General features: G+C 69.5%; 47 protein-coding genes and 1 pseudogene (1 of these 48 cut by a window edge). 20 read left to right on the forward strand and 28 right to left on the reverse strand.

Annotated elements, in window-relative coordinates; genetic code table 11:
- A protein-coding gene (locus BEP68_RS12200; RefSeq protein ID WP_053095412.1) for a GntR family transcriptional regulator crosses the window boundary here: on the reverse strand, positions 1-530 show its 5' portion. The gene continues 157 nt to the left of window position 1, outside the view; the window shows 530 of its 687 coding nt (coding positions 1-530); the start codon lies at positions 528-530; its stop codon lies off the left edge, out of view.
- Positions 527-1,981, reverse strand: a complete 1,455-nt coding sequence (locus tag BEP68_RS12205; RefSeq protein ID WP_187250154.1) for a fumarylacetoacetate hydrolase family protein — start codon at positions 1,979-1,981, stop codon at positions 527-529. The genes BEP68_RS12200 and BEP68_RS12205 overlap by 4 nt, the downstream gene beginning before the upstream one ends.
- A gap of 154 nt (positions 1,982-2,135) precedes the next feature.
- On the opposite strand from BEP68_RS12205, the gene BEP68_RS12210 reads away from it, so the two are divergent.
- Positions 2,136-3,515 (forward strand): MFS transporter, encoded by a 1,380-nt coding sequence (locus tag BEP68_RS12210; protein ID WP_187250112.1) that lies wholly within the window; start codon positions 2,136-2,138, stop codon positions 3,513-3,515.
- A 92-nt stretch (positions 3,516-3,607) separates the two neighbouring features.
- Here BEP68_RS12210 and BEP68_RS12215 read toward each other — a convergent pair whose 3' ends face one another.
- Positions 3,608-4,309, reverse strand: coding sequence for an IclR family transcriptional regulator (locus BEP68_RS12215; RefSeq protein WP_053095415.1), 702 nt, complete (start codon positions 4,307-4,309; stop codon positions 3,608-3,610).
- 132 nt (positions 4,310-4,441) lie between these two features.
- On the opposite strand from BEP68_RS12215, the gene BEP68_RS12220 reads away from it, so the two are divergent.
- Together BEP68_RS12220 and BEP68_RS12225 are read left to right on the forward strand one after the other, a co-directional pair.
- Positions 4,442-6,313, forward strand: coding sequence for an FAD-dependent monooxygenase (locus BEP68_RS12220; RefSeq protein ID WP_187250113.1), 1,872 nt, complete (start codon positions 4,442-4,444; stop codon positions 6,311-6,313).
- Positions 6,314-6,525: 212 nt separating this feature from the next.
- Positions 6,526-6,906 carry a VOC family protein gene (locus BEP68_RS12225; RefSeq protein ID WP_072590904.1) on the forward strand — a complete coding sequence of 127 codons (381 nt, stop codon included), beginning with the start codon at positions 6,526-6,528 and terminating at the stop codon, positions 6,904-6,906.
- A 19-nt stretch (positions 6,907-6,925) separates the two neighbouring features.
- Here the strand turns inward: BEP68_RS12225 and BEP68_RS12230 are convergent, their stop codons facing one another.
- From BEP68_RS12230 to BEP68_RS12240, 3 genes are read right to left on the reverse strand one after another with little or no spacing between them, the layout of a single operon-like run.
- A complete protein-coding gene (locus tag BEP68_RS12230; protein WP_187250114.1) occupies positions 6,926-7,366 on the reverse strand; it encodes an NUDIX hydrolase in 441 nt (146 codons plus the stop codon).
- 37 nt (positions 7,367-7,403) lie between these two features.
- Positions 7,404-8,258, reverse strand: a complete 855-nt coding sequence (locus BEP68_RS12235) for a PhzF family phenazine biosynthesis protein (protein ID WP_187250115.1) — start codon at positions 8,256-8,258, stop codon at positions 7,404-7,406.
- 27 nt (positions 8,259-8,285) lie between these two features.
- Positions 8,286-10,049 carry a thiamine pyrophosphate-binding protein gene (locus BEP68_RS12240; RefSeq protein ID WP_187250116.1) on the reverse strand — a complete coding sequence of 588 codons (1,764 nt, stop codon included), beginning with the start codon at positions 10,047-10,049 and terminating at the stop codon, positions 8,286-8,288.
- A 204-nt stretch (positions 10,050-10,253) separates the two neighbouring features.
- Here BEP68_RS12240 and BEP68_RS12245 point away from each other — a divergent pair, with 204 nt between their 5' ends.
- The 4 genes from BEP68_RS12245 to BEP68_RS12260 are packed head-to-tail and all read left to right on the forward strand — an operon-like array spanning position 10,254 to position 14,250.
- A complete protein-coding gene (locus BEP68_RS12245; protein WP_187250117.1) occupies positions 10,254-11,930 on the forward strand; it encodes a circularly permuted type 2 ATP-grasp protein in 1,677 nt (558 codons plus the stop codon).
- On the forward strand, positions 11,924-12,850 hold the full coding sequence (locus BEP68_RS12250) for an alpha-E domain-containing protein (protein ID WP_056277450.1): 927 nt from the start codon (positions 11,924-11,926) through the stop codon (positions 12,848-12,850). Before BEP68_RS12245 ends, BEP68_RS12250 begins: the two co-directional genes overlap by 7 nt.
- Positions 12,847-13,692, forward strand: coding sequence for a transglutaminase N-terminal domain-containing protein (locus tag BEP68_RS12255; RefSeq protein WP_053095423.1), 846 nt, complete (start codon positions 12,847-12,849; stop codon positions 13,690-13,692). The genes BEP68_RS12250 and BEP68_RS12255 overlap by 4 nt, the downstream gene beginning before the upstream one ends.
- Before the next feature lie 48 nt (positions 13,693-13,740).
- Positions 13,741-14,250 (forward strand): phosphoribosyltransferase, encoded by a 510-nt coding sequence (locus BEP68_RS12260; protein ID WP_053099026.1) that lies wholly within the window; start codon positions 13,741-13,743, stop codon positions 14,248-14,250.
- Between the two features lie 6 nt (positions 14,251-14,256).
- Here the strand turns inward: BEP68_RS12260 and BEP68_RS12265 are convergent, their stop codons facing one another.
- The 8 genes from BEP68_RS12265 to BEP68_RS12300 form a co-directional block, all read right to left on the reverse strand.
- Positions 14,257-15,780, reverse strand: a complete 1,524-nt coding sequence (locus tag BEP68_RS12265) for an ATP-dependent DNA ligase (protein WP_187250118.1) — start codon at positions 15,778-15,780, stop codon at positions 14,257-14,259.
- 78 nt (positions 15,781-15,858) lie between these two features.
- The gene (locus BEP68_RS12270; protein WP_056277458.1) at positions 15,859-16,629 is read right to left on the reverse strand and encodes an enoyl-CoA hydratase/isomerase family protein; all 771 of its coding nucleotides are present in this window, start codon (positions 16,627-16,629) and stop codon (positions 15,859-15,861) included.
- A 10-nt stretch (positions 16,630-16,639) separates the two neighbouring features.
- Positions 16,640-17,818 (reverse strand): 1,2-phenylacetyl-CoA epoxidase subunit PaaE, encoded by a 1,179-nt coding sequence (paaE, locus tag BEP68_RS12275; RefSeq protein ID WP_072590911.1) that lies wholly within the window; start codon positions 17,816-17,818, stop codon positions 16,640-16,642.
- A complete protein-coding gene (paaD, locus tag BEP68_RS12280; RefSeq protein ID WP_072590912.1) occupies positions 17,818-18,324 on the reverse strand; it encodes a 1,2-phenylacetyl-CoA epoxidase subunit PaaD in 507 nt (168 codons plus the stop codon). The genes paaE and paaD overlap by 1 nt, the downstream gene beginning before the upstream one ends.
- The gene (paaC, locus tag BEP68_RS12285; protein ID WP_072590913.1) at positions 18,318-19,160 is read right to left on the reverse strand and encodes a 1,2-phenylacetyl-CoA epoxidase subunit PaaC; all 843 of its coding nucleotides are present in this window, start codon (positions 19,158-19,160) and stop codon (positions 18,318-18,320) included. Before paaC ends, paaD begins: the two co-directional genes overlap by 7 nt.
- Positions 19,157-19,462, reverse strand: coding sequence for a 1,2-phenylacetyl-CoA epoxidase subunit PaaB (gene paaB, locus BEP68_RS12290; protein WP_053095429.1), 306 nt, complete (start codon positions 19,460-19,462; stop codon positions 19,157-19,159). Before paaB ends, paaC begins: the two co-directional genes overlap by 4 nt.
- Positions 19,462-20,439, reverse strand: a complete 978-nt coding sequence (gene paaA / locus BEP68_RS12295) for a 1,2-phenylacetyl-CoA epoxidase subunit PaaA (protein ID WP_187250119.1) — start codon at positions 20,437-20,439, stop codon at positions 19,462-19,464. Before paaA ends, paaB begins: the two co-directional genes overlap by 1 nt.
- A 122-nt stretch (positions 20,440-20,561) precedes the next feature.
- A complete protein-coding gene (locus tag BEP68_RS12300; RefSeq protein ID WP_053095430.1) occupies positions 20,562-20,981 on the reverse strand; it encodes a hypothetical protein in 420 nt (139 codons plus the stop codon).
- A 94-nt stretch (positions 20,982-21,075) separates the two neighbouring features.
- On the opposite strand from BEP68_RS12300, the gene BEP68_RS12305 reads away from it, so the two are divergent.
- Positions 21,076-23,196, forward strand: a complete 2,121-nt coding sequence (locus BEP68_RS12305; protein ID WP_187250120.1) for a RecQ family ATP-dependent DNA helicase — start codon at positions 21,076-21,078, stop codon at positions 23,194-23,196.
- Between the two features lie 24 nt (positions 23,197-23,220).
- Here the strand turns inward: BEP68_RS12305 and paaK are convergent, their stop codons facing one another.
- From paaK to BEP68_RS12335, 6 genes are read right to left on the reverse strand one after another with little or no spacing between them, the layout of a single operon-like run.
- The gene (paaK, locus tag BEP68_RS12310) at positions 23,221-24,516 is read right to left on the reverse strand and encodes a phenylacetate--CoA ligase PaaK (RefSeq protein ID WP_072590916.1); all 1,296 of its coding nucleotides are present in this window, start codon (positions 24,514-24,516) and stop codon (positions 23,221-23,223) included.
- 44 nt (positions 24,517-24,560) lie between these two features.
- On the reverse strand, positions 24,561-24,944 hold the full coding sequence (gene paaI, locus BEP68_RS12315) for a hydroxyphenylacetyl-CoA thioesterase PaaI (RefSeq protein WP_082297754.1): 384 nt from the start codon (positions 24,942-24,944) through the stop codon (positions 24,561-24,563).
- Positions 24,945-24,949: 5 nt separating this feature from the next.
- Positions 24,950-27,031: a phenylacetic acid degradation bifunctional protein PaaZ gene (gene paaZ, locus BEP68_RS12320; protein ID WP_187250121.1), complete on the reverse strand. Its 2,082-nt coding sequence runs from the start codon at positions 27,029-27,031 to the stop codon at positions 24,950-24,952.
- Complete coding sequence (locus tag BEP68_RS12325) at positions 27,028-27,894, reverse strand: 3-hydroxyacyl-CoA dehydrogenase family protein (protein ID WP_187250122.1); 867 nt, start codon at positions 27,892-27,894, stop codon at positions 27,028-27,030. The genes paaZ and BEP68_RS12325 overlap by 4 nt, the downstream gene beginning before the upstream one ends.
- Entirely contained in the window at positions 27,891-28,619 is a 729-nt protein-coding gene (locus tag BEP68_RS12330) for an enoyl-CoA hydratase/isomerase family protein (protein ID WP_187250123.1), read from the reverse strand. The genes BEP68_RS12325 and BEP68_RS12330 overlap by 4 nt, the downstream gene beginning before the upstream one ends.
- Positions 28,616-29,803 carry a thiolase family protein gene (locus BEP68_RS12335; protein ID WP_187250124.1) on the reverse strand — a complete coding sequence of 396 codons (1,188 nt, stop codon included), beginning with the start codon at positions 29,801-29,803 and terminating at the stop codon, positions 28,616-28,618. The genes BEP68_RS12330 and BEP68_RS12335 overlap by 4 nt, the downstream gene beginning before the upstream one ends.
- A gap of 111 nt (positions 29,804-29,914) precedes the next feature.
- On the opposite strand from BEP68_RS12335, the gene BEP68_RS12340 reads away from it, so the two are divergent.
- Positions 29,915-30,526: a TetR/AcrR family transcriptional regulator gene (locus BEP68_RS12340; protein ID WP_053095438.1), complete on the forward strand. Its 612-nt coding sequence runs from the start codon at positions 29,915-29,917 to the stop codon at positions 30,524-30,526.
- 6 nt (positions 30,527-30,532) lie between these two features.
- Here BEP68_RS12340 and BEP68_RS12345 read toward each other — a convergent pair whose 3' ends face one another.
- Positions 30,533-31,300 carry an IclR family transcriptional regulator gene (locus tag BEP68_RS12345; RefSeq protein ID WP_053099028.1) on the reverse strand — a complete coding sequence of 256 codons (768 nt, stop codon included), beginning with the start codon at positions 31,298-31,300 and terminating at the stop codon, positions 30,533-30,535.
- A 158-nt stretch (positions 31,301-31,458) separates the two neighbouring features.
- Here BEP68_RS12345 and dhaK point away from each other — a divergent pair, with 158 nt between their 5' ends.
- The 5 genes and pseudogenes from dhaK (at position 31,459) to BEP68_RS12365 (ending at position 36,992) form a co-directional block, all read left to right on the forward strand.
- Positions 31,459-32,451 carry a dihydroxyacetone kinase subunit DhaK gene (gene dhaK, locus BEP68_RS12350; RefSeq protein WP_056277499.1) on the forward strand — a complete coding sequence of 331 codons (993 nt, stop codon included), beginning with the start codon at positions 31,459-31,461 and terminating at the stop codon, positions 32,449-32,451.
- Entirely contained in the window at positions 32,451-33,092 is a 642-nt protein-coding gene (dhaL, locus tag BEP68_RS12355; protein ID WP_187250125.1) for a dihydroxyacetone kinase subunit DhaL, read from the forward strand. Before dhaK ends, dhaL begins: the two co-directional genes overlap by 1 nt.
- Positions 33,092-33,793 (forward strand): annotated as a pseudogene (locus BEP68_RS18440) (HPr family phosphocarrier protein); the annotation flags it as partial. The gene dhaL and the pseudogene BEP68_RS18440, both read left to right, overlap by 1 nt.
- Before the next feature lie 120 nt (positions 33,794-33,913).
- Positions 33,914-35,557, forward strand: coding sequence for a phosphoenolpyruvate--protein phosphotransferase (ptsP, locus tag BEP68_RS12360; RefSeq protein ID WP_410054840.1), 1,644 nt, complete (start codon positions 33,914-33,916; stop codon positions 35,555-35,557).
- Between the two features lie 145 nt (positions 35,558-35,702).
- Positions 35,703-36,992: a hypothetical protein gene (locus BEP68_RS12365; protein ID WP_187250127.1), complete on the forward strand. Its 1,290-nt coding sequence runs from the start codon at positions 35,703-35,705 to the stop codon at positions 36,990-36,992.
- Between the two features lie 53 nt (positions 36,993-37,045).
- Here BEP68_RS12365 and BEP68_RS12370 read toward each other — a convergent pair whose 3' ends face one another.
- The 4 genes from BEP68_RS12370 to pdhA form a co-directional block, all read right to left on the reverse strand.
- Complete coding sequence (locus BEP68_RS12370) at positions 37,046-38,365, reverse strand: MFS transporter (protein WP_056277770.1); 1,320 nt, start codon at positions 38,363-38,365, stop codon at positions 37,046-37,048.
- A 149-nt stretch (positions 38,366-38,514) separates the two neighbouring features.
- Positions 38,515-39,915 (reverse strand): dihydrolipoamide acetyltransferase family protein, encoded by a 1,401-nt coding sequence (locus tag BEP68_RS12375; protein WP_222839356.1) that lies wholly within the window; start codon positions 39,913-39,915, stop codon positions 38,515-38,517.
- Positions 39,912-40,940 carry an alpha-ketoacid dehydrogenase subunit beta gene (locus BEP68_RS12380; RefSeq protein WP_187250128.1) on the reverse strand — a complete coding sequence of 343 codons (1,029 nt, stop codon included), beginning with the start codon at positions 40,938-40,940 and terminating at the stop codon, positions 39,912-39,914. Before BEP68_RS12380 ends, BEP68_RS12375 begins: the two co-directional genes overlap by 4 nt.
- Positions 40,937-42,037: a pyruvate dehydrogenase (acetyl-transferring) E1 component subunit alpha gene (pdhA, locus tag BEP68_RS12385; protein ID WP_187250129.1), complete on the reverse strand. Its 1,101-nt coding sequence runs from the start codon at positions 42,035-42,037 to the stop codon at positions 40,937-40,939. Before pdhA ends, BEP68_RS12380 begins: the two co-directional genes overlap by 4 nt.
- 151 nt (positions 42,038-42,188) lie before the next feature.
- Between pdhA and BEP68_RS12390 the strand changes: the two genes are divergently transcribed.
- The 3 genes from BEP68_RS12390 (at position 42,189) to BEP68_RS12400 (ending at position 45,666) form a co-directional block, all read left to right on the forward strand.
- Positions 42,189-42,626, forward strand: coding sequence for an Lrp/AsnC family transcriptional regulator (locus tag BEP68_RS12390; protein ID WP_187250130.1), 438 nt, complete (start codon positions 42,189-42,191; stop codon positions 42,624-42,626).
- Between the two features lie 134 nt (positions 42,627-42,760).
- Positions 42,761-44,206, forward strand: coding sequence for an aldehyde dehydrogenase family protein (locus BEP68_RS12395; RefSeq protein WP_187250131.1), 1,446 nt, complete (start codon positions 42,761-42,763; stop codon positions 44,204-44,206).
- Positions 44,203-45,666 carry a GMC family oxidoreductase gene (locus BEP68_RS12400; protein WP_187250132.1) on the forward strand — a complete coding sequence of 488 codons (1,464 nt, stop codon included), beginning with the start codon at positions 44,203-44,205 and terminating at the stop codon, positions 45,664-45,666. Before BEP68_RS12395 ends, BEP68_RS12400 begins: the two co-directional genes overlap by 4 nt.
- Before the next feature lie 182 nt (positions 45,667-45,848).
- Here the strand turns inward: BEP68_RS12400 and BEP68_RS12405 are convergent, their stop codons facing one another.
- The 3 genes from BEP68_RS12405 to BEP68_RS12415 are packed head-to-tail and all read right to left on the reverse strand — an operon-like array spanning position 45,849 to position 49,824.
- Positions 45,849-47,492 (reverse strand): amidohydrolase, encoded by a 1,644-nt coding sequence (locus BEP68_RS12405; protein ID WP_187250133.1) that lies wholly within the window; start codon positions 47,490-47,492, stop codon positions 45,849-45,851.
- A gap of 1 nt (position 47,493) precedes the next feature.
- Positions 47,494-48,333 carry a molybdenum cofactor biosynthesis F family protein gene (locus BEP68_RS12410; RefSeq protein WP_187250134.1) on the reverse strand — a complete coding sequence of 280 codons (840 nt, stop codon included), beginning with the start codon at positions 48,331-48,333 and terminating at the stop codon, positions 47,494-47,496.
- A gap of 33 nt (positions 48,334-48,366) precedes the next feature.
- Positions 48,367-49,824: an APC family permease gene (locus BEP68_RS12415; RefSeq protein ID WP_187250135.1), complete on the reverse strand. Its 1,458-nt coding sequence runs from the start codon at positions 49,822-49,824 to the stop codon at positions 48,367-48,369.
- Between the two features lie 243 nt (positions 49,825-50,067).
- Here BEP68_RS12415 and BEP68_RS12420 point away from each other — a divergent pair, with 243 nt between their 5' ends.
- The 3 genes from BEP68_RS12420 to BEP68_RS12430 all read left to right on the forward strand — a co-directional run.
- Positions 50,068-50,814: an SDR family NAD(P)-dependent oxidoreductase gene (locus BEP68_RS12420; protein ID WP_187250136.1), complete on the forward strand. Its 747-nt coding sequence runs from the start codon at positions 50,068-50,070 to the stop codon at positions 50,812-50,814.
- 72 nt (positions 50,815-50,886) lie between these two features.
- Positions 50,887-51,702, forward strand: coding sequence for an SDR family NAD(P)-dependent oxidoreductase (locus tag BEP68_RS12425; protein ID WP_053095450.1), 816 nt, complete (start codon positions 50,887-50,889; stop codon positions 51,700-51,702).
- Positions 51,703-51,996: 294 nt separating this feature from the next.
- Positions 51,997-52,748: DUF222 domain-containing protein (locus BEP68_RS12430; protein WP_187249289.1), on the forward strand; the 752-nt coding region annotated here is incomplete at its 3' end.

The following is a 52,748-nucleotide window of genomic DNA, read 5'->3' on the forward strand; positions in this document are numbered from 1 at the left end:
GAGTGCTGAGCCCGGCCGGGCACGTAGGCGAAGGTCGAATCCCGGATGCCGGACAGCCGCGCCCAGCCACGGTGCACGAGGTCGAGCAGGTGCGGATTCGGGCAGGGTTCGAAGAGCAGCGAATGGAACTGCCTGTTGAGCTCGGTGAACGCATGGGCGTCGAGATGACCGAGCATCTGGATCATCCGCTCGTTCACCGCCTCCGCGGCGTCGAGCGCCTCGGCGTCGAGGAAGGGAGCGGAGAGGGCGGTGGCCGAGCCTTCGACCAGCCCGAGCGTCTGCATCGTGTGCGCGTATTCGCTCTCGTCGACGAGGGTCACCCGCGCGCCCACGTTGCGCTCGAACGTCACGAGGCCCTCGGCTTCGAGCCGGCGGATCGCTTCACGCACCGGCACGACGCTCATCCCGAGCTCTTCCGCCAACGATCCCAGCACCAGACGGTAACCGGGGCCGAAGACGTGTCCCGAGATCCGTGAGCGGATCCAGGCGTACGCCTGCTCCGACTTGCTGGAGTTCGCCACCGTCGTCATGAGCCGGCACCGGTGCCGGTGGCGGCTTCGTACTTCTCCCGCCACGCGGCGTTGAGCGGGAAGAGGCCGTCGACCGGATGTCCGGCGGCGACCTGCTCGGCGATCCACGCGTCCTCGATCTCCTGCGCGAGAGCATCGTCTGCGACCTGCTCGGCGAGCGAGGGAGGGATCACGATGACGCCGTCGCCGTCGCCCACGATGATGTCGCCCGGCTGGACCGTGGCGCCGCCGCACGAGATGGTGACGTCGGAGTCCCACGGCACGTGCCTGCGTCCGAGGACCGAGGGATGAGCGCCCTGCGAGAAGACCGGAAGGCCGATCTCGGCGACCGCATCGAAGTCGCGCACACCGCCGTCGGTCACGACTCCGGCGGCTCCGCGGGCGCGGGCGCGGAGCGCGAGGATGTCGCCCAGTGTTCCGGTGGTCGCGTCGCCGCGCGCTTCGATCACGATGATCTCGCCCTCGCCGACGGCATCGAACGCCCGCTTCTGGGCGTTGTATCCGCCGCCATGGCTCGCGAACAGGTCTTCTCTGAACGGCACGAAGCGCAGCGTCTTGGCCGTGCCGACGATCTTGCTGCCGGGGAGGTTCGCAGAGACGCCATCGATGAAGCACGAGTGGTGTCCGCGCTTGCGCAGCTGCGACGAGAGGCCGGCTGTCGGAGCTTCCATCAGCTTGGCGCGGAGCTCGGGGGACAGCGCGGACGTGGCCTCAGGCGGCAGACCCGCGTCTTCGCGGGAGCCCCATGCCTCGGTGCGCTGCAGGTCGTCGACGGCGGGAAGCGAGCCGACCTCGGCGTCGAAGGGCACATCGCCCTGCGTGACGGTGGTCACCAGGCGTCCCGAGGAGGGGGAGCCCTCGGCATCCGGAGCATCCACCTCGATCTCGACCACATCGCCGGGGACGATCACGGAGGAACCCGCCGGCGTGCCGGTGAGGATGACGTCGCCGGGTTCGAGCGTGAAGTGCTGAGAGAGGTCGGCGACCAGCTGGGCGAGGGGGAAGATGAGGCCGGCGGTGGTGTCGTCCTGACGCAGGTCTCCGTTGACCCAGGCCCGGACACGCAGGGCCGCGGGGTCGATCGCGCGGGCGTCGATCAGCTCGGGACCGAGAGGCGTGTAGCCGTCGCCGCCCTTGGATCGCACGTTGGATCCCTTGTCGTTGGCGCGCAGGTCGTAGAGGCCGAGGTCGTTCGAGGCGGTGACCCAGCCGACATGGCTCCACGCGTCATCGAGCGAGACGCGGCGGGCAGGGGTGCCGATGACGAGCGCGATCTCGCCCTCGAAGGCGAGCAGCTCGGTGCCGGCCGGGCGCTCGACCGTGCCCCCGGAGACACCGACGGAACTCGCCGGCTTGAAGAAGTAGGAGGGAGCTGCGGGGCGCCGGCCGCGCTGGTCGGCACGGGACGCGTAGCTCAGATGGATCGCGATGATCTTGCCGGGGCGGGTCATGGATGCCGTCACGGGGCGCCTCCTCGCGCTTCACGTCGACGCCTTGTGCGTCGTATTCGAAATCATATATCATCGTGTCACCCCTCGGCAAGCAACTCGACACACCTCGGACGCGAGCCGTGACAATGCGGTCACAATCAAAGGAGACACCCCTATGAGCGGGCAGTCACAGGCTGGGTTCACACCCACCGGAACCATCGCGACACCGGCCGATCGGCGCCGGGTCGTGTTCGCCACCGTCGTCGGCACCACGGTCGAGTGGTACGACTTCTTCATCTACGCCACGGCGGTCGGGCTGGTCTTCGGGCAGCTCTTCTTCGAGCCGCTCGGCGCGAACAGCGCGTTGATCGCCTTCGCCACCGTCGGCGTCAGCTTCCTCTTCCGCCCGCTCGGAGCGTTCCTCGCGGGACACTACGGCGACAAGCTCGGGCGCAAGACCGTTCTCATGTGGACGCTGATCCTGATGGGAGCGGCGACCGCGCTCATCGGAGTCCTGCCGACCTACGACGCGATCGGGATCGCCGCACCCATCCTGCTGGTGCTGCTGCGCATCCTGCAGGGCATCTCGGCCGGAGGCGAATGGGGCGGTGCGGTGCTGATGGCCGTCGAGCACGCCCCGAAGAAGAAGCGCGGGATCTTCGGCGCGTCGCCCCAGATCGGTGTGCCGCTCGGTCTGCTGCTCGCGTCGGGAGTGATGGCGCTGATGACGGCGATCGCCCCCGGAGACCAGTTCATCCAGTGGGGCTGGCGCATCCCGTTCCTGCTCAGCGTCGTCCTGATCCTGGTCGGCTACTACGTGCGCCGCAAGGTCGAGGAGAGCCCGGTGTTCATCGAGCTCGCCGAGCGCAAGGAGAAGGCGAGCATGCCGATCGTGCAGCTGTTCCGCAAGCACCTCCTGCTCGTCATCATCGCCGCCCTCGTCTTCGCCGGAAACAACGCGGTCGGGTACATGACGACCGGCGGATACATCCAGGGCTACGCCACCAACCCCGAGGGCCCGATCGGTCTCGAGCGCGGACCGGTGCTGTGGGCGGTCACCGGCTCGGCCGTCACCTGGCTCATCACGACGCTCATCGCCGGGTGGCTGTCGGACCGCATCGGTCGGCGCACCACCTACATCATCGGCTGGGTGATGCAGCTCGTCGGTGTGTTCACGCTCTTCCCGCTCGTGAACACCGGCCAGGTCGGACTGCTGTTCGCCGGCCTCGCGATCCTCACGATCGGTCTCGGCTTCACCTACGGGCCGCAGGCGGCGCTCTACACCGAGCTCTTCCCCGCCAGCATCCGCTTCTCGGGCGTCTCGATCTCGTATGCGATCGGCGCCATCGCCGGCGGTGCGTTCGCGCCGACCATCGCGACCGCCATCGTGCAGGCGACCGGCTCGACGCAGGCCGTCACGTGGTACCTCGCCGGCATGACGCTGCTCGGCCTCGTGGCGACGCTGCTGCTGCGTGATCGCTCGGGCATCCCGCTGGGGCCGGATCACGAGGAGGAGCAGTCCGTGAGCCCGATCCGCGGGCTCGCCAGGGCCTGACCCGCATCCACGCACGAGCGCACGTCCGCCTGGCGGGCGTGCGCTCGTGCGTGTGCAGGAGAGCGTCGGTCCGGTTCTCCGCCGCCGAGGGCTCAGCCGTCGAGCGCGTCGCGGATCGCGGATGCCGAGCGCCTCAGGCGGTCCGCGATCTCGGCGTCGTCGAGGGCGGTCGCGACGTGGACGACCGCGATCGCCGCGGGCCGCTGGCCGCGCAGCACGAGGGGCACGGCGACGGACTGCACGGTGGGGATGACCTCGTCATGGCTCGTCGCATATCCGCGGGCGCGAGCCCGGTCGACCTCTGCGCGCAGTGTCGCCCCCGGTTCTCCGGGCCACTGGGACACCGGGAGCTGCGTAAGGATCGCCTTGCCGGGCGCTCCGACCGTGACGGAGTGCCTGGCGCCCGGTCGCTGGGCGACGCTCGCGATCGCGTGGCGGGGTTCGATGCTCGCGAGTGTGATGCAGTCATCGCCGTCGAGCACGCCGAGGAAGCAGGTCATGCCGAGCTCGTTGGCGATCGCGGTCAGCTCGGGGATGGCCTCGGCCTGCAGATCGTGAGCCACGCCCGCTGCCAGCGCGGCCATGCGCGGTCCCAGGGTCACGGCGCCTGAGGCGTCCCTTCCGATGAGTCGGTGGTCTTCCAGGGTGCGCAGCAGGCGATACGCCACCGAGCGATGCACGTCGAGTCGCGCGGCGATCTCGTCGATCGTGAGGGGGATCCGCGCATCGGCGAGAACCTCCAGGATGCGGATGCCGCGGCTCAGGGTCTGCGAGGCCGGAGTGCCTTCGGGCATGCGTGCGCTCCCTTGCGTTTCGAGACGACCGTCCCTAAGCTGTGTTCAATAGTAGAACGTCGTGTTCGAATATAGAACACGTGCCGTTCGAAGGCAACACCTGACAGAGAAGTCCGGAAGGAATCGACGACGATGCAGTTCCACCACCACGGCTATGTCTCCGGAGACCCCCGCGTGAAGGACGCCGCGGGGCTCGGCGCGGACCGGCCCGCCGACCTCCCCGACGAGATCGATGTGCTGATCGTCGGCTCGGGCCCCGCCGGCATGCTGCTCGCGGCGCAGATGTCGCAGTATCCCGACATCTCCACGCGCATCATCGAGAAGCGCGAGGGCCGTCTGGTGCTCGGGCAGGCCGACGGCATCCAGCCGCGCAGCGTCGAGACGTTCCAGGCGTTCGGATTCGCCGAGCGCATCATCGCCGAGGCCTACAACATCGGCTGGATGAACTTCTGGGGTCCGAATCCCGAGAAGCCCGACGAGATCGTCCGCACGTCGCGGACGGCGGACTACGCCTACGACATCTGCGAGTTCCCGCACCTCATCGTCAACCAGGCACGCGTGCTCGACTACTTCGCCGAGGCGGCGTCGAACGGTCCCGGCCGCATCGCGCCCGACTACGGCATCGAATTCGCCGGACTCACCGTGCACGACGAGGGCGAGCACCCGGTCGAGGTCTCCCTGCGCTACGTTGCAGGGGAGCGGACCGGCGAAGAGCGCACGATCCGCGCGAAGTACGTCGTCGGCTGCGACGGCGCACGCAGCGGCGTGCGCCAGGCGATCGGCCGCACGCACGTCGGCGGCAGCGCCGCGCATGCCTGGGGTGTCATGGACGTCCTCGTGAACACCGACTTCCCCGACTGGCGCACCAAGTGCGCGATCAACTCGGAGGCGGGCAACATCCTGCACATCCCACGGGAGGGCGGGTACCTCAGCCGGATGTACATCGACCTCGGCGAGGTCGCCGAGGACGACGACCACCGCGTGCGGCAGACGCCCATCGAGGACATCATCGCCAAGGCGAACGCGATCCTGAGCCCCTACACGCTGGACGTGAAGGAGGTCGCGTGGCACAGCGTCTACGAGGTCGGCCACCGGGTCACCGACGGGTTCGACGACGTGATCGACGGGTCGGGTCGCACGCCGCACGTGTTCCTCACGGGCGATGCCTGCCACACCCACAGCGCGAAGGCCGGCCAGGGCATGAACGTGTCGATGCAGGACGGGTTCAACCTCGGCTGGAAACTCGGATCGGTGCTGACCGGTCGGGCGCCCGAGGCGCTGCTCGCGACCTACGGCGCCGAGCGTCGGCCCGTCGCGCAGCAGCTCATCGACTTCGATCGGGAGTGGTCGACCTTGATGGCGCGCAAGCCGTCGGAGATCACCGACCCCACGGACCTCGCGACGTACTACCTGGCGACGGCGGAGTTCCCCTCCGGCTTCATGACGCAGTACACCTCGTCGATGATCACCGGCTCGGACGCACATCAGGCACTTGCGGGCGGCTTCCCCCTCGGCAAGCGCTTCAAGTCGGCCGAGGTCGTGCGGGTGGGCGACGGCAACGCGATCCATCTCGGGCACCACGCCAAGGCGGACGGGCGCTGGCGCGTCTACGCGTTCGCGGGTCGCGATGCGGCGACGCTCGACGCGTGGGCCGAGTCGGCGGCTCCGGTGCTCTCCCGGTTCACGCCTGCGGATGCCGACGCCGATGCCGTCTTCGACGTCAAGGCGATCTACCAGCAGCCGCACGAGGAGGTCGAGGTCACCTCGGCGCCTGCGCTGTTCCATCCGAAGACCGGTCCGCTCGGGCTCACCGACTGGGAGAAGGTCTACGCGGCCGGCCCGTCGAAGTGGACCGAGACCGACATCTTCGAGGCGCGGGAGCTGTCGCGCGACGGCGTCATCGTCGTGGTGCGGCCCGATCAGTACGTCGCCGCGATCCTGCCCCTCGACGCGACGGACGAGCTGGCGTCGTTCTTCGAGGGGGCGCTGCTGCCGGCATCCTGAGCCTGCGATCCGGAGGGGATCTGCGATCCGGAGGGGATCTGCGATCCGGAGGTGCTTCCTGCGCAGTGCGCCCTCCCGATCGCAGATCTCCTCCCCATCGGGCGTCAGTGACGAGCGCAGACTGCTTCGGGCGAGAGCCTCTGGCGGGTGTCGGAGGCCCCGCGTACTCTGAGGGCCGATGGGCGAAGGCGCCCCGACAGGAGGAATGCGCGATGGAGTGGAAGATCGAATTGATCTTCGTCCCGGTCTCGGATGTCGACCGGTCGAAGGAGTTCTACGAGAGGATCGGCTTCCACGCCGATCATGATCAGGTGCCCTACGAGGGCCTGAGGTTCGTGCAGATGACACCGCCGGGGTCGGCCTGCTCGATCGCCTTCGGCACCAACCTGGGCGAGGGACTGCTGCCGGGGCAGCAGAACACGATCCAGGTGGTCGTTCCGGATGCCGATGAGGCGCTGGCGCATCTGAAGGGCCTCGGCGTTGAGGCGCAGGGGGTGGATGAGCAGGCGTGGGGCCGTTTCGTCACCTTCGACGACCCCGACGGCAACACCTGGACACTGCAGGAGCTTCCCGACTACGGCGCGCAGTCCTGACGTTCTGTGATCCGGACGCTCACCGGACGCGCTCGACGAGGGTGAGCAGCGCTTCCGGTGCGCCCTCGGGGAACAGGACGCGGGTTCCGGCACGGATGTCGTCGATCGGCACCCAGCGCACCGGGCTGCCCTCGTCGAGGATGTGAAGCTCGGCGTCGAGAGGCACCGCATCCAGCTGGGCGGATGTCACCGCGAACACATGGGCGATCTCGTGACCGGGCGCGCCTTCGTACGTGAAGATGTTCTCGAAGACGCCGAGTGGCTCGGCGCCCTCGAGAGTGACGCCGAGCTCCTCCATGAACTCGCGACCGAGAGCTTCTGCGGCGGTCTCACCGAATTCGATCCCGCCGCCGATCGCCCGGAGGAAGTCCAGGCCGCGCGAGGCGTCGTGCCCTTCGAGCGCGAGCAGGTGTCCGTCCTTGACGGGCAGGCCGACGGCGATGTTGCGGATGGCAGGCATCTCGGAAGGCTAACGCAGCGGGTGTGTGACGACGGGCTCAGGTCAGGAGGAACGCCCCGCCGGAGACCTCGATTCCGCCGGTCGGCGGGATCGTCACGGTCAAGAGGCTCGGACGACGCACGTGAGCGCCCTGATGGATGCGGACGGTCGTCGCCGGGTGTCCGAGGTCGCGCAGATACGCCCCGACCGATGCAGCCGCCGAGCCCGTCGCCGGGTCCTCGGTGATCCGTCCCACCGGGAAGAGGTTGCGGGCATCGAAGTCGGCGGTGCTCGCCGCGTGCAGCACTGTCGAGGTGCCGAACCACCCCTGCTCGCGCATGAGTGCGGCGACCTCGGCGGGCGAGAAGCGGAACTGATCGAACAGCTCCCGATCACGGAGCACGACGATCGGATGCCAGTTGCCGGCGAACGATTCCTTGGCGGGGAAGCGCTCATCGAGATCCGCCGGGGTGAGTCCGAGCAGCGCGAGGAATCGGTCGAGCACGTCGGAGCCGAGATCGCGCACCTGCGGCTCGACGCTCGTGAACGACACGGTCACCGCGCCACCCCGATCCACCGTCGAGCGCAGCGTCACAGCGCCCGCGTTCGTGTCGAACACGACATCGCCCGGCCCGTCGCGTTCGGCGAGGGCGACCGCCGTCGCGACGGTCGCGTGTCCGCAGAACGGCACCTCAGCCGCCGGTGACCAGTAACGCGCCCGGTAGCGCGGCACACCGTCGCCGTCGGTGCGTGCGACGAGGAAGGCGGTCTCGGAGAATCCGACGTCCACGGCGATCCGCTGCATCTGCTCGTCGCTCAGATCTGAGCCATCGAGTACGACTCCCGCGGGGTTGCCGCCATCGGGCGTCGCGGCGAATGCGCTGTATCGCAGGACTCCGGAATTCTCGGTCATGACGAGGAGCCTAGCGACTCGGCGAGGTCAGGAATTCACGCGGATGATCTCCTGCTGGTACGGCGCGATCACGTCACCCGAGATGCGCAGGTCGAGCAGCAGAAACCGCCGCGTCGCAGCATCCTCCTGCGTCCATGTGGCGAGTCGATCGAGGTCTGCGAGTGTCTTCACGACGACGCCCTCCGCGCCCACCGCGGCGCCCAACGCCGCGAAGTCGACCTCGGGGATGCGCATCGGGCCCTCGGCGAGCCCCTTGAGCCCGTAGAGGTTGACCTCGGCACCGTAGGCGGCGTCGTTCCAGATCACGGCGATGCCTCGACCCGCTGCCGCGCGCACTGCCGACTCGAGATCGGCGATCGCCATGAGTCCGCCGCCGTCGCCCGACGTCAGTACGACGGTCGACTCGCGGCGGGCGAGGGCCGCGCCGACGACACTCGGCCAGCCCTGCCCGATCGACTGGAAGGCGGTGCCGACCATCATCATGCGGTCGGGGGCCTCGACCGGCCAGTACATGTTCGCCCAGCCGATGAAGTGGCCGCCGTCGGAGACGACGACGCGATCGGGGGGCAGGAGCTCGGCGATGCGACGCGCGGCGGAGCGGGGGTCGAGGCGTCCGTCGGGAGCGAGCTCGTCGCCCTCGTCGTACGCGCGTGCGGCCTCGACGTCGACCGTCTCGCGCCACGGCTGTGCGGGCACAGCGTCGGATGCCGGGTGCGACTCGCCGTGCTGGACAGTCGGAGTCTCGGCGCGGTGTGCCTCCGCTCCGAGGCCGTGCTCGGCAGAACCGCTCTCAGGGGCGGCGCCGGAGCCGAGCGAGCCGACCCGGGCGACGAGCTCCTCTGCGGCGACGCGAGCATCCGCACGCACGAAGCCGCCGACGTGCGGGTGCGTGGCTGCGGGCGCGATGTCGATCTGGAAGACCCTGGTGCCCGGTGCGAAGAGTTCGCCGAATCGCATCGTGAACTGGTTCAGCGAGGCGCCGAACACCACGGCGACATCGGCGGTGCGCACGAGTTCCATGGCGCCGTCGGCCCCGAATCCTCCCGTGACACCGAGGTCGAACCGGGTGTCGGGGAAGACGCCGCGCCCCAGCGCGGAGGAGGCCGTCAGAGCGCCGGTGAGGGACGCCAGCTCGCCGAGCGCCGCACCGGCCCCCGCGAGCCAGGCGCCGCGACCCGCCAGCAGGAAGGGGCGCGATGCTTCGTGAAGCGCCTGGGCGATCTCGTCGAGCGTGCCCTCGGCGAACTCGCCGCGCGGCGCGAGCGGCGCGGGAATGCGGGGCAGAGGAGCCTCGGGCACCGGGCCGGCCTCGCGTGAGGCCACGTCGTAGGGGATCGCCAGCACGACGGGCACGCGGTAGGTCAGTGCGTGCTCGATCGCGATGACGGTGGTCGCTGCGGCATCCGCGTGCCCGACCGTATAGGTGCGGGCGCCGACCGCCGAGGCCAGGGCGATCTGGTCGACGTCCCATGGACGAGGGCCGGACGTCGGCTCATCGCCCACCACCAGCACGAGGGGGACATGCGCCTGCACGGCCTCGGCGAGTGCTGTGAGGGTGTTCGTGAAACCGGCGCCGTAGGTCGAGGTGCCCGCAGCGATCCTGCCGGACGCGCGGAAGTGCGCATCGGCGGCGACCACTGCGCCCTGCTCATGACGAACGCCCGTGAAGACGGCATTCGTCTGGGTCTCGATCGCATCGAGGAAGTAGGCGTTGCCGTTGCCCATCACACCGAAGACGGCGTCGATGTGCTGGGCGAGAGTGAGTGCGACGTGCGCGGAGACGGAGGGCATGCGAAAGCCTTTCGAGACAGGGACGGAGAACGTTCGTATTCCGTATGTGTCTCGCCCCCGCGTCATCGTGGGGAGCTTCGTGCCTCTTTTTCAGGCACCGGCGTCGGAGAGCGCCGGACGCGTAAATCCTATCGCGCCCGTGCCGACGCGGCGCCGACTTGCGCGCGTAACACCGCCGAAACCGCGACACGGAAACATGCGGCCATGGAGTCACTGTTCGACGGATACACCTCGCGCCGGTCGCCGCAGCGAGCGGGGGCCGCGCCGTGGGACGAGATGTTCCCTGCCGATGCGCAGCCCGGTGGTGGGGGAGTGCGCCTGCCCTATCAGGACATGTATCCCGCGCTCGCGAGCATGGACGACGCCGAGCTGAGGGCACGGACCGACGCGCTCGCCAGCTCGTACCTCGCGCAGGGCGTGACGTTCGACTTCGCCGGGGAGGAGCGTCCGTTCCCGCTCGACGTGGTGCCTCGCGTGGTCGCCGCCGACGACTGGCGCTATGTCGAGTCGGGGGTGAAGCAGCGGGTGCGTGCGCTCGAGGCCTTCCTCGCCGACGTCTACGGCCGGCAGCATGCGGTGCAGGACGGCGTGATCCCCTCGTCGCTGATCAGCTCCTCCGCGCACTTCCACCGTCAGGCGGCCGGCATCGTCGGAGCGAACGGCGTGCGCATCCATGTCGCGGGGATCGACGTCATCCGCGACGAGCTCGGAGCCTGGCGCGTGCTCGAGGACAACGTGCGCGTGCCGAGCGGCGTCAGCTACGTGCTCGCGAATCGCCGGGTGATGGCGCAGACGCTCCCCGAGCTGTTCACCAGCCTGCGCGTGCGTCCCGTCGTCGACTACCCGGGCCGGCTGCTCCAGGCGCTGCGTGCGGCGGCGCCGGACGGCGTCGATGATCCGACCGTCGTCGTGCTGACCCCCGGGGTGCACAACTCGGCGTACTACGAGCACACCCTGCTCGCTCGCATGATGGGCATCGAGCTCGTCGAAGGACGCGATCTCTTCTGCTCGGGCGGTCGGGTGTGGATGCACACGACCTCGGGGCCGACGCGGGTGGACGTGATCTACCGCAGGGTCGATGACGAGTTCCTCGACCCGCAGCAGTTCCGTCCGGACTCGGTGCTGGGCGCACCGGGGCTGATGCTCGCGGCGCGCCTCGGCACCGTGACGCTCGCGAACGCCGTCGGCAACGGCGTGGCCGACGACAAGCTCGTGTACACGTACGTCCCCGATCTGATCCGCTACTACCTGGGAGAGGAGCCGGTGATCCCGAACGTCGACACCTGGCGGCTCGAGGAGCCGGACGCGCTGGAGGAGGTGCTCGACAGGCTCGACGAGCTGGTGGTGAAGCCCGTCGACGGATCCGGCGGGAAGGGGCTGGTCGTCGGTCCCGACGCGTCGCGCGAGACGCTGGACGAGCTGCGTCGGTCGCTGCGGGCGGATCCCCGGGGCTGGATCGCCCAGCCGGTCGTGCAGCTCTCGACCATCCCGACGCTCGTGGAGGACGGATTCCGCCCGAGACACGTCGATCTGCGACCGTTCGCCGTGAACGACGGGCACGACATCTGGGTGCTGCCCGGCGGTCTCACGCGCGTCGCTCTGCCCGAGGGGCAGCTCGTCGTGAACTCGAGCCAGGGTGGAGGGTCGAAGGACACCTGGGTGTTGGATCCGTCGCTCTTCACCGGGCCGACGTCGACTCTGGACGGCGACCCGGACGCCGCCGCAGACGAGGTGTCGCTGGCGACCGGGGCGATCGCCGTGGTCGCTCCGGCGCGTGAGGAACCGCATCCGCCCTTCCTCTCGTCTCCGCAGGACGAGGACCTGGACCTGCGTCACCAACAGCAGCAACAGCAGCAGCAGCAGGGAGGCGCAGGATGCTGAGTCGCATCGCCGAGGCGCTGTTCTGGATCGGCCGCTACGTCGAGCGGGCCGACGGCACCGCCCGCATCCTCGATGTGCACCTGCAGCTGCTGCTCGAGGATCCGTGGGTGGAGGAGGACACCGCGTGTCGGGCGCTCCTGTCGGTGATGGGGACGACGGCGGATGCCGGCACCGTGCTGAGCCGGGACGACGTCGTGCGGCTGCTCGCGCTGGATCGTGAGCACTCCGCGTCGATCGCCCATTCGATCGCGGCGGCGCGGGAGAACGCTCGTCGAGCGCGCGAGATCATCTCGACGGACCTCTGGGAGACGCTGAACGAGTCGAACGCACGGATGCCGCGGCGGATCGCCTCGGACAAGACGCACCCGTTCTTCCGCTGGGTGCGTGATCGGTCGGCGCTGGCCTTCGGGGTCGTCGACTCCTCGACGAGCCGGGATGAGGCCTGGCACTTCTTCGTGCTCGGCCGCTCGATCGAGCGCGCGGACATGACGGCGCGGCTGCTGGCGACGCGGTCGCTGACCGACGCAGGGGGGCCGAGCTGGACGACGCTGCTGCGCAGCTGCGGGGCATACGAAGCCCATCTGCGCAGCCACCGGGCGGTGCCCACGGGAGCGTCCGCCGTGGAGTTCCTCCTGATCGACCGGCTGTTCCCCCGATCGGTGCTCTCGAGCATCCTCCAGGCCGAGGAGTGTCTGCGCGGTATCGATCCGGCGGGTGCGTTCGGCGTGCCCGATCGGGCGCATCGCGTCTTGGGACGCATGCGGTCGGAGCTCGAGTACCGACCGATCGGCGACACCGTGCATCGGCTGTCGGAGAGCATGGAGGAGGTCCAGGTGGGGATGTCGGTGGCGAGTGACGCGATCAGGGAGCGGTACTTCCCCTCGATCGCGATGCCGGTGTGGATCGGAGAGGCGCTGTGAGTCGGCTCAAGATCGTTCACCGCACCGGCTTCCGCTACGAGCAGCCGGCGACGGCGTCGTACAACGAGGCGCGGATGCTGCCGCACTCCCGGGACGGACAGTTCGTGCTGCAGGCGACGCTCGACATATCGCCGACCGCGACCCAGCACTCGTACACCGACTACTGGGACACCCGGGTCTCGACGTTCGAGCTGCTGACCCCGCATCAGATGCTCTCGGTCACCGCGACGAGCGTGGTGGATGTGAGGCCGCTGCCGACGGGAGAGGCGGACATCGACTGGGACGAGCTGGCAGCCCGGATACCCCAATCGCTCGAACTCGCGGAATGCGTGGCGCAGACCCCTGCCACCGCTCCCGATGACGAGATGCGCGACCTCGCCCTGCACATCGAAGCGGAGGGTGGCGGCGTCGACGAGACGGCCCGCGAGATCTGCCGCACCGTCGGGGAGGCCATGGAGTATCGCAGCGGCGTCACCGGCGTGAGCTCGACCGCCCGCGACGCGTGGCCCACCCGGTCCGGCGTCTGCCAGGACATCGCTCATGTGGCGCTGGGCGTGCTGCGCGCAGCGGGGATCCCGGCGCGCTACGTGTCGGGGTACCTGCATCCCGATCCGACGGCCGCGATCGGACAGGCTGTGACGGGGGAGTCGCACGCCTGGGTCGAGTGGTACTCCGGCGAGTGGCGCGGATACGACCCCACCAACCTCGTCGACATCGGCGAATCGCACGTCTATGTCGGCCACGGTCGGGACTACGCCGATGTCGCACCGCTGCGCGGGGTGTACGCGGGACCCAGCGCCTCCGAGCTGTTCGTCTCGGTCGAGGTCACGCGCCTCGGCTGAGGCGACGGCGTGGCGGGAGTTCGAGTGGTGGTGCAGGAGAATGAGACGATGACGGATGCATCGATCGAGCGCGAGACGCTCACCTGGGACGGCTTCGGATCCGCGACGCGAGACCTCGCGCGCCGGATCCTGGACAGCGGCTTCATGCCCGAGGTGGTGGTGGCCATCGCGCGGGGCGGTCTGCTGCCTGCCGGTGCCATCGCCTACGGTCTCGGAGCGAAGAACTGCGGTGCGATCAACGTCGAGTTCTACACCGGCATCGGCACGGTGCTCGACGCGCCGGAGGTGCTGCCGCCCGAACTCGACATGGCGTATCTCGACGGTCGACGCGTGCTGCTGGTCGACGACGTCGCAGATTCGGGTCGTACGCTCGCCCTCGCCGTGCAGCTGCTGAAGGACAAGGGTGCCGACGTACGCTCGGTCACGATCTACACCAAGCCGTCGACGATCATCCAGCCCGACTACGCCTGGAAGGACACCGACCTGTGGATCAACTTCCCCTGGTCGTTCCAGGGCACGGTGCGCGAAGAGGACCTCGGTCTCGCTCCGTCCGCCTGACGAGAGTCACCCGCGCAGCAGCGCCCGCAGGGTCTGGATCGTGTCGGCGTCGGCGGGGTTCTTGTCGGGTCGATAGCCCTTGACTCTCGCGAACCTCAACGCGATGCCTCCGGGGTATCGCGGCGAGCGCTGCACGCCGTCGATCGCGATCTCGACCACGAACTCCGGTCTCAGGAACACCGCGCCCTGCGTGCGCCTCGTCTCGAGCGGCGGGAAGTTCTCCGTCTGCCAGCGCAGGAGCTCGTCGGTGAGCCCCTTGAACGTCTTGCCGACCATGACGAGACCGCCGGGCTCGCCGAACTCGCCGGTCGGGTCGAGTGCGCCGAGGTGCAGGTTCGACAGGAGCCCCTGGCGCCGACCCGACCCCCATTCGGCGGCGAGCACGACCAGGTCGTAGGTGAGCACGGGCTTGACCTTGACCCAGGACTTGCCGCGGCGTCCCGCCGAATAGGGCGCATCGATCCCTTTGACGAGCACCCCTTCGTGGCCCGCGGCGAGAGCCTCGCGCGACAGCTGCTCGGCCGCTTCGGCGTCGTCGGTGACGATGCCCGGCATACGCCATTCGCCGACGACCCTCTCGAGTTCGGTCAGGCGGGTGGACAGGGGCTCGTCGAGCAGATCGCGTCCGTCGACGTGCAGGATGTCGAAGAACCAGGGCCGCAGCACGAGCTCGCGCGAGACGTCCGCCCCGAACCGCGACATCGTCTGCTGGAACGGCCGAGGGCCGCCGTCTTCGTCGAGTGACAGCGTCTCACCGTCGAGGATCAGATCGTGTGCGGGGAGCGCGCGCACGATCTCGACGATCTCCGGCACCCGGCGGGTGATGTCGGCGAGGCTGCGGGTGTAGACGCTCACATCGTCTCCCTGGCGATGCACCTGGATGCGCGCGCCATCGAGCTTGTACTCGACGGACGCGGTGCCGGTGATGTCGAGCGCGGCGGTCGGGGTGGCCGCGGTCGATGCGAGCATCGGCAGCACGGGGCGACCGACCACCAGGCCGACCGCATCGAGTTCGTCTTCCGTGCCGGTGAGTGCGAGCACGGCGGTCTCGCCCAGGTCGCCGGAGAGCATCGCTGCTCGTCGCACCGATGCCGCCGGGCGATCCGCGGCACGGGCGATGGCATCGAGCAGGACGCCGCCGAGCGCGCCCGTGCGCAGCTCGCCGAGCATGGCCCGCGACAGGAAATCCCATTCGGGAGCCGTCGCTCGCGACGCGAGAGCCGAGAGGATCGCGGAACGCGCCGCGGCCGACCCCGACCCTGACGAGCCGGTCAAGGCCTCGAACGCGTCATCGACATCACGGATCGACAGCGAGGGCTCGGCAGCGTGCTGCACGTCGAGCGCCGCCACTCCGCGCCAGCCGACACCCAGTCGTCCCTGTCGCGGCGTCGCGAGCAGCAGCCCGACGAGGGCGGGCACGTCGGCCGCGTCAGCGCGTGCGAGCAGCCGGGACACGGCGTCGATCTTCGCCAGGCGCGATGCGGTGGCGGTGACCTCTTCGGCGGTGGAGACGAGCTCCGAGAGCAACATGCAGGCAGTCTCGCACCGGCATCCGACATCGGCGACGGCCTTGCGTCCGTCCGTCCTACCGCAGTAAGCGGATGCGACTCAGCGGCCGCGGAACTCCGGCGTGCGTTTCTCCTGGAACGCCGCGAACCCCTCGCGGTAGTCGTCGGTGTCGCACAGGGCGGCCTGGGCGGCGTTCTCGAGATCGATCGACTCCCACAGCGCCAGGCGCTCGTCGCGGATCCTGGCGACCAGCTGCTTGCTCGCCAGGAAGGCGGCGGTGGCGCCACGCGCAGCGGTCGCCGCGGCATCCGTCGTCGCCTGCACGACCTCGTCGTCGGGCAGCACCCGGGAGAAGAGCCCCGCTGACACGGCCTCGGTGCCGCTCATCAGCCGACCGGTGTAGATGAGGTCGAGTGCCCGGTGCGCCCCGAGACGTTCGACGAAGAGGGCGTGGCCGCCGGAGTCGAGAGTGGCACCGAGCGCGGCGAACGGTGACCCGATCTTGGCCGACTCTGCGACGTACACGACGTCGGTGGCGATGAGGAGTCCGAGGCCGACGCCGAGACAGGCGCCGTGCGCCACCGCGAAGGTCGGGGCGGGGAACCGCGCCATCCGCTGCAGCAGCGGGGTCACGAGCCCGCCGAGATACCCGATCACGTCGTCGTCACGGGGGTCGACGCCCGAGATGTCGCGACCGGCGCAGAAGGCCCGGCCCTCGCCCCGCAGCACCAGCGCGCGCACTCCCGCGGCATCCGCCTCGTCGTAGGCGCGGCCGAGATCGCGGAGCGCCTGCTCGTCGAGTGAATTCCGCTTCGTCGGCGCATTCAGGACGACGGTGGCGACGTCGTCGGCGACGGTCAGATCGATCATCCGATGCTCCTCAGACGTCGTAGTCGACCACGATGCGGTCGCTCGTGGGGTGGGATTGGCAGGTGAGGACGTAGCCGCGCTCGAGCTCGTCGGGCTCCAGCGCGTAGTTCTCCGTCATCGTCACGCTGCCCTCGATGACCCTCGCACGGCAGGTTCCGCAGACGCCGCCCGCACACGCGAACGGCGCATCGGGTCGCACCCGCAGAGCGGCATTGAGCACGGACTCGTGCGCGTCGACCGGACTCTCGACGGTCGACGAGACGCCGTCGAGATTCACCTCGATGCGGATCGTCTTCTCGCCCGCGCGCACCTCGACAGGGCGGGCGGCGCGCGCCGGCTCGTCACCCGTCGTGAAGAGCTCGAAGCGGATGTGCTCACGCGGCACACCGACGTCGGCGAGCACCTCTCGGCACAGGTCGACCAGTGAGAGCGGTCCGCACAGGAACCATTCGTCGACGTCGGTCGGATCGATGAGCGCCCGCAGGATGGTGCGCAGCTTCTCCTCGTCGATGCGTCCGGAGAGCACGGGGGCCGTGCGCTGCTCGCGGGACAGCACATGGTGCAGCGTCAGGCGCGTCGGGTAGCGATCCTTGAGGTCGGCGAGATCCTCGAGGAACATCACGTCGAGCGTCGAGCGGTTCGTGTAGAGCAGGGTGAATCGGGAGGTGTCTGAGCGCGTCAGCACGGTGTGGGCGAGAGCCATCAGCGGCGTGATGCCGGAACCGGCAGCGATGCCCACGACGTGACGCTGATCGAGATCGTCGAGCCCGGACGTGAACGTGCCCTGCGGACTCATCACGTCGATCTCGAAACCGGGGTGAAGGCCCGTCTGCGCCCAGGTCGAGAAGAGCCCGCCCTCGTCGCGCTTCACGGCGACGCTGAGCCGGGTCGGGACACCGGCGGCGATCTGCTCGGCCGTGCGGTGCTCGGGTGCGCGGCACAGCGAGTACGACCGGCGCACCTCCGTGCCGTCGAGCGACGTGCGCAGGGCGACATACTGGCCGGGCAGGTGGTCGTAGTCGTCGGCGAGGTCGGCGGGAACCGAGAAGGTCACCTCGACCGAGTCGTCGGTCAACGGCCGCACCTCCTCGACGGCGAGGGTGTGGAAGCGCGCGCGCTTCTTCGTCGGCGCGGCGGCTCGACGAGGCGACGGCGCGGGCGCGGGACCGGAGAGGGCGAACAGCGACATCAGTGCACCTTGAAGTGGTCGAAGGGTTCGAGGCAGGCGCGGCATTCGAACAGCGCCTTGCACGAGGTCGAACCGAAGCGCGAGACCTCGCGGGTGTCCAGCGAGCCGCACCGAGGGCACCGCACGCTGATCGCGAGGCGGATCGGGCCGGACGAGATCGCCGAGCGCCCGGTCGGAGGCGCGATGCCGTACTCGGCGAGCTTCTGCCTGCCGGCATCCGACATCCAGTCCGTCGTCCATGCGGGGGAGAGCACGAGCCGGACCTCGACCCGTGAGTATCCCGCGGCGGTCAGGGCGAGGATGACGTCGTCGCGGATCGTGTCCATCGCCGGGCACCCGCTGTAGGTCGGGGTGATGTCGACGCGCACCACGTCGCCGTCGACGGTGACCGCGCGCAGCACGCCGAGGTCCTCGATCGTCAGCACGGGCACCTCGGGGTCGGCCACGGCCGCGGCGATCCGCCAGGCGGTCGACCGGTGTGCGGTCTGCAGCGTGCCGGTCACCATGATGCTCCCGGATGCCGTCGCGCCAGGACCTGCATCTCCGCGAGGACATGGCCGAACGGACTCGCGTGCGCTCCTCGCCGTCCTCCGGCCGAGGATGCCGCGACGGCGGGAAGCGTCAGCTCGGCTTCGGCGAAGACGGCGGCGACGACGGCGTCGAAGCCCGCTCGCAGCGTCGACGGACGCGCCGCGGCGTCCCCGAGGCGGTCGATCAGGGGCTCGTCGCGGAAGAGCTCGTCGGCATACGGCCAGACGTCGCCCAGCGCGCGGATCATCCGTCGGCGGGATTCCTCGGTGCCGCCGGCGAGCCGCAGCACCCACTGCACCGCGTGGTCGCGGTGGTAGTCGACCTCTTTGAGGGACTTCTCGGCGATCGCCGCGAGGGTCGGGTCGCTGCTCGCCCGCAGGGCCGAGTACAGCTCGAACATGTAGGTCGACACGACGAGCTGGCGGGCGATGGTCTGCGCGAAGTCGCCGTTGGGCTGCTCGACGATCCAGGCGCAGCGGAACTCCGGTTCGTCGCGGAAGTACGCGAGATCGTCTTCGGAGCGTCCGTCGAAAGACCCCGCGAAGTGCAGGAACGAGCGGGCATGCCCGAGCAGGTCGAGCGCGATGTTGCCGAGGGCGACGTCCTCTTCGAGTTCGGGCGCGCGGGAGATCCACTCACCGAGCTGCTGCGACAGGATCAGTGCATCGTCGCCGAGCCAGAGCGCGTACTCGGCGATGTCGGCGGATGCCGCCGCGGAGCCGGTTCCGGTGAGCTCGTCACCGAGCCGCAGCTCGTCGACCGAGACGTCCCCGTGCGGGTCGCCGTGGATATCACCCTGGATGTGGCTCACAGGTGCGGCACCCCCTCGGACGCCGTGTAGTACACGGCGTGCCGATAGTTCTTGCCGGCGGGGCTCTCGAAGTAGGCGCCCTTCGCGTCGGGGTCGCTGGTCGTGATCGCCTCGGCGGGCACCGCCCAGATCGACACGCCCTCGCCGCGTCGCGTGTAGAGATCCCGGGCGTTGCGGATGGCCATGTCGGCATCCGGGGCGTGCAGCGACCCGACGTGGACGTGGCTCAGGCCGCGGTTCGCGCGGACGAAGACCTCCCAGAGCGGCCAGGGCTCGCGGTCGTCGGCACCGGGCGTCGCCATCACGCCACCGCCTTCGTCTTCAGCGACTGCTTGCGGGCGTACTCGGCCGCAGCCTCGCGCACCCACGCGCCGTCCTCATGGGCCGTGCGGCGGCGTTCGAGACGCTCGGCATTGCAGGGGCCGTTGCCGCGCAGCACCTCGAAGAACTCGTCCCAGTCGATCTCGCCGATCACGTACTGACCGGTCTCGTCGTCGAAGCGCAGATCAGGGTCGGGCAGGGTCACGCCGAGGATCTCGGCCTGGGGCACGAGCATGCTGACGAAGCGCTGACGCAGCTCGTCGTTCGTGAAGCGCTTGATCTTCCACTTCATCGACTGCGCGGAGTTGGGGGACTGGTCGTCGGGCGGACCGAACATCGCCAGGCTCGGCCAGTACCAGCGGTTCACGGCATCCTGCGCCATCTTCTTCTGCTCGTCGGTTCCCTGCATCAGCGACAGCAGGATCTCGAATCCCTGGCGCTGATGGAACGACTCCTCCTTGCAGACGCGCACCATCGCGCGGCCGTAGGGCCCGTAGGAGGCGCGGCACAGCGGCACCTGGTTGCAGATGGCGGCTCCGTCGACGAGCCACCCGATCGCCCCCATGTCAGCCCAGGTGGGCGTCGGGTAGTTGAAGATCGACGAGTACTTGGCCTTGCCGCTGATGAGCTGATCCATCATCTCGTCGCGCGTGATGCCGAGCGTCTGTGCGGCGGAGTAGAGATAGAGTCCGTGCCCCGCCTCGTCCTGGACCTTGGCCATCAGGATCGCCTTGCGCTTGAGGCTCGGCGCCCGGGTGATCCAGTTGCCCTCCGGCTGCATGCCGATGATCTCGGAGTGCGCGTGCTGCGAGATCTGACGGATCAGCGTCTTGCGATAGGCATCGGGCATCCAGTCGCGAGGCTCGATGCGCTGCTCGTTCGCGATGAGCTCGTCGAACAGGCGCTCGTCGTCGGACAGCTCTCCATCGACGAGGGAGAGATCTGCGGGGCTGGTCATCATCGACTCCTCGGTTTCCGATCCGCTTTACTGACCGGTCGTTAGGTAATTCTGACACGGAGGTCGTCGCGGCGCAAGGAAGACCCCCGATGCGGCGCTCGGCGAGATGCTCGGAGAGTCGCTCAGCGAGAGCGGGAGACGAGGTCGAGGAGGGCTCTGCCGTACGCCTCGGAGGGATCCGGATGCTCGAAACGCAGGGTCTCGCCGGCGATCTCGACCTCGACCACGAAGGTGTCGGAGAGGCGGCTCAGCGCCCGGAAGGTGCCGCGCAGCAGCTCGCGCAGCTGATCCTCGCGGGGGAGCCACACCGCGTCCGCGAGGGTCACGGCGTCGAGCGCCCACTCCGTCGTGCCGTTGAAGGCGAGGTCCGTGCCGCTCGGGGTCTGGCGGGCCTCGATCGTCATCTCGCTGACCGTGAAGACATCGGCTTCGGCCTCGAGCTCGACATCGTTCGGAAGATCGAGCTGAAAGCGGTCGCCCTCGGCGGGATGCCACACGAGTCCGGCGTCGCGCAGGGATACGGCCAGTTCTCGGGTGATCATCGTCCCACGCTAGACGACGTCACCGAGGCTCGGCTCGAATCCGCCTGTGGATGGTGGCGCACCGGGTGTCGGAGGCATCGGGCAGAGTGGAGACATGACTTCTCCCGCCTCTGTCGACACCCGCACCGCTGCGCTCTCGGCTCTGCGCGAGCTGGTCGGCCGCCCGGACGCCGACTTCCACGACGGTCAGTACGAGGCGATCGAGGCTCTGGTCGAGGGGCGCCGCCGCGCGCTCGTCGTGCAGCGCACCGGGTGGGGCAAGTCGGCTGTGTACTTCGTCGCGACGCTGCTGCTGCGCCGCCAGGGGGCAGGGCCGACCGTCCTCGTCTCGCCGCTTCTCGCGCTGATGCGCGATCAGATCGCCGCGGCCGAGCGGGCAGGCGTTCGAGCGGTGGCGATCAACTCGACCAATGCGCACGAGTGGTCGGAGGTCATGGAGCAGCTCGACCGAGACGAGGTCGATGTGCTGCTCGTCTCTCCCGAACGACTCAACAATCCCGCGTTCCGCGAGCAGCAGCTGCCGGCGCTGGTTCGACGGATCGGCATGCTGGTGGTCGACGAGGCGCACTGCATCAGCGACTGGGGGCACGACTTCCGCCCCGATTACCGGCGGCTGCGCGACCTCATCGAGCAGATGCCGCCCGAGGTGCCCGTGCTCGCGACGACGGCGACCGCGAACAGCAGGGTCGTGGCCGACGTCGCCGAGCAGCTCGGCACGGGAGGGGCGTCGGATGCCGCCGGCTCCGAGGTGCTCACGATCCGCGGCCCGCTCGCGCGCACCTCGCTGCGTCTCGGCGTCCTGCGTCTGCGCGACTCCGCCAGCCGGCTCGCATGGCTGCTCAGTCATATCGACGACCTGCCCGGTTCGGGCATCATCTACACCCTGACGGTCGCGGCCGCGGTCGACACCGCCCGGCTGCTGCGCGATCACGGGCACGACGTGCGCGCGTACACCGGACAGACCGACACCGACGAGCGCACCGAGTCGGAAGGGATGCTGAAGCGCAACGAGGTCAAGGCCCTCGTCGCCACGAGCGCGCTCGGGATGGGCTTCGACAAACCGGACCTCGGTTTCGTGCTGCACCTCGGCGCGCCGTCGTCGCCGGTCGCGTACTACCAGCAGGTCGGCCGTGCCGGTCGTGCGAGCGAGAGCGCCGACGTGCTCCTGCTGCCCGGCGTCGAAGACCGCGACATCTGGCACTACTTCGCGACCGCGTCGATGCCGGATCGGGAGCGCGCCGAGCGGGTGATCGCCGCCCTCGGCGATCAGCCCATCTCGACGCCCGCGCTCGAGGCGATGGTCGACATCCGGCGTACTCCGCTCGAACTGCTGCTCAAGGTTCTCGACGTCGACGGCGCGGTGCGCCGGGTGCAGGGCGGGTGGGTCGCGACGGGACAGCCGTGGGCCTACGACGCCGAGCGCTATGAGCGCATCGCGGCCGAGCGTCGCGCCGAGCAGCAGCACATGATCGACTACGAGCAGACCGACGGATGCCGCATGGAATTCCTCCAGCGCTCACTCGACGACGACACGGCTGCGCCCTGCGGGAGATGCGACAACTGCGCCGGCATCTGGTTCCCGAGCGAGATCGGCGAATCGGCGACGACGCAGGCCGCGGAATCGCTCGATCGCGTCGGTGTCCCGGTCGAGCCTCGTCGCGCCTGGCCGACCGGAGCCGACAAGCTCGACGTGCCGGTGAAGGGGCGCATCCCCGCGGGGGAGCAGGCCGGAGAAGGGCGCGCACTCGCCCGTCTCACCGACCTCGGCTGGGGCGGCACGCTGCGCGAGCTCTTCGCGGCGGGAGCCCCTGACGCGGTGGTGACGCCCCAGGTCCTCGGCGGCTGCGTGCGCGTGCTCGCCGACTGGGGGTGGACCGAGCGCCCCGTCGCGGTCGTCGCCATGCCGTCGCGATCGCATCCGCTGCTCGTCGACTCGCTCGCCCGCGGGCTCGCCGAGATCGGCCGCCTGCCGTATCTCGGAGCACTCGACCTCGTGAACGGTGGGCCGACGGGCCAACCCGGTGGCAACAGCGTGTTCCGGCTGGCAGGTCTGTGGGACAGATTCAGCGCGCAGGGCCTCGAGGTGCCTGCCGGTCCCGTGCTGCTCGTCGACGATCTCGCCGACAGCCGCTGGACGCTCACCGTCGCCGCGCGCACGCTGCGCCAGGCGGGGGCGAGCGGCGTGCTCCCGTTCGTGCTCGCGCTGCGCGGCTGAGGGCGGGGACACCCGGCTCGAGCCCTACCGCAGGTCGTAGACCCGCTGGTATTTGCCCTCGCTCCGGGGCAGCGTGCCCGGCTCCTCGACCGTCACGTCGACGCTGGTGCCGATGTGCATCTTGATGCGGTGGGTGAGCACCGCAGCGGCGGCATCGCAGTCCTCGGCACTCAGCGACGGGTGTCGCTCGATGCGCACGGTCATCGTGTCGAGCTGCCCGACGTGGTGCAGCTCGAGCACGAAGTGCGGGGTGAGCGTCTCGATGCCCATCACCAGCTCCTCGATCTGGGTGGGGAAGAGGTTCACGCCGCGCAGGATGATCATGTCGTCGTTGCGGCCGGTGATCTTCTCCATGCGTCGAAGCGCCGGAAAGGTGGTTCCCGGCAGCAGGCGCGTCAGATCGCGCGTGCGATACCGGATCACAGGAAAAGCCTCTTTGGTCAGCGACGTGAAGACGAGCTCGCCGAGCGCATCGTCCGGCAGCCGTTCCCCGGTCTCTCCGTCGATGATCTCGGGCAGGAAATGGTCCTCCCAGATGTGCGGGCCGTCTTTCGTGAGCACGCTCTCGCTCGCGACCCCCGGCCCCATCACCTCGCTGAGCCCGTAGATGTCGACGGCATCGATGTTCAGTCGCCGCTCGATCTCACGACGCATCTCGTTCGTCCACGGCTCGGCGCCGAGCACCGCGACGCGCAGCGACGTGGTCGTCGGATCGATGCCCGAGGCTTCCATCGCGTCAGCGATCGTGAGCAGATAACTCGGCGTGCAGAGGATGGCATCCGGTTCGAAATCCGTGATCAGCTGCACCTGCCGGGCGGTCTGCCCTCCCGACACCGGGATCACGGTCGCTCCGAGACGCTCGATCCCGGCATGCGCGCCGAGTCCGCCGGTGAAGAGCCCGTAGCCGTAGGCGTTGTGCACCTTCATCCCCGCGCGGATGCCCGCGGCGTGCAGCGACCGCGCCACCAGGTCGCTCCACCGGTCGAGGTCTCCTTCGGTGTACCCGACGACGGTCGGCCGCCCCGTCGTGCCCGACGACGCGTGGACGCGTCGCACGTCGGCCATCGGCACGGCGAACATGCCGAACGGATAGCTCTCGCGCAGGTCGGCCTTGGTGGTGAACGGCAGACGCCGCACGTCGTCGAGGGTGCGCACGTCGTCGGGGTGCACGCCGTGCTCGTCGAACTTGCGGCGATAGGTCGGCACGTTCTCGTAGGCATGCCGGACGGTCCACTGCAGGCGCTGCAGCTGCAGCCGCGCCAGTCGTTCAGGCGAATGCAGCTCGGCCTCGGCACCGATCTCGGCATGTGTTGCGGTCATCGTCGACTCCTTCGTCGGGGGCAGAGCAGTGAGCGTGCGTGCGCTCAGGCGGGGTGCGACCGGTTCGTCGTGAGCGAGCGGCCGCGGACCTCGGCGACGACATCGCCCGATTCGTCGGTGACCGTCACGTCGTACAGGCCGTTGCGTCCGCTGACGACACGGCGCACCGCGCGCGCTGTCAGTCGCTGGCCGGCGGTCGTGGATTTCAGGAAGGTGATGTCGGCACCGCCCGCGACCGTGACGCGATCGTCCTCGTTGCAGGCGATCGCGAAGGCGGTGTCGGCGAGGGTGAACACCAGTCCGCCATGCGTGATGGCGAACCCGTTCAGCATGTCGTCGCGCACGGTCATCGAGACGACGGCCTCTCCGGGGGCGTCCTCCTCGACGGTCATGCCGAGCATCTGCGATGCGGCATCGCGCTGCATCATCTCTCTCATGCGGCGACGACCTCGGGTGTCGGCTGCTTGTTCACCAGCGTGAGCACGTCGTAGGTGGCGACGAGCTCGTCGCTCTGATTGCGGATCACCGCGTCCCAGCGCACCTCTCCGTACTCGTCCGTCTCACGCGGCGTGATCTGCTTCGCGGTCAGCTCGACGCGGATCGTGTCGCCGGGGGAGACCGGCGTGATGAATCGCAGGTTCTCCAGACCGTAGTTCGCGAGCACGGGTCCGGGCTCCGGATCGACGAAGAGACCGGCGGCCCACGAGACGAGCAGGTAGCCGTGCGCGACCCGTCCGGGGAAGAACGGGTTCGCGGCGGCGGATGCCTCGTCCATGTGGGCGTAGAACGTGTCGCCCGTGAAGTGCGCGAACGTCTCGATGTCGGCGAGGGTCACCTCGCGCGAGCCGGAGGCGATCTGGTCGCCGATGCGGAGTTCCGCGAGCGACTTGCGGAACGGATGCCGACCGTCGCTGCGCGCGGCGGCCCCCGCGTGCCAGACACCCGTCAAGGCAGTCAGCATCTCGGGTGAACCCTGCACCGCCGTGCGCTGCATGTGATGCAGCACCGCACGGATGCCGCCGAGCTCCTCGCCGCCGCCGGCTCGACCGGGGCCGCCGTGCACGAGGTTGGGCAGGGGCGATCCGTGCCCGGTCGACGATCGTGCATCGTCGCGGTCGAGCAGCAGCATCCGGCCGTTGAACGGTGCGATGCGCGTGGCGAGCTCCACGGCCTGCGCCGGGTCATGCGTGGCGATGCTGGTGACCAGCGAGCCGCCACCTCGGGCGACGAGCGCTGCGGCCTCGGCGATGGTGTCGTACGTGAGCAGCGACGACACGGGGCCGAAGGCCTCGATCGAGTGCGCCGCGTCGGACTGCGAGTCCTCGAAGCGCAGCAGCAGCGGCGACACGAAGGCTCCGTCGGGTGCGGTGCCGGTGCTGCCGTCTGCGCGGCGGACCTCGGGAGCATCCGTCGTCCCGACGACGACCTGCCCGCCCGCCGCCTGCAGGCGATCCACCTGGCGCAGCACCTCATCGCGCTGCCCCGTCGAGGCCAGGGGACCCATGGTGACGCCCTCGGCGCGGGGGTCGCCCAGCACGGTCTTCTCGGCGAGGCGCGCCTGCACGGCGCCGATGATCGCGTCGGCCGAGCCCGCCGGCACGATCGCACGCCGGATGGCCGTGCACTTCTGGCCGGCCTTGCTCGTCATCTCGGTGACGAGCTGGCGCACGTACGCGTCGAACTCCGGGGTGCCCTCGATCGCGTCGGTGCCGAGCACCGAGGCGTTGATCGAGTCGGTCTCGGCGGTGAACCGCACACCGCCGGTCTGCACTGCGGCGTGGGCTTTGAGGCTCTCCGCTGTCGACGCGCTGCCGGTGAACCCGACGATGTCGCCGAGCCGCAGGTTCTCGAACAGGTCAGGCACGCTGCCGCTGACGAGCTGCAGCGATCCGTCGGGCAGCAGTCCCGATTCGACGAGGATGCGCACCATCGCCTCGGCGACGTAGCCCGTGGGCGTCGCGGGCTTCACGAGCGTCGGCATGCCGGCGAGGAACGCGGGTGCGAACTTCTCGAGCGAACCCCACACCGGGAAGTTGAACGCGTTGATCTGCACAGCGACCCCGGGGAGCGTCGTGTAGACATGACGACCCAGGAACGATCCGTCCTTCGACAGCGGCTCCACGGGGCCGTCGACATGCACGCGGCTGTTCGGCAGCTCGCGGCGACCCTTGCCCGAGTACGAGAAGAGCACGCCGATGCCGCCGTCGATGTCGACCCACGAGTCGGCCTTCGTGGCGCCGGTACGGGCGGACAGCGCATACAGCTCGTCCTTGCGCTCGGTGAGAGCGAGGGCGAACTGCTTCAGCAGCACGGCCCGCTGGTGGAACGTGAGCGCACCGAGGCTCTTCTGCCCGACGGAGCGGGCGTACTCCAGTGCCCCGGCCAGGTCGAGGCCCGCGGTCGACACGACGGCGACGACGTCGCCGGTGGACGCATCGCGGACCTCTGAGGATCGCGTGGGCGACTTCGGCGTCCACCACTCGCCCTGGACGTAGCTCGGCAGATACTCGGTCATCTCTCCTCGTTCCATGCGTAGAACCCTTCGCCGCTCTTGCGGCCCAGCTTTCCCTCGGCGACCATGCGGCGCAGCAGTTCCGGTGCAGCGAATCGCTCGCCGAGCGTGCGCTCCAGCTCTTCGGCGATGCCGAGGCGCACATCGAGCCCGACGATGTCGGTGGTGCGCAGCGGACCCATCGGATGCCGATACCCCAGCGTCATCGCGGCATCGATGTCGGCGGCCGAGGCGACGCCCTCCTCGAACATCCGGATCGCCTCGAGGCCCAGCATCACGCCCAGCCGCGACGACGCGAAGCCCGGGGAGTCGCTGACGACGATCGGCGTCTTGCCGAGGGCGGCCACCCAGGCGGTGGCGCTCTCGACGACCGCCCGGTCGGTCGCTGCGCCGCGCACGACCTCGACCAGGGCCGATGCGGGCACCGGATTGAAGAAGTGCAGGCCGAGGAATCGCTCCGGATGCCTGCGACCCGCAGCGAGATCGTCGATCGAGATCGACGAGGTGTTGCTCGCCAGAACCGCCGACGGGGGCAGCACGGCTTCGGCCCGCGACAGCGCGTCCTCCTTGAGGGCCCGGTCTTCGGGAACCGCCTCGATCGCGAGGTCGACCGCGGCGAAGGCTCCGGGGTCGACGCCGGTCGTGATGCGCGCGGTCAACTCGGCCTCGTCGAGAGAGGGGTCGCGGTCGACGGATCTGCGGATGCTGCCGCCGATGCGGGTCAGCGCCGCATCGGCGCTCGCCGCATCGCGCTCGATCACGCTGACGTGAGATCCGGCGAGCAGGAACGCATGTGCGATGCCGGCTCCCATGCGGCCGCCTCCGAGCACGCCGACCCGATTCGGGGCGCTGCCGATGTCGCTCATCGTCTCTTCTCCAGGAAGTCGGTCATGCGGCGGATCTTCTCGGGCGACTCGAACAGCTCGGCCTGCAGTTCGACCTCGATCGCCGGGTGGCCTGCTCGCGGAGTGCGCAGAGCGCGTTTGGTGTGCTGCGTCGCGAGGGGATCGTTCGCCGCGATGCGATCGACGATCCGGTGTGCGGCCGCGAGCAGCTCGTCGGCCGGATGGAGCGACGACACGAGTCCCCACCTCAGCGCCTCTTCGGCATCCAGAGCTCGGCCGGTGAGGAGCAGCTCGCTCGCCCTCGCGTCTCCGACGATCTCGGGCAGGCGCCAGGTCGCGCCGGCTGCGGCGATGATGCCGAGCCCGGTCTCGGGGTTGCCGATGCGGAGGGACGGCGTCGCGATGCGGATGTCGGCGGCGTAGGCGAGTTCGGCTCCGCCCCCGAGCGCGTATCCGTCGAGTGCGGCGATCACCGGCATCGGGAGATCGTGGACGCGGATGAATGCGGTCGCATTGATGGCGCGCCGGGCGTCGTCGGCGGTGCGATCGCGCAGCTGGGCGATGTCGGCGCCCGCCGCGAAGACGCCGTCGGTGCCGGTGATGATCAGCGTGCGCGGCGTCCGCTCGAGCAGCGCGCAGAGGTCGTGCAGTGCGTCGATCGTCGCCTGGTCGATGGCGTTGCGCTTCTCGGGCCGGTCGAGCGTGGCGATCACCCGGTCTCGATGCTCCTCGATGCGCAGAGTCATGTCAGACGCTCCACGATCATCGCGGTGCCCTGACCCACGCCGACGCACATCGTGGCCAGACCGAAGCGCGCGTTCTCGCGCTCGAGTCGGCCGAGCAGGGTGACGATGAGGCGGGATCCGCTGGAGCCGAGGGGATGGCCGAGCGCGATGGCTCCGCCGTCGGCGTTGACGATCGACGGGTCGAGTCCGAGGCGGCGGATGCAGGCGAGGGACTGCGAGGCGAAGGCCTCGTTGAGCTCGACGGCACCGAGGTCGCCGACCTGCAGGCCCGCCTTCGCGAGTGCCTTCTGTGTTGCCGGCACGGGACCCAGGCCCATGATCTCGGGAGCGAGCGCGGCGGTCGCCGAGGCGACGATCCGTGCGCGCGGACGAAGGCCATGTCGCTCGACCGCTTCGGCGCTCGCCACGATGATCGCCGAGGCTCCGTCGTTCAAGGAACTGGAGTTGCCCGCCGTGACGACCTGGCCGCCTGCGACGACCGGACGGAGTGCGGCCAGCGCGTCGAGCGTGCTGTCCCTGCGCGGGCCTTCGTCGGTGTCGACGAGTCCGCGGCCCGTCTCGACGCCCACGATCTCCGGGGCGAGGCGTCCCCCGTCGATCGCCGAGATGGCGCGCTGATGGCTCAGAAGCGCGAAGGCGTCGGCATCCGCTCTGGTGATCCCGTCGATGCGTGCGACCTCTTCGGCGGTCTCGGGCATCGAGAACGTGGCTTTGTCGCGGGCGCTCAGCCGCGGGTTCGTGAAGCGCCAGCCGATCGATGTGTCGAAGGCCGCGCCGGGCTTGGCCCATGCCCGCTCGGGCTTCGCCTGCACCCAGGGCGCGCGTGTCATGGACTCGACGCCACCGGCGACGATGAGGTCGGCGTCCCCTGCGCGTACGGCGTTCGCGGCGAGTGCGATGGCTGACATCCCCGAGGCGCAGAGGCGGTTGACGGTCAATCCGGGGATCGAATCGGGGAGGCCCGCGAGCAGCACGGCCATCCGTGCGACGTTGCGGTTGTCCTCGCCCGCCTGATTCGCGGCGCCGAGGATCACCTCGTCGATGTCGTCCGCGGGGATGGCGGCTCGCGAGACTGTGGCGGCGACGACGAGGGCCGCCAGATCGTCCGGACGGATGCTGGCGAGTGCGCCTCCGTAGCGACCGACGGGGGTGCGGACCCCGTCGACGAGATAGGCCTCGGACATCGTCATCCTCTCGAACGCCCACGCTGGCGATAATTTCAGACCGATCGGTCAGGAATACGATCTCAGATCCTTCCGCGAATGGCAACTCATCCGGACTGACAGACTGGGCCCATGGCAGAGCCCGGAATCCAGGCGCCGGCCCCCAAGCGCGGCCGGCCAGGTTATGACCGCGAGCAGGTGCTCGCGGTCGCCGTCAAGGTCTTCAACGAGCACGGCTACGACGCGACGAGCGTGGCCGACCTCAGCGCGACGCTGGGGCTGACGAAGTCGGCGCTCTACCATCACTTCGAATCGAAGTCGGCGATCCTCGAGCTCGCGCTGAACGATGCGCTCGATGCGCTCGAGGCCGTCGTCGATGATGCGACCGCGCAGCACTCGCTGGCCTCCGACCGGCTGCGGGCGATCATCCGCGGCGCGGTGCGGGTGCTCACCGAGAAGCTCCCCTCGGTGACGCTGCTGCTGCGCGTGCGGGGGAACGGCGATGTCGAGACCTCCGCGCTGGTGCGCAGACGTGCGTTCGACCAGCGCGTGACCGCGATCGTGTCGGAAGCGCAGACCGAGGGGCTGATCCGTGACGACGTCGATGCGGCGGTCGCCACCAGGCTCATCTTCGGAATGATCAACTCGGTCGTCGAGTGGTATCGACCCGGGGGTCCCGTCGATCCCGACGAGCTGGGGGAGGACATCCTGCGGGTGAGCCTCGACGGGCTGCAGTCCCGCTGAGCGGGCTCAGTCGTCGGCCGGCGCCACGCGGGGAGGCCAGCTGGTCGCTCCGAGCTCGCGGGAGATGTTGCGCGCCGTCTCGCGCAGCGCGTTGAGCACCGCGTCCGAGGCGGGCGCCTGCGATGTGGGCATCACGACGGCGACCGCGGCGACGATGTCGTTCGACGCGTCGGCGACCGGCGCGGCGACGGACGACTCTCCGAGCACGGCCTCATCGGTCTCCGAGGCGCTGCCCCGCTCGGCGATGGCCGGCAGGTCGAGCAGCAGTCGGGCGACGTCGGTGATCGTGTCCCCGGTGAGGCTGTGCAGCGGCCGCTCGAAGACGGTGCGCTGGAAGCCGAGGTCGTGCGCCAGCAGGACCTTTCCCATCGCGGAGGCATGCGCGGGGATCGCCACGCCGGTCTCGAGCATCTGCTGGCTGTCGTCCGGACGCAGGTCGTGGTGGATCACGAGCACCTCGTGGAAGTGCGGCGCCCCGAGGCGCACCGGCAGGTTCGTGCGGCGTGCGAGCTCCTGCGTCCACCGCATGGCTCTGGCCCGGACGTCGAGGGTGTCGAGGTAGACGTTGCTCAGCCGCAGCAGGGTGGGACCGAGCATGTAGCGCTGCCCGCCGCGCTCCTTCGCGACGAGTCCGTGCTCGCGCAGGGACTTGACGATCCCGTGCACGGTCGACGGGGGAAGGCTCAGGGCGAGCGCGAGATCGGTGATGCCGAGATGGCGCGCACCCTGCAGCAGCTCGAGCACTTTCGCTGCGCGATCGATGGCTTGGATCATCGCGGCTCCTCTCTCCGGATCGTCGTCGAGCCGGGCGGTCGCATCGGTCGTCAGGTCGATCTTGACAACTCGACTGCGCCCGAGCATATTCGACATTGACGAATAACTTTCCAATATTGCGAAAGAGCGCCGCCGTAGAGATCAAAGGAGATCGAACGATGAAGAAGCTCATCAACAACCCCGCCGATGTGCTGGTCGAGTCGCTGCGCGGCGTCGCGCTCGCGCATCCGGAGCTCTCGGTCGACCTCGAGACGCACGTGATCACCCGCTCGACGCCGAAGGCGGAGGGGAAGGTCGCGATCGTCTCGGGTGGAGGGTCCGGCCACGAACCGCTGCATGGGGGATACGTGGGCCTCGGCATGCTCGACGCCGCCGTCGCCGGCGAGGTCTTCACCTCGCCCACCCCCGATCGAGTGCAGGCCGCCACGAAGGCCGTCGATCGCGGGGCCGGTGTGCTGCACATCGTGAAGAACTACACGGGAGACGTGCTCAACTTCGAGATGGCGGCGGAGCTCGCCTCGATGGAGGGCATCGAGGTCGGCACCGTGATCGTCGATGACGATGTCGCCGTGCAGGACTCGCTCTACACGGCAGGGCGTCGTGGCGTCGGACTCACGGTGCTGCTCGAAAAGCTGGTCGGCGCCGCGGCTGAGGAGGGGCAGGATCTCGATGCCGTCGTCGCCCTCGCGAAGCGCATCAACGGACAGGGGCGGTCGATGGGCATGGCGCTCACCAGCTGCACGGTTCCCGCAGCGGGCAAGCCGACGTTCGATCTGCCCGAGGACCAGATGGAGATCGGCATCGGCATCCATGGCGAGCCCGGTCGGCACCGGGAGCCACTGGCGCCGGCATCCGAGATCGCCCGGCAACTCGTGGAGCCGATCCTCGCCGATCTCGACGTCTCAGGTCCCGCCATCGTGATGCTCAACGGCATGGGCGGATCCCCGTTGATCGAGCTGTATCTGATGTACGGCGAGGTGGCCGCGCTGCTCGAGCAGGCGGGAGTGCAGATCGCCCGCAACCTGGTCGGCGACTACATCACCTCGCTCGACATGGCCGGCTGCTCGCTCACGGTGCTGAAGGCCGACGACGAGCTGCTCAGGCTGTGGGACGCACCCGTCAACACCCCCGGACTGCGGTGGGGGGCATGATGGCGGCGATCGACACCGCGGCCCTGGCCGACTGGATCCGGCGGTTCCGCGACGTCATCGCCGAGAAGCGCGAATGGCTCACCGAGCTGGACTCGGCGATCGGAGACGCCGACCACGGCGCGAACATGGCCCGTGGCATGGATGCGGTCGTGGCGAAGCTCGACTCGGGTGTGCCCGACACGGTCGACGAGCTGCTCAAGACCGTCGGCATGACTCTCGTGAGCTCGGTCGGAGGCGCCAGCGGGCCGCTCTACGGCACGCTGTTCCTGCGGATGGGGATGGCTGCAGGGCCCGTGACCGAGCTCGATGGCGCCGGACTCGGCGGCTCGCTGCGTGCCGGACTCGATGGCATCGTCGCTCGCGGCAAGGCCGAGGCCGGCGACAAGACCATGTTCGACGCCATGGCGCCCGCGGTGGACGCCTTCGACGCCGCGATCTCCGGAGGGGGAGACCTGTCTGCCGCGACGGCGGCGGCCGCAGAGGCTGCCGCGTCCGGTCGGGATGCCACCGAATCGCTCGTCGCCCGGAAGGGACGTGCGAGCTATCTCGGGGAACGCAGCGCCGGCCATCTCGACCCCGGTGCGGCGTCGACGACACTGCTGTTCGAGTCCCTCGCCCAGGCGACCGCGGAATCCTCCTGATGATCGGCATCGTCGCCGTCTCCCACAGTGCTCGACTCGGGGAGGCGGCGCTGGAGCTCGCCCTGCAGATGGTGCAGGGCGGGGGAGCGCGAGTGAGAGTCGCCGCAGGCGCCGGAACGGATGCCGACGGCGCACCCGTCCTCGGCACGGATGCCGTCGCTGTCGCCGCGGCGATCGACGAGCTGGCCGCCGACTGCGACGGTGTCCTCGTGCTGATGGATCTCGGCTCCGCAGTGCTGAGCGCCGAGCTCGCGCTGGAGCTGCGGACGAGCGATGTGCCGGTGCGCCTCGCCCCCGCGCCGTTCGTGGAAGGGCTGCTGGCGGCCGTCGTGTCGGCCGCTGCCGGCGCATCGCTGGACGTCGTCGCGGGGGAGGCGTCGATCGCGCTCGCCGCCAAGAGCAGCCAGCTCGAGGACCCGTCGACGGAAGCCGCTCCGATCGAGTCCGCATCGACCGACCGGTCGGGTGCCGTGACGCGGACGGTGGTCGTGCGCAATGCGCTCGGTATCCACGCGCGACCGGCGGCTCTGATCGCCGAGGCATCTGCGGGCATCGATGTGCGACTGCGTCGACTGCCCGACGGGGCTGAGGCGTCGGGTGCGAGCCTGTCACGCCTGCTGATCCTCGGTGCCAGGCAGGGCGACCGGATCGAGCTGTCGGCACTCGGGCGCGACGCCGAGGGGGCGCTCGACCGACTGGTGGCACTGTTCGACGACGGATTCGGTGAAGGCACGGACGTCGACGCCGTCGCCTCGGGGTCGGTCGGGGCGCACGCTGCAGAGGCGGCCCCCGATTCCCCTCCCGTCCGGGTAGGCGACGTGCTGCGTGGTCGCGGCGTGAGCTCGGGCAGGGTCGCCGCCGAGGCCGTGCTCCTCGCCGCGCCCGTGCGCGAGCCAGACGAGAGCACCGTCGTCGCGCCCGGTGATCGGGAGGCCGAGGCATCTGCGATCGAGTGGGCCGCAGTGGCGGTGGCAGACCAGCTGCGGGCGCGCACGAGGGCGGCGACCGGCGAGGCTCGGGCGATCCTCGACGCGTCGCGTCTGCTGGCCTCCGACCCCGAACTGGTGGCCGAGGCGGCGGACCTCGTGCGGTCGCGGGGTCGAACGGCCGCGCGGGCGATCTGGGAGACATCGGCGGCGCACGAGAAAGGACTCGCGGCTCTCGGTGGGCGGATGGCCGAGCGAGCGGCCGACATCCGCGACGTCCGTGATCGGATGATCGCGGAGATCCTCGAGGTCGAGATGCCGGGCGTTCCCGAGCGTGAGGAGCCTTTCGCGCTGGTCGCGTCGGATCTCGCCCCCGCGGACACGGCAGCCTTGGAAGGCGGCAACTGCGTCGCGCTCGTGACGGAGCAGGGCGGCCCCACCTCGCATACGGCGATCATCGCCCGGTCGCTCGGAATCCCCGCAGTGGTCGGAGTCATCGGCGCGACCGGGATCCCGCGCGGTGCGGTCGTGCTCGTCGACGGCGATCGGGGCACGGTCGAGATCGACCCGAGCAGCTCTCGAGTCACCGAGGCGAAGGCCGCGTCGCTCGTGGTGCCGTTCGACGGCGAGGGGGTGCTCGCCGACGGACGGCGCATCCCGCTCCTCGCCAATGTCGGGGGAGCGGCCGAGGCCGTCGTGGCCGCTGCCTCGAAGGCCCAGGGCGTCGGTCTCTTCCGCACCGAGTTCTGCTTCCTCGACCGCGCCGACGCACCGACGATCGAGGAGCAGGTCGACGCCTACCGAGGTGTCCTTGCCGCGTTTCCGGGGCAGAGGGTCGTGGTGCGCACGCTCGATGCCGGCAGTGACAAACCGCTGCCTTTCGCGAACTCCGACGCGGAGGACAATCCCGCTCTCGGCGTGCGGGGACTCCGGATCGCGCGACGGGCTCCGAAGCTGCTGGACGATCAGCTCAGGGCACTGGCGCTCGCCGCGGGGGCGGAGTCGGCACTCGTCGAGGTGATGGCTCCGATGGTGGCCACGGTCGATGAGGCACGCGACTTCGCGGAGCGTGCGCGAGAAGCCGGACTGGAGACCGTGGGGGTGATGATCGAGACGCCCTCCGCCGCGCTCCTCGCGTCGGAGATGCTCGAGGTCGTCGACTTCGTGAGCATCGGGACCAACGACCTCGCCCAGTACGCGCTCGCGGCTGATCGACTGCTCGGAGAGCTGGGCGATCTGAACGATCCGTGGCAGCCGGCCGTGCTGCGACTGATCGGGCAGACGGGTGCGGCCGGACGCCGGTGGGGCCTGCCGGTGGGGGTATGCGGCGAGGCCGCTGCCGATCCCGCTCTGGCCGCCGTGCTCGTGGGGCTCGGCGTCACGTCGCTGTCGATGACACCCCGTGCGCTGGGTCGAGTCGCGGCGGCGCTCGCGGGCGTCACGGGCGAACAGTGCGATGCCGCTGCGCAAGCGGTCCTGAGAGCAGCGACGGCTGTCGATGCCCGCGCCGCCGCAGCCGCCGTACTCAACGGAGAGTGACGCGGTCGTCGCGTCAACGACATATGCGCTGTCCGGCATCATTCTGATCTCGACATGCACGGGCTCCTGGTCGAGGTCGTCCCAGCGCGCCTAGGCTCCGAGGAGGGGACGTCTGCATCGGCGAATGACGAGGTCGGAGGATTCAATGGCTGTCTTCATCACGGGTCGAGCGCGAGTGACGCTCGCCTTGATCGGGATCGGCGCCGTGGCCGCCGTGAGTGCCTGCGCCCCGAGTCCTCAGACGTCGTCGCCTCCGTCGCCATCGCCGTCCCGGACGACCGCCGCGCCCGAGCCGTATGCCGGACCGATCGTGTTCGTCGGCGACGAGCTCGACGCATTCGCGCTCGCCCCCGAGGAGATCGTGGGGATCGTTCCGGACGCCACCGACGTCGGCGATCCGTCGCCGGTCCTCGAACAGATATCGGATGGCGGAAGCCTCCCTGCGGATCCGCCGATCTGCGACGCTCTCTATGCCGAGCAGTCACTCGGCAGCGTCGGGGCGAGGACGATCGAGTGGCAGGTGCCGACGGATCCCACGAACGGCTTCGGCCGGATGACGATCATGCAGTTCGCCGACGAGGCTCACGCCGAGGGCCGCATGGATCAGCTGCTCCAGGCAGCCGAGCAGTGCGCCGAGTTCGTCAAAGAGGGAACCGTCTCCTTCGATGCCGTGATCCCCGAAGCGTCCGAGAACACCCGGGCCTTCGCGGGCTCGCTGATCGATGCGGCGCTGGACTGGCGGTCGTTCAGCGCGTTCGCCTCGACCGGGAACGTGATCGTGCAGCTGTGGCAGCCTTTCAGCGGCGATCGCGACTTCGACGCCGAGGCGGCGGCGCTGCTGCTTCGAGAACGCGCCGAGGAGGCCCGGTCCGGGATGGTCGAGGAGCTCACCGAGAACCCGCCCGTCGCCGAGACAGACCCGTCCGGCGATCCCGGAACCGCGTGGAGTGACTGGCAGGTCGGAGTCGGCGGCGTGGGTCCGCTCCGACTCGGCGACTCGGTCGAGTCCGCGGTCGCCGCCGCCGGCGAGGACGCGCAGGTCGTCGAACCCGAGTACGACGGCGGCCCGTGGACCCTCATCGCCCCCGCGGAGGCGGGGACGATCCTGGTGCGCCCCGTCGAGGCCGGCGATGCCGTCGGGTCGATCACCGTCGGGAGCGACCGCAGCCTCGGCGACACCGTCGGTGACGGAGCCGCGCTGCCGTCGCGAGGTGATATCCGCCTCGGCGCCCCCGTCGCGGATGCGATGGCTGCTTACCCCGGAGGCACCGTGGTCGAGGTCGTGTCGTCGAGCGATCACTTCTACGCCGTCACGACGCGCGACGGGCAGGTCTTTCGTTTCCACGCCGATCGCGGGGTGCTCGAGGAGGGGGCGACGATCGTCGGCATCACGGTCGAGGACGCGACGGCACGCACGCCGCTGGTCTTCGGCTGACGACGGGCCGGTCGGATGACCGACCGGCCCGCAGCATGCCGGGAAGACGATGATCAGGCGTGCAGATCCACGCCCTTGGTCTCCTTCACCATCGACACGGCGATGAGAGAGATCACCGCCGTGATGGCGATGTAGACGCCGATCGTCCAGGCCGCCTGGAACTGGTTCATCAGAGCCTCCGCGATCATCGGTGCGAACGCCCCGCCGAGGATGGCACCCAGCGCGTATCCGATCGAGACGCCCGAGTAGCGGACGTTGGCCGGGAACATCTCGGCATAGAGAGCCGCCTGCGGGCCGTACGAGAGCCCGAGCGCGAACGTCATCACGAACAGCGCCACGAAGTACCAGAAGATGTTCGCCGTGTCGATCAGGAACCACATCGGCACCGCCCACAGCGCGAGCGCGATGTACCCGATCTGGAAGGTGCGGACGCGTCCGAGACGATCGGAGAGGTGGCCGCCCCAGAGCGTGAAGATGAGCCAGCCGAACGACGCGAGCGTCGTCGCCAGCAGCACGGGAGGACGCTCCATGCCGAGGGCGGTGACGGCGTAGGTCGCGAAGAACGCGATGAGCAGGTACCCGGCGGCGTTGTTGCCGATGAAGATCAGGGCAGTGAGCACGACCTGCTTGGTGTTCTTGCGGAACAGGCGACCCAGCGGCGCAGAGGCCTCCTGACGACGACGACGGAGATCCTCGAAGACGGGGCTCTCGTCGACGGCGCGCCTGATCACGTAGCCGACGGCGATCAGCACGATCGACATCAGGAACGGGATCCGCCAGCCCCACTCGAGGAAAGCCTCGGGGGACATCGAGCTCGTCAGCACCCAGAGCGTGGCTGTGGCGAGGATCATGCCGATCGGGACGCCGATCTGCGGGAAGGCGCCGAAGAGCCCCCGGCGGGCCGTGGGGGCGTGCTCGACGGCCATCAGTGCCGCGCCGCCCCACTCGCCGCCCGCCGAGAACCCCTGCAGGATGCGGAGCACGATGAGAAGGATCGGAGCGGCCACCCCGATCGCGGCGTAGGTCGGCAGCACGCCGATCAGCGAGGTGGAGAGTCCCATCATCACGAGCGTGAAGACGAGCATCTTCTTGCGGCCCAGCTTGTCGCCCAGGTGCCCGGCGACGATGGCTCCCAAGGGGCGGAAGAGGAAGGAGATCCCGATCGTGGCGAAGGAGAGGATCTGCGCGAATCCCTTGTTCTCCTCAGCGATCGGGGCGAGGAAGAGCGGCGCGAGCACGAGGCCTGCTGCTTGCGCGTAGATGAAGAAGTCGTACCACTCGATCGAGGTGCCGACCAGGGTGCTGGCGAGGACTCGCCGCTCCTCGGCGGGCATTCGCGCCGTCGAGGTGCGCGCGGATACTGCTGACGTCATGAAGAACTCCATTGTTCTGCGGGTGCGGAGGAGCGACGCTGCGTCACCCCGAGCTACTTACCGAATGATCGGTCAGTAATTGACGAGAGTAGCGCACGGTGGCCGGGCGACCCAAGCCCCACACCTGCGACCGCGCGACTCAGACGCCCTCAGACCTTGCCGAACGCGCGCAGCGGGTGCTCGATGAGCTCCGTGACGCGGCGGAGGAAGCTCGCCGCATACCCGCCGTCGCACACGCGGTGATCGAACACCAATGACAGTTGAGCGACGCGGCGGGCGACGATCTGACCGTCGATCACCCACGGGCGCTCGATGATGCGACCGATGCCGAGGATCGCGACGTCGGGGTGGTTGATGATCGCGGCCGAGCCGTCGACCCCGAGCCCGCCGTAGTTGTTGAGGGTGAACGTCGACCCCCGCAGCCGCTCCGGAGGCATCGCCCCCGAACGCGCCGTCGCCGACAGCTCGCGCAGCGCGACATCGAGCTGTTCGACGGTGAGCTCGTGCGCCCGCGGGATGACGGGCACCAGGAGGCCGCGCTCGGTGTCGGCGGCGACGCCGAGGTTGAGGCCGTCGAAGGAGATGATCTCCGATCCGTCGTCGCTCAGGCGGGAGGCGAGCACCGGATGCTCCGCGAGCGCGAGCACGACGAAGCGTGCCACGAGGGCAGTGATCGACGGTGCCCTGCCGCCGGCCGGTACCATCTCGGAGCGCAGATTCCAGAGCTCGGTGGCATCGACGTCGACCCAGACCGTGGCCTCGGGGATCTCGGAGCGGCTGCGGGTCAGTCGTGCGCTGACCGCCTTGCGCAGCGGGGACATCCGCTCACGGGAGACGACGGCGAGGCCGTCGAGACGTTCGGCGTTCGCGGGCTGCGGTTGGTGATCATCGCGGCGATGCTGCGCCGCTGCCCCGTCGACGGCGTCGTCGACAGCGGCCGCCAGCACGTCGGCGCGCGTGACGGCGCCGTCATGGCCGGTTGGGGTGATGGCGTGGACGTCGAGTCCGAGGTCGCGGGCGAGTCGTCGCACCAGGGGAGAGCGGACGGCCACGGGCCGCCGTTCCGAAGCATTCGCGTCCGGCTTCTCGCGTGGCATCTCGGATGCCGCCGTCGCCTTCGGGCGCCGTCGGCCGGTCGCGCCGCGCTCCGAGGTCCCATAGCCGATCAGGACGTTGCCGGACCCTGCGCGCTCCTCTTCGCGGTACGCCTCCTGCTCCGGATCGCCGGCATCCGCACGGAGATCTCCTCCCGCATCCGTGTCCGGAGCGTCCGCCGAGGAAGGATCCGCAGAAGAAGAGGCGCCGTCGGCGACCTCGAGCACCGGCGCTCCGACGTCGATGGTCTCGCCCGGTTCTCCGTGCAGTGCGGTGACGACGCCGGCGAAGGGCGAGGGCAGCTCGACCACGCTCTTCGCCGTCTCGACCTCGGCGATCGCCTGGTCGGTGACGATCGTGTCGCCGACGCAGACGAGCCACTGCACGAGTCCGGCCTCGGTGAGTCCCTCGCCGAGGTCCGGCAGCCGGAAGACGTGGGTGGTCAGCGCCGTCATGACTCGTCCTCCCAGTGCAGCGAGTCGATGGCGTCCAGCACGCGGTCGACGTCGGGCAGGTACCAGTGCTCGAGCTTGGGCGGGGCGTAGGGGGTGTCGAATCCGGTGACGCGGCGCACCGGAGCCTCGAGGTACTCGAAGCAGCGCTCGAAGACGCGCGCCTGGATCTCGGAGGCCACGCTGGCGAATCCGGGAGCCTCGGCGATCACGACCGCTCGTCCGGTCGCGCGCACGGCGGCGGTGACCGTGGCGTCGTCGAACGGCGACAGCGAACGGATGTCGACGACCTGCACGCTGCGCCCCTCGGATGCCGCGACATCGGCGGCCTCGAGCGCGAGCGGCACCGAGGCGCCGTAGGCGAGCAGGGTGACGTCAGTGCCCTCGCGGGCGATGCGGGCGGAGCCGATGTCCGCCGTCACGGAGGTGTCGACCTCGCCCTTCGTCCAATACAGCTTCTTCGGCTCGAGGAAGATCACCGGGTCGGGCGAGGCGATCGCCGCCCGGAGCAGCGAATAGGCATCCTGGGGAGTCGACGGGCTCACGACGGTGAGGCCCGGGGTGTGCGCGTAGTACGCCTCGGAGGAGTCGCAGTGGTGCTCGACCCCGCCGATGCCGCCGCCGAACGGGATGCGGATCACGAGCGGCATCCGCACCGCACCGCGCGTCCGGTTGCCGAGCTTCGCGACGTGACTGACTATCTGCTCGAATGCCGGCAGTGCGAAGGCGTCGAACTGCAGCTCGACGACGGGACGCATGCCGTTCATGGCCATGCCGACGGCTGTGCCGACGATGCCGGATTCGGCGAGCGGGGTGTCGAAGCAGCGGTCCTCGCCGAACCGCGCCGTGAGTCCGTCGGTGATGCGGAACACGCCGCCGAGCGCTCCGACGTCCTCGCCGAAGACGACGACCTCGGGATCGCTCTCGATCGCATCCGCGAGGGCGAGGTTCAGCGCGGCGGCCATGCTCATGGTCGACACGGACAGTGCGCCGGTGTCGACCCGGATGTCGTCGTGGGCGATGGTCATCGTGCACCTCCGGCTGCTGCGTGGTTGCGTGCGATCTCGTCCCTCAGCATCTGCCACTGCTCCTCGCGCTGCGGAGAGCGGGTCTCTGTGACGAAGTGGAACAGATCCTCGGGATCGATCTCGGCATCGACGTTGAGCGCCTCTCGCATCGCCGCGGCGGTCTTCTCGGCCTCCGCCGCGTACTCGGCTTCACGGTCGGCCGTGAGGACGCCGGCGCTCGTCAGGTGTGCTCGCAGTCGCGTCAGCGGGTCGCGCTCGACCCACGCCTGGACCTCGGCGCGCTCGCGATAGCGCGTGTCGTCGTCGGCGTTCGTGTGCGCCTGCATCCGATAGGTGTGCGCCTCGATGAGCGTCGGCCCGCCGCCCGAGCGGGCATGTGCGATGGCCTCGCCGAGAACGGCCAGCACGGCGGCGACGTCGTTGCCGTCGACGCGCTGCCCCGGCATCCCGTATCCGATCGCCTTGTGGGCCAGCGACGGCGCGGCGGTCTGGCGGCTGAGCGGCACCGAGATCGCGAACTCGTTGTTCTGCACGAGGAAGACGACCGGCACACGGAAGACGGCGGCGAAGTTCAGCGCCTCGTGGAAGTCGCCCTCACTGGTCGCACCGTCGCCGCACAGTGCCAGGACGGCCATCTGCTCTCCGCGCTTCTTCGCGGCATACGCGAAGCCGACCGCGTGCAGCAGCTGTGTGGCGAGCGGAGTGGCCTGAGGCGCGACGTGGTGCGCTCGCACGTCGTAGCCCGAATGCCAGTCGCCCTTCAGCAGCACCATCGCCTCGGCCGGTGCGACACCCCGGGCGATGACCGCGACCGAGTCCCGATACGTGGGGAAGAGCCAGTCGCCGGCGTCGAGGGCGAGGGCCGCTCCGATCTGGCACGCCTCCTGACCGTGCGACGACGGGTAGACGGCGAGGCGGCCCTGGCGGACGAGAGCGCTGGCCTGATCGTTGATGCGGCGCCCCTCGACGAGACCGCGATAGGCGGCGAGCAGGGTGTCCGTATCCGGCAGCGGGAAGTGCGGGTCGTCGACGACACGGCCCTCTGCGTCGATGAGCTGCACCGCCGTGTCGCGCGGGAGCAGGTGTGCGTGTTCCATCCGTTCGCCCTCCTTGCCGAACTCGATGACGCCAGCATGCTCTCCTCGCGACAGACGTCCAAGAACATTCGGCGCATCGTGGACGAATGCGATCTACTTGCTCACCTCCATGACGAAATGTCAGAATTCAGGCAGAGGACGAAGGGGTTCCATGATCACGCTGGACGACACCGATCACGCGATTCTCGAGCAGCTGCGCATCGACGCCCGGGCGTCGATGACCGCCATCGCCGAGGCCGTGCACATCTCGAGAGCGGGCGCTCACGCACGGATCAAGCGGCTGACCGATGCGGGCATCATCACCGGCTACTCGGTGCGCACCGACCCCGTGCTGCTCGGCCACCATGCGAGCGCCTACGTGACACTCGCCATCGAGCAGGCCACCTGGCAGGAGGTCAGCGCCAGGCTGCGGATGATTCCCGAGATCGAGCACATGGCGCTCGTCGGCGGTGACTTCGACGTCATCCTGCTCGTGCGGGCGAGCGACGCGCGCGACCTCCGCCGCATCGTCTTGGAGGACATCCAGGCGATCCCCTCGATCCGCTCCACACGCACGACCCTCATCTTCGAGGACTTCACCCTGATCTGAGCGGGTGCGGAGGTCATCCCTTCGCACTCGGACATCTGCGGCGCGCTCCGCGACAAGTGGGCTGCCGCATCGCGTTCGACAATGAGACGACCCGCCAGACCCTTGGCATGCGTCCCGCTCGAAGGAGAGTCCCGATGTCCGAATCCGCCGCATCCGCAGCCGCCGCGCTGCTCGACCGCATCCAGGCGCCGGAGGGCGCGGGGCGAGACATCCCGGATGCCGCCACACGTGAGGTCATGGGTCGTGCGCCCGAGCACTCGGTCAGCGACCTCGACGATGCGATCGCGCGAGCGCGAGCCGCTCAGCCCGGCTGGGAGTCCCTCGGCCACGCGAAGCGCAGCGAGCTGCTGTTCGCTGCGGCCGATGCGATCGACGCGAACGCCGAGGCGCTCGCGCACCTGCTCTCGCGCGAGCAGGGCAAGCCGTTGAACGGCCCCAACGCGCGCTTCGAACTGGGTGCGTGCTCGGCCTGGCTGCGCACCAATGCGTCGATCCCGCTCGAGTCGCAGGTGCTCGTCGACGACGAGACCCTGCACGCCGAGCTCGTCTACAAGGCCGCCGGAGTGGTCGGCGCGATCGGTCCGTGGAACTGGCCGCTCATGATCACTATCTGGCAGATCGGTCCGTCGCTGCGGATGGGCAACACCGTCGTCGCGAAGCCGAGCGAGTACACGCCCCTGAGCGTCCTCGCGATGCTGGCGGTGATGAACGACGTGCTGCCCGCCGACGTTCTGATCGGTGTCTCCGGCGATCGCGAGGTGGGTGCGCGCCTCGCCTCGCACCCCGACATCGACAAGATCATGTTCACCGGATCCACCGCCACCGGGCGACGCATCATCGAGAGCTCGGCAGGCAACCTCGCCCGCCTCACCCTCGAGCTCGGCGGGAACGACGCCGGCATCGTGCTGCCGGGCACCGATGTGTCGGCGATCGCGCAGGACCTCTTCTGGGGCGCCTTCATCAACACCGGTCAGACCTGCGCCGCGATGAAGCGCCTCTACGTGCACGACTCCGTCTACGACGAGGTCGTCACCGCGCTCGCCGAGATCGCGGCATCCGTCCCGATGGGCAACGGGCTCGACGAGGACAACGTGCTGGGTCCGCTGCAGAATCGCGCCCAGTTCGACATCGTGTCGCGCCTGGTCGACGAGGCGAAGGGACGCGGCGCCCGTGTCGTCACGGGCGGCGAGGCGGCTCCTGAGCTCGGCGAGCTCTTCTATCGCCCCACGATCGTCGCCGACATCGACAACGACGCGGCCCTCGTGCAGGAGGAGCAGTTCGGCCCGGCGCTGCCGGTGATCCGGTACAGCGACGTCGACGAGGCGTTCGCGTTCGCCAACTCGGTCGACGTCGGTCTCGGCGCATCGGTGTGGTCGAGCGATCCGGACGCCGCCCGCGAGGCCGCGACGCGCATGGAGTCCGGCACGGTGTGGATCAACTCGCACGGCGGGTTGCACCCGATGGTGCCGTTCGGCGGCGTGAAGAGCTCGGGCTACGGCCTGGAGTTCGGTGTCGAGGGGCTCAAGTCCGTTGCCGTGACGCAGGTCGTGTCGGGGCCGGGCCGCAAGGCGCAGGCATGAGAACCGCGATCGTCGTCGGGGCCGGGACCTCGGGCGCGATCGTCGCGCGACGCCTGGTGGACGCCGGCGTCGAGGTGACGCTGATCGAAGCCGGAGGATACGACTCGAATCCGGCGATCCACGACCCGTCGAGGGCGGGGGAGCTGTGGCACTCCGCCGACGACTGGGACTTCTTCACCGTTCCGCAGAAGCACGCCGGCGGACGCCGACTGCACCTGCCGCGCGGGAAGGTCACCGGAGGCTCGCATGCGCTCAACGCCATGATCTGGGTGCGCGGCGCCGCCTCCGACTACGACGCCTGGGAACGCGCGGGCGCGACGGGGTGGGGCTGGAACACGGTCGAACCCGTCTTCGCCGCGCTCGAGCATGATGTGCTGCCCGTCACCGACGACTACGAGCTCTCGCCGATCCAGGCCTCGATCATCGACGCAGCCGTCGAAGAGGGGCTGCCCCGCAACCCGGACTACAACGGCGGCACCCTCGACGGCGTCTCGCAGCAGCAGGTGACGATCCGCGACGGCCGGCGGGTGAACACGTGGATGGCCTACGCGCAGCCGGTGGTCAACAGGCTCACGATCCTCACCGAGCGCGAGGTGCATTCGGTGATCGTCGAGGAGGGCCGCGCCGTCGGAGTCCGACTCGGCTCGGGCGCCGACTCCGAGGAGGTCTTCGCCGACGAGGTCGTGCTGTCGGCCGGTGCGATCGGATCACCCGTGATCCTCCTGCGCTCGGGCATCGGCCCCGCCGACGAGCTCGCCGCGCTCGGCATCCCCGTCGTGCTGGATGCACCGGGCGTCGGCAAGAACCTGCACGACCATCTGCTCTCACCGGTCATCTTCACGACCGAGAGGCCGGTCGGACCGCCGCAGCCGGGCGTCTCGGTCACGCAGTCGCACCTGTTCTGGCGCAGCCGCGACGACCTCGCCGAGCCCGACACTCAGCCCATCCACTTCTCGGTGCCGATGTGGGGCGAGCTCGAACCTCGAGGGGATGACGGATTCACCCTCATGGCCGGTCTCGTGACGCCGTACAGCCGCGGTGGGCTCACCCTGTCCGGTCCGGATCTCGCGGACCCGCCTCTGATCGACCTCGCCGCGCTCGAAGACGACAGGGACGTGGCAGCGCTCGCGGCATCGGTTCGTCAGTGCCGCCGGATCGGCGCGCAGCCGGCGCTCGCCGAGGAATGGGGAGCGACCGAGGCGTACCCCGGCCCCGACGTGTCGGACGACGGGATCGACGACTGGGTGCGTCGCACGGCCATCACCTACCACCACCAGGTCGGCACCTGCCGGATGGGATCGGATGTCGAGGCGGTGGTCGACCCGCTGCTGCGGGTGCGCGGTCTCGAGGGACTGAGCGTGATCGACGCGTCGGTGATCCCCACCGTTCCGACGGGCAACACCAACGCCCCCGCCGCGATGATCGGCGAGCTGGGGGCGAGGTTCCTGCTCGGACGCTGACGTCGACGCTCGCGATGCCCCCTCCTGCCGAGTAGGTGGAAGGGGGCATCCGCGTCTCACCCGGCGTGCGAGGTCGAACCTGCATCTCGTGCCGCATGCGGGGTCACCAACGCATCCGAATCGCTGCTGAGCGGTGCGTCATCGACCCCACAGGGAAATGACGCGCACGCCAGGCGATGTGATCAGCCCGCGGAGTACACCTCGCGACCGGCGAACCACGTCGACCGCACGGGAGTGTGCACGATCTCGTCGGCCGGGCCGGCGATCGCATCCCGGGCGAGCACGACGAAGTCCGCGGACTTGCCCGGCGTCAGCGATCCGGTCTCCGCGCCGAGGCCCATCGCGGTCGCGGCATTGATCGTGAAGACCTGCAGGGCCTCCTCCGCCGTGATCGCCTGCTCGGGCCAGAGGACGCCGGGCGCTCGGCCGAGAGGATCGGCGCGCGTGACGAGACCCTGCAGCCCCTCGAGGGTGTTCGGCGATTCGCTCACCGGCCAGTCCGAGCCGCCGGCGACGAGCGCGCCGGCGTCGAGCAGGGCACGGTTGGGCTGCGAATGCTCGGCGCGGTCGCCGAGGACCTCGGCCAGCGCCTGCGGGATCACACCCGGGAACCAGATGAACGGCGAGATGTCGGCCGAGACGTCGAGGGCTCGCAAGCGCGGGATGTCGTCGTCGGCGAGGAACTGGCCGTGCGCGATCTGGATCGGGGTGGTGAAGCCGTCGGACCGGATGCGCTCGGCGACGTCGAGCACGAGACGCGCCGATCCGTCTCCCGTGCAGTGCACCTTGGCGCCGAGTCCGCGCTCGGCCACCGACCGCAGCCAGGTGTGCAGCTCGTCGAAGTCCATCGTCGTCTCGCCGTGGAAGTGCGCACCGTGCACGGCATCCGCCATATACGGCTCGAGGAACGACGCCGTGCGCGCGGGTGGTACTCCGTCGAGGAAGATCTTCACGAAGTCGGGCCGGTGGTGCGGGGTGCGGAACTGCTCACCGAGGTCGATGAGCGGGGTGCCGATCGGATCGAACCCGAAGATCTCATCGTTGATCAGCAGCGACGAGACGACCCAGGCGGTGAGCTCGTGCGACCGGTCGAGGGTCGCGAGGGCGGCGAGGATGTCGGTCGACACTCCGGCATCCTGGAAGGTCGTGATGCCGTAGGAGTTGAGGATCTCGACGCCGCGGCGCGACGCGGCCACGTGCTGCTCGCCCGTCAGCCCACCGCTGCGATCGTAGGCCTCCTGCACCGGGATTCCCGCTGCCTCGAACAGCACCCCGGTCGGCGTGCCGTCATCGGGATCGAACACGGTGACTCCGCCGGAGGGGATGCTGTCGGCGGTGATCCCGGCGAGCTGCAGCGCCCGCGTGCTCGCCCACCTGTTGTGCCTCGAGTCCTCGACCAGGACGACGGGGCGACCGCCGGCCGCCTCATCGAGACGCTGCCTGACCGAGCTGTTCGCGAGGCCGGGCAGCAGAGTGGTCGACACAGGGCCGCCCACGATCCACGCGTCGGGCGGCAGCGCGCAGGCCTTCTCGCGCACGAGGTCGAGGATGTCGTCGAGGCCCAGCGAGGGCGGCAGCGAGAGCTCGAACAGCTCGGTGCGCCCGGCGAGAGCGTGGTGGTTGTGCACGTCGACGAAGCCGGGGTAGACCGCGGCATCGCCGACATCCAGCATCCTCGTGTCCGGTCCGCGGTGCGCGTCCATCTCGGCCCGCGTGCCGACGTCGAGGATCCGCCCGTCGCGCACCGCGAACGCCTCGACGATCGGTGCTCGGTGATCCGCCGTGCGGATCACCGAGCCCGTCACGATGAGCTCGGCCGTCGTCATCTCAGAGGGTTCCGAAGAGCGCCGGCTCGAGGCCGTTCGTGTGATGGGTCGTCGAGAGCAGTCGGCCGTGAGCGCCGAACGTGAAGTGCGTGGGCACCTCGCCCGACTCGTCGAGCCCGAAGAGCACGCCGTGCGAGCGGATCGCGTTCACGTCGCGATGGTCGGCGATCGTGACCGATGCGCAGGGGATGACCTTCTCGCGCCATGCGAAGACGTAGATCCCGGGGCGCACCTCCCACACGCTGTTCTCGTCGGTGTCTGCGAGGCCGCGCTCGGGGCCGGCGAGGCACTGCCATGAGTACCAGCGCTCCGAGAGGTACACGTGCTCGTAGGCGTGCTCCTCGCTGTAGATCCACTCGACCCGGCGACCGATGAGCGTCGTCGTCGGCGCCGGCTCTGCGCCCGTCACGGTCGCTCCGTCGATGATGCTCGGCGCGAAGACGTGCTGCACGCGAGTGCGTCCCTGCTCGGGCGCGGGCAGGATCACCGAGATGACGGCGAGGACGCGGCCGTGGCGTAGGTCGACGATCAGAGACACTGCTTCGTTCGGCAGGTAGTCGTGATGGAACTGCACGAAGTACAGGTCGTCGTCGACCTCGAACGCCTCGTAGTCGTCGGTGTCGGAGGCGGGTGCTGTCGTGTCGTCGGCACCGGGCCGGTAGTCCCACGCGACCGTGGTGTCGGCGAACCGGTGCGAGATGCGGGTTCCCCGGGCGTCCACGACGGTGATCTCCCGACCGCTCAACGCGGTCGTATGCGGAGCCTTGTTCGCGTCGAAGCCGGGAGCCAGGCCCTCGAGCGGGAGCCAGGTGGAGGTGTCTGCGGGGTTCAGAGTCGTCATGTCTCTCCTCAGGTGAGTGGGGTTGCGGGAGCGTCAGCGAGCGCTGAAACGCTCGAGGTCGGATGCGAGGCCCTCGTACACGGCGGGCCGGGAGCGCTTGAGATACGCGCCGTAGACGATGCCGCCGATCAGCGCCACCACGAGCAGCAGCGGCATGAGACGGATGGCGAGCTCCTCGGATCCGGCGACGATGTTGAAGTTCACGATCGCCAGCACCGAGATCGCGGCGATGCCGAGGAATCCGATTCCGGGTGCGATGAACGTGCTCCACCATCGTGGATCGCCGGCACGGCGGAAGTACACGACGATCGAGATCGCGGCGAGCCCTTGCAGGATCAGCACGCTCAGGGTGCCGAAGCCGAGCATCGCCGGCACGAGCGTGAGGATGGGGTCGGCACCGGCGATCGCGAAGATGATCGCCACGATCGCCGCGAACGATGCCTGCACGATTCCTGCCAGCTGCGGGGCGCCGTTGCGGCGCGTGCGGGCCAGAGCGTGCGGCAGGATCCGCGAGCGCCCGAGGGAGTAGAGATAGCGCGTCGCGGAGTTGTGGAACGCGAGCATCGCCGCGAACAGACTGACCAGCAGCAGGATCATCATCACGGTCGTCAGCGGGCCCCCGAGGTACTGCTGCGACAGCATGAAGATCAGGTCGCCCGTCGGCAGGTGCTCGAGAGCGGTTGCCTGCGCCTGCGCGACGCCGGTCGCGCTCACCACCGCCCAGGTGGTGACGCCGAGGATCACGCCGATCGCGATGATCGAGGTGTACGTCGCCCGCGGGATCGTGCGCAGCGGCTGCTTCGCCTCTTCGCTGAACAGGGCGGTCGCCTCGAAGCCGAGGAAGCCCGTCGCGGCCAGGAGGAGGCCGATCGGCAGCGACCCCGAGAACACGGCTTCCGGGCTGAACGCGGCCACGTCGTATCCGGTCTGCACGAGCACCGACACGTCGAACACCACGAGCATCAGCACCTCGAGCACGAGGCACACACCGAGGATCTTCGACGAGAAGTCCACCCCGACCCGTGCGAGCACGAAGCACACGACGATCGACAGCAGACCCCAGATGAGCCAGTGCACGTCGAGGCCGGTGAGGTCGCGGATGATGTTCTGCATGAAGAAGCCGCTGGTGCCGATCGTGCCGACGACGAAGAAGTTGTAGCCGAGCGTGGCGATGAGGCCGGCGACCAGACCGCCGGTGCGACCGAGGCCCTTCACGACGAAGGCGTAGAAGCCGCCGGCGTTGACCAGCTGCTTCGACATCTGCGCGTATCCCACGGCGAACAGCAGCAGGATCGCGGCCACGATGAAGAAGGCCATCGGCGTGCCGCCGCCGTTTCCAAGGGCGATCGCCAGCGAGGCGACCACGACGATGCCGGTCAGTGGTGCGACGGCGGCGAGCACGAGGAAGACGATCCCGGCGACGCCCAGCGCGCCGGGTCGAAGAGAGGTGTGGTCCTGCTGCGTCGTGGACGCAGATATCGGGTCTGCCACGTCGGCTCCTTTGCTCGGTGACGGCCGTGTCGGCACGGCATCGACGACGAGGGGTTCGTCGATACAGCGAGTCTGCTCGTGCCGGGAGCGCGGCGGTTGACCCTGAGCGAAGGACGATGGTGCCAGCGCGCACAGCCGTCCTGGTCGTGTTCCCGGCCCGGATCCGGCGGAGCAGGATGACGGTGATGACACCGCCGTCCTCGCGGAGCGCCGCTGGCGCCGCGGCGATGTCTCGAGGAGATCATGGACCTGCAGCTGACGGGCACGACCGCGCTGATCACCGGCGCCGCGAGCGGTATCGGCCGCGCGACCGCCCGCGCGCTCGCCGCGGAGGGGGTGCGCGTGGCGCTCCTCGATCGGGATGCCGTTGCGCTCGCAGAGACGGCACGCGGATGCGATGACGCTGTGGTCCGGGTGGTCGATGTCACCGACGAGACACAGGTCGCGCTGGCGGTCTCCACGTCCGTCGAGGAGCTCGGCGGGGTGGATGCGGTCGTGTGCTGCGCGGGGATCTCGGGTCCGGTCGGATCGACGATCGAGCAGATCTCGCTTCACGACTGGAACGCCGTGTTCGCGGTCAATGTCACGGGGGCGTTCCTGGTTCTCGCGCAGGTCCTTCCCGCGTTGCGGGCGTCGCCTTCGGCATCCGTCGTGCTGCTCGCGAGCGACTCGGCGTTCGTGTCGTCGCCCGGCATGGCGCCCTATTGCGCATCGAAGGCCGCGCTCGTGCAGCTGGGGCGATCGTTGTCGGTGGATCTCGCCGGCACTGATGTCCGGGTGAACACGGTGGCGCCGTCGATCGTCGACACCCCGATGAGCCGTGGAGACCTCGGGGAGCACGCGTTCGTCTCCCCGGCTTTCGAGGTGCAGACGCCCGAGGACGTCGCTTCACACGTGCTGTATCTCGTGTCGCCGCGCAGCAGAGCGATCAACGGCACGACCATCCTCAGCGATTTCGGGTACTCGGCCCGATCAGGATTCCCGGCCTGATGGTCACGGGGACGACGGATCTGCGCAGGAGCGCGGCGAGAGCGCGTGAGCGCGGCGAGAACAGGAGCGAACATGGGTAGTGCAGTGGGATCGACGGTCTCCGGGCGGGTCATCGTGATCACCGGCGGGGGTACCGGCATCGGGGCGGCGATCGCCGAACGGTATGCCGCTGAAGGTGCGCACGTCGTGGTCGTCGGGCGTCGGCCCGAGCCGCTGCGCGCCGTGGCCGACGCCGTCGGCGCGCATCCGATCATCGCGGATGCCGCTGACACCGCATCGGCGCAGGCAGCGGTGGCGGAGGTGCTCGCGACGTTCGGGCGCCTCGACGTGCTGGTGGCGAATGCCGGCGGACACGGCTTCTCGCCGGTCGCCGACACCGACGACGACAGCTGGGATGCGGCGATCCGCGCGAACCTCACCACGGCGTTCGTCATGGCGCGAGAGGCGTTGCCTGCGCTGATCGAGGCGAAAGGGCAGATCGTGATCGTGTCGTCTCTCGCAGGTCTCTTCGCGGGTCCGTCGGTGGCGGGATACACCGTGGGCAAGCACGCGCTCATTGGGCTGACGCGGACCCTCGCCCGCGACTACGGACGGCAGGGTGTGCGCGTCAACGCGGTGTGCCCCGGCTGGGTGCAGACGCCGATGGCCGACGACGAGATGGACGAGTTCGCCACCCATGCCGGGCTGGGCTCGCGGGAAGAGGCGTATGCGACCGTCACGGCGGATGTGCCGCTGCGGCGCCCGGCTCGGCCGGCGGAGATCGCGTCGGTCGTGCGGTTCCTGGGATCGGGGGAGTCGTCGTACGTCACCGGTGCCGTGATCGTGGCGGATGGCGGGTCACACGTCGTGGATGTGCCGACGATCGCCTTCGACCGGGCGGGGATGTAGGAGGCGGTCGCTCGGGCGCATGGTCGGTCGTCCCCGGCGTGGGCGCTCTCGTTCCCGGTTCGGTCGTTCGCGCTCCGATGACGCCGCTGTGTTCTCCGTTCTCACGTATCCCGTCTTTCGCCTCTTCCCCGCTTCCTCCTGTCGGTCGTGCCTCTTGGGGTTTCCCCCGCATCTCGCGCGCGATCTGGGCGCCTGCGCTGTGCCATTCTGGGAGATTGGAATACGGATCTGATCTGGGGTAATTCTTGGTGGTTTCGGGTCTCGAGTGTCGGTGGCCCCGGGTTGACTGGGGGTATGAACAGCACTGCGGAGCTTCTGGATCGGGTCATCGCCGACCTCGACACGGTGCTGTCCGATGACGCGCTCGCGGGGTTGTCGGATGCGGATCGGGTGACTGTTCTGCAGGGTGCGGGTGCTGTCTTCCGCCGCGCGGAGGCCGTGATCGTCGAGACGATCGCGACGGGCGACGCGGCGGACTTTCCGCATTCGGCGGGGTGTCGGGGGCTGAATGAGTTGTTGCAGCGGGCGGTGTCGGTGGATGTGCGGGGCGCGTCCCGGGTCGACAGGGTCGTCGATCTGGTGCGGCGTCCGGTGAGTCTGGCGGGGGAGAGGATGCCGGCCCGGTGGTCGGAGATGCGTCTCGCGTTGCTGGATGGGGTGGTCGGGGTGGCCGGGTTTCTCGCGGCGACGGGGCCGATCGAGAAGGTGTGGGATCGGCTGACGGTGGATCAGCGGTTGGCGGCGGATGTCGCGTTGGCGGGGTGTGCTCGCGGCCACGGCGTCGTGGTCGACGCTGATGATGAGGGCCTGGAGGCTGATGAGCCGGGTCCGGCGCCGACCCCGCAGGACTTGAAGGCCCTTGCCGAGGATCTCGCGTCGATGTTCGACCCCGATGGGGAAGAACCCAAGGATGAGGACTCCCGGCGCCGGCGGGGCATCACGATCGGTCGTCTCACGGACGGCGTGCACGCGATCCGCGGGTATCTGACCCCAGAGGTCGCGGCGCAGTTGCAGCTGATCCTGGACGCGATCCTCAACCCCAAAGG

The sequence above is a fragment of the Microbacterium sp. 4-7 genome, from assembly GCF_014332665.1.
Classification (GTDB): domain Bacteria; phylum Actinomycetota; class Actinomycetes; order Actinomycetales; family Microbacteriaceae; genus Microbacterium.

Coding starts and splice junctions, on each gene's coding strand:
- BEP68_RS12205 (WP_187250154.1), bottom strand. CDS start 1,981: ATGACCCGCCCCGGCAAGATCATCGCGATCCATCTGAGCTACGCGTCC.
- BEP68_RS12210 (WP_187250112.1), top strand. CDS start 2,136: ATGAGCGGGCAGTCACAGGCTGGGTTCACACCCACCGGAACCATCGCG.
- BEP68_RS12215 (WP_053095415.1), bottom strand. CDS start 4,309: ATGCCCGAAGGCACTCCGGCCTCGCAGACCCTGAGCCGCGGCATCCGC.
- BEP68_RS12220 (WP_187250113.1), top strand. CDS start 4,442: ATGCAGTTCCACCACCACGGCTATGTCTCCGGAGACCCCCGCGTGAAG.
- BEP68_RS12225 (WP_072590904.1), top strand. CDS start 6,526: ATGGAGTGGAAGATCGAATTGATCTTCGTCCCGGTCTCGGATGTCGAC.
- BEP68_RS12230 (WP_187250114.1), bottom strand. CDS start 7,366: ATGCCTGCCATCCGCAACATCGCCGTCGGCCTGCCCGTCAAGGACGGA.
- BEP68_RS12235 (WP_187250115.1), bottom strand. CDS start 8,258: ATGACCGAGAATTCCGGAGTCCTGCGATACAGCGCATTCGCCGCGACG.
- BEP68_RS12240 (WP_187250116.1), bottom strand. CDS start 10,049: ATGCCCTCCGTCTCCGCGCACGTCGCACTCACTCTCGCCCAGCACATC.
- BEP68_RS12245 (WP_187250117.1), top strand. CDS start 10,254: ATGGAGTCACTGTTCGACGGATACACCTCGCGCCGGTCGCCGCAGCGA.
- BEP68_RS12250 (WP_056277450.1), top strand. CDS start 11,924: ATGCTGAGTCGCATCGCCGAGGCGCTGTTCTGGATCGGCCGCTACGTC.
- BEP68_RS12260 (WP_053099026.1), top strand. CDS start 13,741: ATGACGGATGCATCGATCGAGCGCGAGACGCTCACCTGGGACGGCTTC.
- BEP68_RS12265 (WP_187250118.1), bottom strand. CDS start 15,780: ATGTTGCTCTCGGAGCTCGTCTCCACCGCCGAAGAGGTCACCGCCACC.
- BEP68_RS12270 (WP_056277458.1), bottom strand. CDS start 16,629: ATGATCGATCTGACCGTCGCCGACGACGTCGCCACCGTCGTCCTGAAT.
- paaE (WP_072590911.1), bottom strand. CDS start 17,818: ATGTCGCTGTTCGCCCTCTCCGGTCCCGCGCCCGCGCCGTCGCCTCGT.
- paaD (WP_072590912.1), bottom strand. CDS start 18,324: ATGGTGACCGGCACGCTGCAGACCGCACACCGGTCGACCGCCTGGCGG.
- paaB (WP_053095429.1), bottom strand. CDS start 19,462: ATGGCGACGCCCGGTGCCGACGACCGCGAGCCCTGGCCGCTCTGGGAG.
- paaA (WP_187250119.1), bottom strand. CDS start 20,439: ATGACCAGCCCCGCAGATCTCTCCCTCGTCGATGGAGAGCTGTCCGAC.
- BEP68_RS12300 (WP_053095430.1), bottom strand. CDS start 20,981: ATGATCACCCGAGAACTGGCCGTATCCCTGCGCGACGCCGGACTCGTG.
- BEP68_RS12305 (WP_187250120.1), top strand. CDS start 21,076: ATGACTTCTCCCGCCTCTGTCGACACCCGCACCGCTGCGCTCTCGGCT.
- paaK (WP_072590916.1), bottom strand. CDS start 24,516: ATGACCGCAACACATGCCGAGATCGGTGCCGAGGCCGAGCTGCATTCG.
- paaI (WP_082297754.1), bottom strand. CDS start 24,944: ATGATGCAGCGCGATGCCGCATCGCAGATGCTCGGCATGACCGTCGAG.
- paaZ (WP_187250121.1), bottom strand. CDS start 27,031: ATGACCGAGTATCTGCCGAGCTACGTCCAGGGCGAGTGGTGGACGCCG.
- BEP68_RS12325 (WP_187250122.1), bottom strand. CDS start 27,894: ATGAGCGACATCGGCAGCGCCCCGAATCGGGTCGGCGTGCTCGGAGGC.
- BEP68_RS12330 (WP_187250123.1), bottom strand. CDS start 28,619: ATGACTCTGCGCATCGAGGAGCATCGAGACCGGGTGATCGCCACGCTC.
- BEP68_RS12335 (WP_187250124.1), bottom strand. CDS start 29,803: ATGTCCGAGGCCTATCTCGTCGACGGGGTCCGCACCCCCGTCGGTCGC.
- BEP68_RS12340 (WP_053095438.1), top strand. CDS start 29,915: ATGGCAGAGCCCGGAATCCAGGCGCCGGCCCCCAAGCGCGGCCGGCCA.
- BEP68_RS12345 (WP_053099028.1), bottom strand. CDS start 31,300: ATGATCCAAGCCATCGATCGCGCAGCGAAAGTGCTCGAGCTGCTGCAG.
- dhaK (WP_056277499.1), top strand. CDS start 31,459: ATGAAGAAGCTCATCAACAACCCCGCCGATGTGCTGGTCGAGTCGCTG.
- dhaL (WP_187250125.1), top strand. CDS start 32,451: ATGGCGGCGATCGACACCGCGGCCCTGGCCGACTGGATCCGGCGGTTC.
- BEP68_RS12365 (WP_187250127.1), top strand. CDS start 35,703: ATGGCTGTCTTCATCACGGGTCGAGCGCGAGTGACGCTCGCCTTGATC.
- BEP68_RS12370 (WP_056277770.1), bottom strand. CDS start 38,365: ATGACGTCAGCAGTATCCGCGCGCACCTCGACGGCGCGAATGCCCGCC.
- BEP68_RS12375 (WP_222839356.1), bottom strand. CDS start 39,915: ATGACGGCGCTGACCACCCACGTCTTCCGGCTGCCGGACCTCGGCGAG.
- BEP68_RS12380 (WP_187250128.1), bottom strand. CDS start 40,940: ATGACCATCGCCCACGACGACATCCGGGTCGACACCGGCGCACTGTCC.
- pdhA (WP_187250129.1), bottom strand. CDS start 42,037: ATGGAACACGCACACCTGCTCCCGCGCGACACGGCGGTGCAGCTCATC.
- BEP68_RS12390 (WP_187250130.1), top strand. CDS start 42,189: ATGATCACGCTGGACGACACCGATCACGCGATTCTCGAGCAGCTGCGC.
- BEP68_RS12395 (WP_187250131.1), top strand. CDS start 42,761: ATGTCCGAATCCGCCGCATCCGCAGCCGCCGCGCTGCTCGACCGCATC.
- BEP68_RS12400 (WP_187250132.1), top strand. CDS start 44,203: ATGAGAACCGCGATCGTCGTCGGGGCCGGGACCTCGGGCGCGATCGTC.
- BEP68_RS12405 (WP_187250133.1), bottom strand. CDS start 47,492: ATGACGACGGCCGAGCTCATCGTGACGGGCTCGGTGATCCGCACGGCG.
- BEP68_RS12410 (WP_187250134.1), bottom strand. CDS start 48,333: ATGACGACTCTGAACCCCGCAGACACCTCCACCTGGCTCCCGCTCGAG.
- BEP68_RS12420 (WP_187250136.1), top strand. CDS start 50,068: ATGGACCTGCAGCTGACGGGCACGACCGCGCTGATCACCGGCGCCGCG.
- BEP68_RS12425 (WP_053095450.1), top strand. CDS start 50,887: ATGGGTAGTGCAGTGGGATCGACGGTCTCCGGGCGGGTCATCGTGATC.